We start from the raw sequence: 57,671 nt of genomic DNA, 5'->3' as shown, positions 1-57,671 counted from the left end.
ATTGAACAAGTGAATGTGAAAGCCACTACCACGGAAAAGCTAGGTTTTACTGGACGTGGCGAGGGCATTGCGAGCGAAGCTGTGGTGTTATTGGTAAAAACAGCATGTTAGATTTAGCCTATTTACAAACTCGCCCAAAACAAACCGCACTTTTAAAGGCAGAATATGCAGATTTTGTAGTGAAAGAGCGGTTAGGCTATGAAATGTCGGGTGAGGGGGAATTTGTGGCGGTGAAAATCCGTAAAACCAATGCTAACACGCTCTTTGTGGGCGAAAAATTGGCCGCCTTTTGCGGTGTGTCCGTTCGCAATATGAGTTATGCGGGGTTAAAAGATCGCCATGCAGTGACTGAACAATGGTTCAGCATTCAATTACCCGGCAAGCCTACTCCTGATTTTAGTCAATTTAAACTCGATGGGGTAGACATTTTAGCGGTGACTCGTCATAACCGCAAAATTCGTATTGGTAGCCTAGATGGCAATGAATTTGAGATTTTATTGCGTGATGCCGTGGAAACCGATGAGCTAAAAGTGCGGTTAAAAAATTTGCAGATATTGGGCTTTCCCAATTATTTTATGGAACAACGTTTTGGACGAGATGGCCATAATTTAACCCAAGCCATGGCGTGGGCAAAAGGGGAAATTCAAGTGAAAGATCGTAAAAAACGCAGTTTTTATTTATCTGCGGCACGCAGTGAAATTTTTAATCTTGTGGTGTCAAAACGGATTGAAATGGGCTTGGCTTGCCAAGTTTTAGCACATGATATTGTGCAATTAAGCGGTTCACACAGTTGGTTTGTGGCAGATGAAAACGAAGATCTCAATCAGCTACAAGTGCGGTTAGAAAATCGGGATATTTTATTGACTGCCCCGTTAATCGGTGACAACCCACCATCCGCTTGTGAATTAGAAAATGCAGTGGTGTCAGAGCATCAGGCATTGCACCAATTAATGCAGCAAGAACGCTTAAAATCCGCACGCCGTCCCCTGTTAATGCAAGCAGAAAATTTGTCTTGGCAGTTTGTCGATGAGGGATTAAAACTGGCCTTTTATTTACCATCTGGCAGCTACGCTACGGCATTGGTGCGAGAATTGGTTTTAACCGAATAAAAATAGGAAAGCAAAATGAATATATTATTATCTAACGATGACGGCTACCATGCCGAGGGCATTCAAATTTTAGCCACACATTTGCGCAAATTTGCTAATGTGATTATCGTGGCGCCCGATCGTAATCGCAGTGCCGCCTCCAATTCCTTAACCTTAGTGGAGCCATTGCGCCCTCGCAAATTAGACAATGGCGATTATTGCATTAACGGCACACCAGCGGATTGCGTGCATTTAGCGCTCAATGGATTTTTATCGGGAAAAATTGATTTGGTGGTGTCTGGCATTAATGCGGGCGCCAATTTGGGTGATGATACCTTGTATTCAGGCACGGTAGCTGCCGCTTTTGAGGGGCGTCATTTAGGATTGCCTGCGATTGCAGTGTCCTTAGATGGGCGTCAGCATTATGAAACGGCGGCGAGAGTGGTATGTGATTTAGTGCCTCGTTTACATGGTAATTTGCTTAAAAGCCGTGAAATTATCAATATTAATGTGCCAGATGTACTTTATGATGATTTAAAAGGTGTGCAAGTTTGCCGCTTAGGAAATCGCTTATCTGCGGCTGAAATTATTAAACAACAAGATCCCCGTAATGAAGTGATTTATTGGATTGGCCCTGCGGGTTTGCCTGATGACGCAAGCGAGGGAACGGATTTTTATGCTGTGCAACAAGGCTATGTGGCGATGACGCCAATTCAGCCAGATATGACCGCACATCATTCAATCAGCGCTTTACAAAATTGGCTAGACAGTGAATAATAGTGGCTTTATTTGTGGTTTTAATAGGATAGAAAATTGAAAATTTTTGGTGCCATGTATGATAAAACGATGCAATGGTCAAGACATCGTTTTGCGACATTTTGGCTGTGTTTGGTGAGTTTTATTGAGGCGATTTTCTTTCCGATTCCGCCGGATGTGATGTTGATTCCTATGTCAATGTCGAAACCCAAACGTGCATTAACATTCGCATTTTACACCGCACTTGCCTCTGTTATAGGCGGTATGATTGGTTATGCGTTAGGTTATTATGCCTTTGATTGGGTACAACAATATATTGTTAAATTGGGTTATCAAAGCCAGTGGGATAAAGCCATTTCATGGTTTGAACAATGGGGTATTTTAGTGGTATTTGTGGCGGGTTTTTCGCCTATCCCCTATAAGATTTTTACCATTGCCTCGGGTGTATTGCAAATGGCCTTTTTTCCTTTTGTGCTGACCGCTTTTATTTCTCGTTTTGCCCGCTTTTTGTTGGTGGCGAAATTAGCCGCTTGGGGCGGTGAAAAATTTGCGGCAAAATTACGCCGTTCTATTGAAGTGATAGGTTGGTCGGTTGTGGTGTTGGCGGTTATCGTTTATTTGATTTTGAGATAAGGAATAAGAGAAGAAAAATGATCAAGAAAGTAGTGGGAGTATTGGCGCTAGTGAGCGGATTAGTGGCTTGTTCTTCTGAAGTGGCTGCACCGACACAAAAAATCAAAGATCCTAATGCGTTACCTGATGGGATTATGCAGCCTGTCGCAGGAACGGGGGCGATCGAGGGAGGCAGTTTTATGCCTGAAATTCAGCCAAGTCAAATGCCATCGAATATGAAATAATGAAGAGATTTTAATTTATGAAAAAGACATTTTTATTACTGCCTTTAACGGCGTTTGTATTAACTGCTTGCTCCAGTTCTAACCATGCAGCCCCCGTTGAAAACGCCAATGGTGCGTTGACACCTGGTGTGATGCAACAGGTTGAAAATAATACTTGGGAGCCTCAAATTCAACCAAGTAGCATGCCTTCTGGTATGAATGATCAAGTGGTGAGTCAAACGGTGGCTAATCAAGCAGGCACTTATGCAACCAATACAGCGACGAATACTGCCAATGCCGCCACCAACATGGCGACCAATGTAGCAACCATCCCCACAACAGTGACGACCACTGCGACGGTGCAACCGACCCCAAACGCCCCGTCTTTACAGCAAGTTCAACAAGCGGCACAACCCGTCACGACCACGAAAACTGTGTGTAAACCGGTGCAAGTACAAGTGACGAAAAAAGTGCCAAGCACCAATCAAAGCCAAAGTGTTGAAATTCCTCGTAACAGTCAAACGAATGCGCCTGATTACAGCAAAATCGACAAAGGGTTTTATAAAGGCACCAATTATACCGTGAAAAAAGGCGATACCATGTTCTTGATTGCCTATATTGCGGGTATTGATGTAAAAGAATTAGCGCATTTAAATGGCATGAGCGAGCCTTATAAATTAAGCGTAGGGCAAACTTTAAAAACCTCCAATGCACCGGCGACCAAAACCGTCACTGAAACGAAACAAGAATGTAAAGAAGTGACTGTGACGACACAACCTGAAGTGAGCTATACTGCTGCACCAAATGGGACACAATACGGCTCTGATGGCACGGTAACAGGCCCTGTTAAAGCGATGGCTGGTTCAGCAGAACAACGTGTATCAGGCCCTGTTACGGCGACAACTAACACTGCAACAACGGTAGCGACCAATGTTGCCACAACAGCGCCAACAACTGTTTCGAGTACAACAGGCGTCGTCGCAGGTACTGCGGCAACCACGGGAGCAGTGACAGCCTCTGCCGCCTCCAGTTCAAACAGTCGTTATACCGCTGCTCCACAATCCAATATTGCATGGCAATGGCCAACCACAGGAAAAGTGGTACAGGGGTTCTCTAGTGCGGATGGCGGCAACAAAGGCGTGGATATCAGTGGTTCAAAAGGCCAAGCAGTATATGCCGCCGCCGCAGGACGTGTGGTGTACGCAGGTAATGCCTTACGGGGTTATGGAAACCTGATTATTATTAAACATAATGATGATTTCTTAAGTGCTTATGCCCACAATGACAGCATTTCGGTCAGCGATCAACAGCAAGTAAAAGCGGGTCAACAAATTGCTAAAATGGGGAGTTCTGGCACTAACAGTGTGAAACTTCACTTTGAAATTCGTTATCAAGGTAAATCGGTGGATCCAACTCGTTATTTACCAAAACGTTAAAAATAACGATTTTTTCACCGCACTTTTCAGTTAAACCGTCTATTATTTAGGCGGTTTTTTTTGTGATCATTGGCCATCGCACTGAAAATAATCTGCCTTTTAATGGGTTTTCTTGTATAATCAACCTAATTTAAATCAAGTAGAATGGTTAGCCCATGAAGAAAAATTACTACACATTACTTTCTTTATCAATTTTGACCGCACTTTATAGCACGAGTAGCGTGGCGAATATCGAAGATTTACGTCAGCGTTGTTTGGCTGGTGTGCCGCAATTTTCAGGTGAAACCGTGCAAGGTGATCCCAATGATCAACCTGTATATATTGAGGCCGATAAGGCGGATGTGATTAATCCGAGTCGTGCCTTGTACAGTGGCGCCGTAGATTTTAAACAAGGCGCACGTCATTTACAAGCCAACGAAGTGGAAGTGACGCAAACCGGTGAGGGCGATAATGCACAGCGTTATGCTTATGCTCGGGGGCATTTTGATTACCAAGATAATTTAATCAAGATGAATGGTGACAATGCAAAAGTGCATTTGAACAGTAAAGACACCGACATTGCCAACGCTAATTATCAATTAGTGGGTCGTCAAGGTCGAGGAACGGCGGAAACTTCCGAGATGCGGGCGGATTATCGTCTATTGAAAAACGCTACCTTTACTTCTTGCTTGCCTGATGACAACGCATGGCAAATTGATGCGAGCGAAATGAAACAATATGTCAAAGAAGAATATGCGGAAATGTGGCATGCTCGTTTTAAAGTGGCTGGCGTGCCTGTTTTTTACACCCCTTATTTACAATTACCGCTAGGTGATCGTCGTCGTTCAGGCTTATTAATTCCAAGTGCAGGGAGTTCAAGCCGTGATGGTTATTGGTATGCTCAACCGATTTATTGGAATATTGCGCCTAATTATGATGCGACCTTTACCCCGAAATACATGTCACACCGTGGCTGGCAAATGAACGGTGAATTCCGTTATTTAAATGTATTAGGTGAGGGCAAAATTGCGGGTGAATATTTAGGTAAAGACCGCTACACTAACTATTCCAGTGATGATAACGACCGCAAACGGCATTTATTCTACTGGGCACACAATGCCAGATTATGGGATAACTGGCGGTTAAATGTGAATTATACCAAAGTCAGCGATAAGCGTTACTTCAGTGATTTTGATTCTGAGTATGGGAGCAGTACCGATGGTTATGCCGATCAAACTGCCCGTTTAGCCTATTATCAACCCAACTGGAATTTCGCCATTTCGGCCAAACAATTCCAAGTGTTTGATGAGGTAGATATCGGGCCATACCGAGCGTTACCACAAATTGATTTTAATTATTATAAAAATGGATTGGCCAATGGCTTAGCCGATTTTAAATTATTCGCTCAAGCGGTGCATTTTGATAATGACAGCTCAAGCATGCCAACGGCATGGCGTTATCATGTGGAACCGAGTTTAAACGTGCCACTCTCCAATCGTTACGGCAGTTTAAATGTTGAAACCAAACTTTACGCCACCCATTATCAGCAAAAAGCCGGAACGGGCGTGGATGCCAATACACAGAGTTCAGTGAATCGAGTGTTACCACAAGTGAAAGTAGATTTACAAACGGTATTAGCGAGCAAAGAAACCTTATTTAAAGGTTATACACAAACCATTGAACCCCATGTTCAATATTTGTATCGTCCTTATAAAGATCAAAGTAACATCGGTTCAACCCGCAATTCTAGCTATTTAGGCTTGGGTTATGACTCTGCATTATTGCAACAAGATTATTATTCCTTGTTCCGTGATCGTCGTTATAGTGGGTTAGATAGAATTGCCTCCGCCAATCAATTTACCTTAGGTGGCACTACCCGTTTTTATGACAAAAACGCAGAAGAACGCTTTAATTTATCCTTAGGTCAAATTATTTATCTGAATAATTCACGTATTGATGACAGTACAGAAAACAGTACCACGGGGCGTTCTTCCTCTTGGGCGTTAGAAAGTAATTGGAAATTCAATGATCAATGGCATTGGAAAGGTAGCTATCAATATGACACACGTTTAGATGCTACGTCATTAGTGAATTCTACCCTTGAATACAACCCAGAACGTAATAATCTGGTGCAGTTAAATTATCGTTACGCCAGTAAGGAATATATTAACCAGAACTTGACCTCAAGCGTGAATCGTTATAACCAAGATATTCAACAAATTGGTGCAGTTGTGGCATGGGAAGTGGCGGATAATTGGGCGTTAGTTGGCCGTTATTATCATGATGTGGCGTTAAATAAACCCGTGGAACAATATGCAGGCGTACAATACAATAGCTGTTGTTGGGCGATCGGTGTTGGCGTTCGCCGTTATTTAGTGAATGAAAGCAGCAAACGTCAATATAGCGATGAAAAAGATACCCTTTACGATCACAGTATCGGTGTGACCTTTGAACTCCGAGGTCTAGGCAGCAACGATCACCGCAGTGGTATTGTGCGCATGTTGGATAAGGGGATGTTGCCTTATATTAAAGCCCCAGAATTGTAATAAAATCTCCCCCCCCACACTAAGTGTTAGGGGGATTTTTTATGGTCAAAAAGTGCGGTGAGAATTAAAAATTCTTTTTTGTTGTCGCATTATTTTATTGATCATCTCACAAAAAAAAACGATAATAATTTCTCTTTACTAAATCGGGAAGCCAGAATGAAAATCAATAAAACGAAACTCACCCTTGCGGTGTTAAGCGTATTAGGCGCAACCAATACTTTTGCTGTTGAGCAATTAGAACAAATTAACGTAACTGCTGAAGATCAAGTGAAACAGTCTTTAGGGGTGTCCATTGTTTCTGCAGAGCAATTAGAAAAACGCCCTGCGCAAAATGATATTTCAGAAGTGCTACGCACGATGCCAGGGGTGAACTTAACTGGTAACTCTGCTACTTCAAATCGTGGTAATAAACGTCAAATTGATTTACGTGGCATGGGGCCAGAAAATACCTTAATTTTGATTGACGGTAAACCCGTCACCTCACGCCAAGCAGAACGGATGGGACGCTCTGGTGAACGGAATACTCGTGGTGACTCTAACTGGGTGCCTGTTGAAGCCATTGAGTCTATTGAAGTATTGCGTGGTCCTGCCGCCGCTCGTTATGGTTCAGGTGCTATGGGCGGTGTGGTCAATATTAAAACCAAACCGACTACGGATAAATTAACCGGTAGCGTGACCTATTACACTAGTCAGCCAGAAGATAACAAAGAGGGAGCGACTAGTCGTGTTGGCTTTAATTTAAGCGGCCCAATTATCAATGATGTATTGAATTTCCGTTTATATGGTAACTACAATAAAACTAAAGCCGATGCACTGGATATTAACGCTGCGAATAACAGCAGCAATACGCTGATTTCTGGCCGTGAGGGTGTACGCAATAAAGATATTTCAGGTCGTTTGGATTGGAAACTTAACCCAAATCATCAACTTCGCTTGGATGCCAGTTACAGCCGTCAAGGCAATATTTATGGCGGTGATACCCAAACAAGTGCGATCATCAGTACTACTTCTGCATTAATTAATCAGTTAGCTGGTTCAGAAACCGCTCGTTTATATCGTCAATCTTATTCCCTTACCCATACAGGGAATTATAGTTGGGGGGATAGTGAAACTTATGTGAGTTGGGATCGCACCACTAATAGCCGTATGAGTGAATACTTAACTGGTCGTGTGGAGGGGTCTTATGATTCAACTGAAATCACTGACAGTGTGCTGAAAAATACTCGTGTAGGTACGGAATTCCATATCCCATTTACTGCAGGATTGGAGCAAATGTTAACGGTTGGTGCGGAATTTACCCATTCTCATTTGGATGATGCTAACTCATTGAAAAATGAATTAAATGCAGGGGAAAACTACGCTAGCTTTAGCAATACACGCCCATCTAATATTTCACAAAAAGAATGGGCTGTTTTTGTGGAAGACAATATTGCTTTGGCTGACAGCACGTTCTTAACGCCTGCTATTCGTTATGATTATAATGATCACAGCGGTTCAAACGTCAGTGGCGGCGTCAACTTTGCCCATAACTTTACCGATGCTTTAAAAATGAAAGGGGGGATCGCTCGAGCTTATAAAGCACCGAACCTTTACCAAAGTAACTCAAACTACATGATTACTAGTTATGGTTACGGTTGCCCTATTGCCGATGGTTTTGTGAATTGTGCCATGTTGGGTAATGATGATCTCAAACCAGAAACCAGTTGGAACAAAGAAATTGGCTTGGAATATCAACATAATGCCCTTTCTGCGTCTTTAGCTTATTTCCATAACGACTACCGCAATAAAATCGCTGCGGGTACCACTGTTGTTGGCCAAACCAGTATTGGCAGAAATATTTATCGTTGGGAAAACGTGAAAAAAGCGGTGGTATCGGGTTTAGAGGGAAACTTAACCCTCCCATTGATTGAAGACAAATTGCAGTTAGTCAATAACTTCACTTACATGATTGAATCCAAAAATAAAGCGACAGGGAACCCTCTTTCAGTGATTCCGAAATATACCATTAATTCTAGCTTAAATTGGATCATTAATGATATGTGGGATACCAACTTGACTTACACTCAATATGGTCGCCAAAAACCACGTTCTAACCAAGAAATTAATAACGACACTCGTAACTGGAATGAAACAGAACTTGGCAGTTATGCGATTTTTGGCGCAAACGTCGGTTTTAACTGGAACAAAGCATTGAGCATGCGTGTTGGGGTGACCAATATGTTTGACAAACGAATTTTCCGCAGTAATCAAGGTGCCAACTCCTACAATGAGCCAGGCCGTGCTTACTACATGACAGCAAAATACAGTTTCTAATGTTGTAATGAAGACATAAACCAGCTTTCGGGCTGGTTTTTGTTTTAAGTGAAATGCGCACTAAAAAGTTCGGTTTATTTTTACTGATTATTTTCCTTTTGATTTATTTGCTGAAATTACACCGCACTTTTGTGTAAAATAGCGATGCTGTCAATCGATCAAAAACACAATATAGGAACCATTATGTCATCGCTTTTTTGCAAGATAAAACAAGCGTTACCCTTACTCCCCTTTTTGATGCTCCCTCCTCTATTTTGGGCGGGTAATTTTGCTGTAGGGCGGGCAGTGCGGGCGGATATTCCCCCTTACACCTTGTCTTTTGGGCGATGGATGATAGCCCTCATTGTGTTGTTACCTTTTATTCTAAACACCATGCAACGAGATTGGCCGCAATATCGTCAATATTGGGGGCGAATTATTACGGTGTCAATTTTTGGTGTGGCAGCCTTTAATACATTAGTTTATAAAGGCTTACACAGCACCACAACCACCAATGCGATTTTGCTTAATTCCTGTATTCCTGTGTTAATTATGTTGATTGGTGTGTTGTTTTATCGGCAAAAAATTAAACTTATGCAAGCGCTTGGTTTGGCGATTTCCCTGTCGGGTGTTCTGGTCATTGTATTGCAAGGACAATGGTCGAATTTTATTGCACTGTCGTTTAATACGGGGGATATTATCGTGTTTAGTGCCATGATCTGTTGGGCTATTTACACCCTATTGATGAAAGATATCCCCACCAGTATTGACCGAAAAGGGTTAATGGGGGTGCAGATTATGATTGCGTTAATCTCGCTTTTCCCATTATTTTTATGGGAACAATTACAAAGCACACAGGGGATAATATGGAACCATTCTACTTTGTTAGGCTTGGCTTATGTGGGGATTTTCCCATCGGTGATTGCGTATATTTTATATAGTATGGCGATTCAAAAAGTGGGCCCCGTCATATCAGGATTATCGATTCATTTAATGCCAGTCTTTGGCGTGTTGTTGTCGGTGTCATTACTGGGCGAGAGTTTTTACTTATACCATCTGTGTGGCATTGGATTAATTGCGTTAGGATTGGTGTTATCGCAAAAATAACAAAAAAAATGACCGCACTTTAGCGGTCATTTTGGTTATAAACTATTGGCTATATCAATCACAAAGCGATATTTCACATCACTTTTCAGCATACGCTCATAAGCATCGTTAATATCCGCCATATTGATCATTTCCACATCTGACACAATATTATGTTCACCGCAGAAATCTAACAACTCTTGCGTTTCTTTAATACCGCCGATAAGCGATCCTGCGATTGAACGTCTACCGAACACTAATGGTGCGGTTGAAAGTTCAGGGTGATTGCCTATTAGTCCAACGAAGACCAACGTGCCGTCTAAGGCAAGAGTCGGCATATAAGGATTGACATCGTGGCTGTATGGTACGGTATCAATGATTAAATCAAACTGATTTGCTGCCGCTTTCATCTGTTCTTCATCGGTTGAAACGATGATTTGGCTTGCCCCTAAACGCAACGCATCTTGCGATTTTTCAGGGGAACGCGTGAACAATGCCACTTCCGCACCCAAAGCTTTCGCCAGTTTAATCGCCATATGCCCCAAACCGCCCAAGCCGATAACCGCCACTTTTGAGCCTTTGCCCACGTTCCAGTGGCGAAGTGGCGACCAAGTGGTGATCCCTGCACACAACACTGGCGGCACGGCTTTGGCATCTAAATTTTCAGGCACGCTTAATACAAAGGCATCGCTCACGGTGATTTCTTTGCTATAACCGCCGTAAGTCGGGGTGTGATCGTGGCGATCGTGTCCGCCATAAGTTTGGGTTGAACCCTGTTCGCAGAACTGTTCTAAATCCTGCTGGCAAGGGTTGCAAGTGCGGCAAGAATCCACTAAACAGCCCACGCCCACTAAGTCGCCCACTTTAAATTTGCTCACGTCCGAGCCAACCGCTTTCACACGTCCAACAATTTCGTGCCCTGGTACAACGGGGAATTGCGACACGCCCCAGTCGTTGCGTGCCATATGTAAATCCGAGTGGCATACGCCTGTGTAGAGAATGTCAATTTGCACATCGTCCGCACGCAAAGCACGGCGTGGTACATTAAAAGGAACGAGTGGCTGGTCAGCCGCGATGGCTGCGAAGCCTTTTACAGTGTAAGTCATAGAGTTTTCCTTTAATTAAATAATTCGTTAAATTATAGCACCGCTTTGTAACTGGCAAGAGTGTTCATCGCCATTGTTTTCAGCAGCCCAGTATCCGCCCCCACGCCCAAGAAACGCACACCCATATCCGCATATTTTTTCGCCTGTTCAGGGGTTAAAGCAATCGTGCCGACAATCACGCCAAGCTCTTGGATACGCTTAATCATATAATCCATTGCCGCTTCCACTTCTGGGTGAAAAATGTTCAAACCGTGCCCCATATCTACCGCCAAATCAATCGGCCCTAGGAAAATCGCCCCCACGCCTTTGGTGGTCGCAATGGCTTCCAGATTTTCCATACCCTTTTTGCTTTCAATTTGCAAAATCATCATCGATTCGGCTTCAATGCGATCTTGATAATCCATATACGCCCCAAAACGGCTGGCACGCACAGCAGGCGCCCCCATTCCACGATTGCCCCGCCCAGGGTAGCTCGCCCAGTACATAATCTGTTCGGCTTCTTCGCCTGTTTCCACTTTCGGGAAAATGATATTTTGCACGCCACTGTCCATTAACTGTTTGATAATGCCAGAGTTTGCATCAGGCACACGCACCACTGGGGTCATTCCATAAGGGGCGATGGCACGGCACGCCTCTAAAATAGTTTGAATGGTATGTGGCCCGTGTTCGGCATCAATAAATAACCAGTCGTAATTGGTGGTCGCCAACACTTCCGCCACGTCTGCCGATGTGGTTTCAAAGCCCACACCAAATTGTAATTTGCCTGCTTCTACATTGTGTTTGAAGCTGTTGTGAAGATAATCTTGTAAAATTGCCATAGTTAAACTCGCTTGTGTTTGTTGATATGGGGTATTTTAAGGGGAATGGGGATTTGGTGGTAGAATGATTGAGTAGGATAGTTGCCTGATTCTCTAAATTTGCAAGAAGTCTAAGAAAAAAGATCGCACATTTGCCTAATTCGCTAAATGTGCGGTCAATTTTTTGAACCATTTTGCAAATACTATTTCACAACATCAGCCAACAACTCATAACTTCTATGCTGTTTCACTTCATCAAAAATATAGCTCACTGCCATTAATTCTTCAAATTCCACTTGCTTGCGGAATTCTTGTAGCTGTTGTTTTACGCTCTCTGGACTGCCGATAAAGGAACACGAAGTCATAGATTTCACCGCTTGTTGCTCTTGCCCCATAAATGGCGATTGATGAGTTTGCCAAAAGGCTTGTTCAGATACAAATAGCGGTTGCAGTTGTTGCATATTGCCTGTAACAATGCCACGGAATAACTGGGTTTGGCTAGTGGCTAGACTGTCGGCTTCTTGTTCGGTATCTGCCAAAATCGCATTTGCCCCCACAATCACATAAGGCTTATCCAACACCGCTGACGGTTTAAATTGTGAGCGATAAATTTCTACTGCCATTTCTAAAAAACGGGGGGCAAAGTGTGAAGCAAAGGCATAAGGCAAACCAAGCTCGGCGGCTAAATAAGCAGATTCAGGGCTAGACCCTAAAATAATCATCGGCACATTTTGCCCGATTGCCATATAGGCTTTGACGTTATCATTACGGCTATCTTCGCTAAAATAACGGCGAAGTGTAGCAATATCTTCAGCAAAATCAGGATTAATATTGCCTCGTCTAAGAGCGGCAGCGGTCCGCATATCCGTTCCCGGGGCGCGTCCTAAACCAATTTCTACTCGGTTAGGATAAAGCTGGCTTAACGTGCCATATTGTTCAGCAACCTGTAATGGGCTGTGATTAGGCAACATCACGCCTCCCGCTCCCACGACAATTTTCTGAGTATTTGCCAACGTATGCTGAATGAGTAATTGAGTAGAACTGCTCGCCATATTCGGCATATTGTGGTGCTCAGCAATCCAATAACGGCGAAAATTCAATCTTTCCGCTAGTTGAGCAAGGCGAGTCATGGAATCGACAGCTTGTACAAAATTTTGCCCTTGACGTAAGGGAACTAGATTTAATATTGAAAGATTAAGCATGGGATTTCCTTATTTCAGTTGGACTGAAAACGTAAAAGCGCGGTGTAATTTTGTTAATATTTTACCATTAACAAAACTATACCGCTTGCCTAATTATCTACTATTAGAGATCAAACGACTGAATTAAATTCACGTGCAAGCGGGTTTCCACATTACCATGCACCGCATTGGAATATGGGCAAACTTGGTGCGTACGTTCAATTAACTGGCGTGCTTGCTCTTCATTGATCCCAGCCACTTCAATGGTAATATCAATATCTAATGAGAATGTACCGTCTGGTTTTTGACCGATACCAACGCCCACTTTACTTTTTGATGAAGTCGGTTTAATGCCTAATTGTCCAGAAACTAAGTTCATAGCACTGTCAAAACACGCGGCATAACCCATTGCAAAAAGCTGTTCTGGGTTTGCGCCTTTTTTGTCGGTTTCTTGGAAAGAGACTAAATCAAAACCGAGTGTTCCGTCATCTAACTGTGTACGACCTGAACGACCGCCAACCGCTGTGGCACTAGTGCTGTAAAAAATTTTCATCTTGTTACTCCGATAAATTAAAGGGTGAATATGCTATTCCGCTGTGGAATGGGTGTATTATAGAGCGTGATGAAAATTTGGGTTAGCCTGTTTCGTTAAGAAGTTTGCCTAATTCTATAAATTTTCAAAAAGTCCAAAAAAAACACCGCACTTTACCTACCCTAAAAAATTCTGCCGAAACCCCATTGCTGTTTCGCCGCTTTGTTGCTTAAAAAATTTGCCGAAATGGCTGTTATCGTTAAAGCCGAGTTGATAGCCGATTTGGTTTACCGACAGGTCGCTGTACGCTAACAGGCGTTTGGCTTCTAGTATAATGCGTAGATTGATTAGGCTTTTGGCGGATTTGCCTGTAATGGTTAAACAGGCGTGCGTTAGGCTTTTTTCGGTGCAGGCGAGTTGTTCGCTGTAAGTGGCAACGTGGTGATACTGCCTGAATTGCTGTTCTAGCAGTTGGCGAAATTGTTTGACACGTTTTTGGCTGATGCGTTCACGCACGGGGCTTTGGCTTTGTTGTTGCAATAAATGAATTTGCGACAGCAAGGCACACAGCAGATGTTGCTGTATGTTTTGGCTTTGTTTAATGGCTTGATTAAGCAAGGGAATATAATGCAAAAAATAGTCGGTTTGGGCTTCATTTAACGGCAATGCCCCGTGCCACTGCTGAAAATCCTGTAAAAAATCGCTGTCTAGGGGCAATAAAGTCGGCGAAAATTCCAGTAAATAGCCTTGCCAGTCCGAGCTAAAATCCAGCTCTATCACTTGCATAGGGTGCAGTAAATTGACCGATGCCCCTTGTTGGCGTTGCGGTTCAAAATCCTGCTTGTAGCGGACTTCCCCCTGACAGACAAACACCAGCTTATAAAAATTGGCACGATAACGAGTAAGTAAAGCCTGCTCTGGGTTAATTTGATTAAGAAATTCAGCAATTTGCCTTTCATTTAATAAATTAAGATAGCTAGATTGTGGATCAGGCAACTGATTTAGATTGATAATGTTCATAGAATTTCCTTGTTTTGGCATATTTTAGCAAAAATGGTCGTTTTGTACCATACAAACGGCATTTTTTGCCTGTTTTATCTACAAAAATCACCTTAAAATACACTCACTTTATAATGAAGTACCTATTTAACCTGACAAGAGGAAAAGCAAATGTCAAACATCATTGAAAAAGTTCAAGCTCAACGTAACTATTTTAATACAGGTGCAACCAAACCGATTGCGTTTCGTAAACAACAACTTGTGCAATTAAAAGCATTGTTAGAAGAAAATCAAGAAGTGATTTTTACCGCCTTGAAAAAAGATTTAAACAAACCACAAAATGAAGTGTTAATGGCAGAAATTGAGCCGTTAATCCACGAAATTGATTATATGTTGGAAAATGTGGAACAGCTTGCCCAGCCTGAAAATGTAGAATCGCCCGAGCTGTTCCAGCAGTTCGGTGCAGGTGTGTATGAAAGCCAAAAAATCTACGAACCTTATGGCGTGGTGCTTAATATTTCGCCTTGGAACTACCCTGTGCAGTTGTCTATTTCCCCGGCAATCGGGGCGATTGCGGCAGGCAATACTGTGGTGCTAAAACCGTCTGAATTGACACCGCACACATCGCAAGCTCTTGATGATTTGATTGCCAAATACTTTGCCCCTGAATATTTCACCGTAATTCAAGGCGAAGTGGCTGAAACCACGGCATTATTGAAACAAAAATTTGATTATATTTTCTTCACAGGCAGCGTGCCAGTGGGCAAAATTATTATGGAAGCGGCGAGCAAACACTTGACCCCTGTAACCCTTGAATTAGGCGGTAAAAGCCCAGTTATCGTGGATAAAACTGCGAACTTAGCCGAAGCAGCAAAATCCTTGGCGTTTGCCAAAACATTTAACAGCGGACAAACGTGTATCGGCCCAGATTATTTATTCGTGCAAGAAGAAGTGAAAGATGAGTTTTTGGCATTGCTTAAAGCGGCAACCGAGCAATTGCAAGGCGAAAATCCATTTGCAAACTGCGTGCAAATCGTGAGCGAACGCCATTATCAACGTATGGCAGGTTTCTTAAACGAAGGCAAAATTGTCATCGGCGGTCAAACCCAGCCTGAACAGCGTAAAATTTTGATGACGGTGTTAGACGACATCACTTGGAACGACAGCGTAATGCACGATGAAATCTTTGGCCCAGTGTTGCCGATGATGACCTTTAAAAATATTGATGACGTGATTGCCCAAGTTATCAATCGTCCAAAACCGTTGGCGTTGTACTACTACACCGAAGATCGCCAAGCAGAAGAAAAAGTGTTGGCACAGGTTTCATTCGGTGGCGGCGGTATCAATGGCGCATTCCTACACGTTTATAACCATCACTTGCCTTTCGGCGGTGTGGGCGATAGCGGTATGGGTAACTACCACGGTGCGCAAAGTTTCTATCAACTTAGCCACGAAAAAGCGGTAGTAAAACGCCGTATTGCTTAATTTGCACTTTGCCCCAAAAAAATGACCGCACATTTGCCTAATACTACAAAGTGCGGTCATAAATAAACCATTTTTATATTGAGAGAATTGATTATGTCAAACAAAGCAAAAGGCGATGTGAAATATCGTTTTGTGATTGATATGCAAAATAGTTTTTAACTCAAACCTACAATTAAGGACTTCACAATGTCAAACGTACTTATTATTTCAGGCCACCCTGATTTACAACAATCTACCGCCAACCGCACCATTTTAGACGAGCTAAAAAAAGCCCTGCCAAATGCCGAAATCCGTGATTTAGGGGCGTTGTATCCGAATTATCAATTTGATATTGAAGCGGAACAAGCAGCGTTATTAAAGGCTGATGTGATTGTGTGGCAATTCCCGATTCACTGGTATCACCTGCCTGCGATTTTGCAAAAATGGCTGTCTGATGTGTTCACTTTCGGTTTTGCTTACGGTACAGCCACACAATTAGCTGGCAAAAAATTGATTTTGTCTTGCACCACAGGCGGTGCAGAAGAAGCCTATCAACATGGTGGCGCACAAAATTACACCATTGAAGAATTGAGCAACGGACACAAACAAACCGCTAATTTATGTGGCTTGGAATTTGGCGGTATCGTGCATTCAGGCAGTATGTTGTATATTCCAAATTTTAACAGCGAAGATGATTTAAAAGCGGTGCAAACCAAAGCGGTGAAACACGCCGAGCGAGTGATGGCGTTGATTAAATAGTTGCAAATTGACTGAAAAAATCACCGCACATTGTGATGATGTGCGGTTTTTGTTTGCCTAATCCCCCAAAATATCGCACAATATCCCAAACCCCACATTAAGGATTTTAAAATGCTTTCTACTCAAATCATTCAATCCCTACTTGCCATTTGCCCCAAAAACAGTGTTTGGCAAACGCCGATTGACGGCTTGTTTTTGCACCATTTAGACAATCCCACCGCCAGTAATGCTTTTCGTCAGCAGCCGAGTTTATGCGTAATGTTAATGGGCGAACGCCAGCTGTGTATCGGTGATGAGTGCAGTCGCTTTAATCAAGACAATATGAGCCTTTGCCCTGTCAATACACCTGTGATGATGACAGTTGAACACGCCACGCCGAATAAGCCCTATTTTGCCTTGTCGCTACAATTTGATTTGGCAATGGTTGCCAAAGTGGCTGGGCAATTAGACTTGCATAATCCGCTAAAAAATACTGTTCAACCCAAAGACTTTCTCACCCTATTTAACCCAAATCAAGAACTCATCAACGCCCTAGAACGCTTGCTTGCCTTGCTGTATACTCCAAGCTTTGAACAAAAAATAGCCATTCTCGCCCCACTCTATTTGCAAGAAATTTACTATTATCTACTCACTAGCCCACAAGGCGAAAAACTGCGAGAGTTGTGCCGACAAGGTAGTCATGCCGAACGGATTTTTAAGGCAACTACTTGGCTGAATGATCATTTTAGTGAACCGTTGAATATTGCCGAATTAGCGAGTTTGTGTGGAATGAGTGAATCGGGTTTTTATCAACATTTCCGCCAAGTTACCCTGCAAAGCCCCTTGCAATATCAAAAAAATCTGCGTTTAACAGAAGCACAAAACCAAATTAGGCAAGGTAAAGATTCTATTGCTCAAATTGCTTATAACGTAGGTTATGAAAGCCCAAGCCAGTTTAGTCGGGAGTATAAACGGTATTTTGGTAGAGCGCCGAGTGAGGCGTGAGGTGAAAAATACCCCTTAATTTAAACCATAAATTAAGGGGTATTTAGTATTATGCTTGAGTAAAAATCACATCATCTGCCAAACGAGATTTTGGTAATTTCGCATTGAAATCGTCTTCTGCACGGTAGCCGAAAGACACTACGGCTAAGGCTTGGTAGCCTTTTTCTTTTAAGCCAAATTCTGCATCTAAAGCTGCCAAATCCACACCTTCCATCGGAACGCTGTCAATGCCAAGAGCGGCAGCGGTCATCAAGGTGAAACCTAAGTTTAAGTAGGTTTGGCGTGCGAACCATTCTGGTTCATCTTTTAAGTTGTTGCGGTGAATGCCTAAGAATAAGCGGCGAACGTCATCACCTGTTTTCTTGTCTTCGGCTTTGGCATAACGACCGTCTTGGTCTTCTTTTTCTAAGATTGCGTTTAACAATTCTTCGCTTGCTTCAATCGCACTTGCAAAAACTACAACGTGTGAGGCATCTAACACTTTGTTGGTGTTGAAAGGGAAGTTTGCAAAGGCTTTGGCAATGCGAGCTTTGCCTGCATCGTCCGAACCGACCATAAAGTGCCAAGGTTGAATGTTCACGCTTGACGGGCTTTGACGTAGTGCATCTTGAATATTCGCCCAGTCTTCGGCTGAGATTTTGCGAGCAGGGTCAAAGGCTTTGGTTGAGTAGCGTTGTGCGGTAAAAGTTGATGTATTCATAAAAATATTTCCAAGTTTGAATGATTAAAAGGGCGGATATTATACTGTATTTTTCAGTATTCTATCCGCCTATTTCTATGATTATTTGTAAAAGTGCGGTGATTTTTTTCAAGTATTTTGCAAAGTTAATCCAGTAACTTAATTTCCGCATCACCTTTTACAACATAATCAAAATTCTGTTGATAAATTTGCTTAGCAAGCGGTTGGAAATAATTTATCGGCAGGCTAACAATCATTTCCCAGTTTAAACTTTGGTAAAAATCAAATAAATTATTGCCAAAAAATACATTAGTTCGCATATCGGTAAAAATGCTATAATAATCAAAATAACCGCCGTACCCTAAACGTATCCAAGGTTTATATTGAATAGAAAAATGCAACACTTTAGGGAATATAAATTGCTTTTGATTTTGTTCGAGAAGTTGGGTCATATCACGATATAAATAAATCACTTGGTAATTGTAGCTGTCGTCTAATACTAAAAACTTGTTTTTAAGAAAATGATTTAATACATCTTGATCAGGATATTTTAAATCTGGATTTTTTAAAGTTACATGAACCAGATCTTGTTCATTAAGATCATATAAATCCGAATTAAAAAACATCACGCCTGAATTAAAATAATGGGTGTTGTTGGTTGGAATATGCACCGATGAATCATAAACTGCCGCCACTGCCTGTTTATTTTCAGCCATTTGTTCAAATACTGATTCTAAATTGCCATTCACCACTAAATCAATATCCAAATAACACCAGCGATTGTCGTTTTGATATTGAAATAAACGTGGAATAAAATAGCGAGCAAAGGCAATATTAGTAATATAATTTTGATGATCGTATTGTGGCAAATGTTCTTCCGTTAAGTGGTAATGATAAAACTTGCTGTTTCGGCGTTTTAAAAATAGAGCGATGTCGGTAGTGAAATATTCAGGTAATTCTTCACTATGAAATAGAAAAATATTCACATTTTCGTGATAACACATCACCGATTTCAACACAGTTTCAAAGTGCGGTAAGTAGTTTTTATCGGCAGCAAAAACAAAGTTCATTTTAAGGTTCTCTTGCTAAAATCTAGTGTAATTTAAGATGTTTTTGGAAAAATCCAGTTTAATCTAAGATGGCATCGTAAATTAAACTAGATTTTATGCTTTTTCAAGGGTTTTTGCTGTTTTTTTAGACGAAAAAGTGCGGTATTTTTTTGCTGACTTTTTGCAAATTGATCCTGAATTTTTACCGCACATTCCGCCTACAAAATTTCAATCGGTCTCACTTGCTCTAATTCAAACTCTGCCACGGGCTGTAAAAAATCGGGAATGATGACATCGCTGTCTTTATGAAAACAAATAAAGTTAATATCCGTTAAGCCAAATTTTTTTTCTTTGGAATTGTGGAAATTTTTAACTTGATAGCGATTTGATATAAACCAAAAACAGCGATAATTTAACCTTTCTAATAAGGTTTTAATAGCTTGAAATGTTGTTTCTTGCACTTCTACAAAAATAATAGGTTTATGTTTTGCAATTAAATTTCTTGCACCGTTAATCACATTTAAATCAAAGCCTTCGGCATCAATTTTTAATAATTTAAGCGAAGTTAATTTTTGAATTTCAGCGTGTTGATCTAGCGGAATAATCGGTAAAAATTCTTTTTCTACCTTGCCCGTAAAATTGCCTTCGCTGTTAAATCCGTCATTTAAAGAATACGATCCATAATTCCACGCAATTTGATAATTTGTACTTTCAATTTCACGAATTTCACTTTTATCGCTAATACCAAGTTGATAAGCGTACACATTTTTTAAGTCGTTTAAGGCAATGTTGCAACATAAATATTGATAAATAACACGTTGCGGTTCAAAGCAAAATAATTTGCCGTTAGGAATGGATTGAGCTAATGGCACAGCGTGTAAACCAAGATTTGAGCCAACTTCAATTACGTTATCACTTACGGATAAGATTGATTGAAAATATACAACTTCTACTTCTGACCATTCTCCATATTGTTTGCTGGTTTCTGAAATTACATCGCAACAGGATAATAATTTAAAAAATCCGTGTTTTAATTTAAAAACATCATTCAGAATATGCTGTTTGCTGTTTGCTGTTTGCTGTTTGCTGTTTGCTGTTTGACATAATTACATCTCTTAATTTAAATAGTTTACTACCGATTTACCACGCCATTTGTAAAAAATCTACAATATGGCAATGTTTTACGCCGTCTATATTTTCATTGAATAATTCGTCCATTGTAATCACATATTTAGGGTAATGATCGTTAATGCTTTGCAAAGGCGAAAATTCACGCTGAATGGTGTGTTCACTTTCTAATTTATAAGAAACTTGAACATAAATTTTTTCTTGCTGTTTTTGGGCGATAAAATCAATTTCTTTATCGCCTAATTTGCCGATATAAACCTGATAACCACGCCGTTTAAGTTCTAAATACACGATATTTTCTAAAATGCCAGCAATTAAACTGCTACGAAACCCCATTGTGGCATAAAGCAGGGAAATATCGCCTAAATAAAACTTTTCCTGTGTTTTTAAAATTTCTTTGCCGTGAATATCAAAACGGCTGACTTTATGCAAAATAAAGGCACTTTCTAGGGCGTTTAAATAATTATAAACCGTGTTTAAATCCACTTTGCGTTGTTGGCTTTTAAAATAATCGGCGACATTTTTACCTGAAAAGGTATTGCCGATATTATCAAAAGCATAGCGAATAATACGTTCTAATAATTCCACATCACGGATTTTATGCCGTTGTACCGTATCTCGCAAAATTACCGAAGTATAAATATCTTGCACGATTTTATACGCGGTTTCTTCATTAAAATCAGCAGTATGAACCACAGGAAAACCGCCTTTTTTGAGATATTCATTAAAATATTGCAATGGGGAAAATCGCTCTGCGGAATAATGCTGCTTAAAATCTAAAAATTCTAAAAAAGAGAGTGTAAAAATCGGAATTTCAATATAACGTCCTGCCAAATAAGTAGAAAGTTCGGACGATAATAAATGTGAATTTGAGCCAGTGAGATATAAATCCACATTAAAATCAACCATAAAGGCATTGATGGCTTTTTCCCATTCGTTCACTTCTTGGATTTCATCAAGCAAAATATAATATTTTTGCTGTGGTTGGATTGTATTTTGCACAAATTGATACAGTTTTTCGGCAGTTTTTAATTCTGCCACGGAAAAACTTTCAAAATTGAGATAAATGATTTGCTCGCTCAGCACACCTTGTTGCAACAATTCATCTTGCAACATTTTAAGCACGGTTGATTTACCCGAACGGCGTAAGCCTGTAATCACTTTGATTAGGGGCTTATCTATGAACGGTTTGAGTTCGGCAAGGTAGTTTGGGCGTTTAATCATCACAAATCCTTAGGGGTATAACCATAAAAACTTCATTATAAACAAAAGTTTTTATGGTTACAACCATAAAAACTTACTAAAAATACCAAGTTTTTTTGGTTATAACCATAAAAACTTCGTCTATATGTTCACCTAATCTGACGTGGGGTCAAAATTTTCTGCCATTTTGCAAATTCAATCCAAAATTTCCACATCAGCAATGCCTTGGATTTCGTAATCAAAATTTTGTTTAAAAAGCTGTTTTACGATCGGTTGGAAATAATTTAACGGCATCGTTAATATTTCATTCCACGGTAAGTTTTCATAAAAGCGATGAATATTTGCAAAATGGAATACTGTGCTTTTATAATTATTGATAAAGCCGTCATCTTCACTATGATTCTTAAAACCTAAATAAATCTGGCTATTTCTGATTTGCCAAGGTTTAGTATTGCCCGTAAAATGAATAATTTTAGGAAAATGAAATTGTGTTTTTGTGCCTTGTTTGAATTTAATCATATCCATAATATAGGCGAGTTTTTGATAATTATAGCGATTATCTAGGCGGAAATAATCAGCTTTTATAAGATGATTTAATACGTCCTGATCGCCTTGTGTATATTGTGGATTATCAAATGTGGTTTGTAATAATATTTTTTCGTCTAACTGCCATAAATCTGAATTTAAAAACAAAACCCCTGCGTTAAAATAAGGGCTGTTCATTTTACTGAGGCGATCGTCGGCATTTTGAATAGCTGCAAGGGCAGGTTGTTCGCTCTGTTGCATTAAATCAAAAACGTGGCGTAAATCGCCATTTACCACTAAATCAATATCTAAATAACACCAGCGGTTGCTTTTTTGATAGGGAAATAAACGGTTTATGAAATAGCGAGCATAAGTTGTACTGCTGATATATTCATTGCTTTTTAATCCTGATAATTCTTCTGGGGCTAAAAAATAATGAAAAAATTCGCCTTTGCGTTGTTTCACGCAATAGCCTATTCGTTCTAAAAATTCGTTATCAATAGGTTCGCTGTGAAATAAAAAGATATTCACATTTTCGTGGTAGCACAACAGCGATTTTAATACGGTCTCAAAATGCGGTAGATAATTGTTGTCGGCAGCGAATACGAAGTTCATTTTAAGTCTCACATTGTTTGAATTTCTTTTACAAAATCAAGCATTGGATCAATCACTGGTTGTAAAAAATCTGCAATCGGCACATCACTTGCTTGATGATAACAAACAAAATTCCAGTCTAAAATATTTTCTTCCTCTCTGTTTGGTGCGTGGAAAAAATTATTTTTTTGATAGCGATTTGTGGCAAACCAAAAACAGCGATAACTCCAACTTTCTAATAGGGTTTTTAATTGCTCAATAATATCTTTATGCACTTCTACAAATATCACTGGCTTATGTTTTGCAATTAAATTTTTCGCTCCTAAAATCGTGTTGAGTTCAAATCCTTCGGCATCAATTTTTAATAATTTTAGCGAAGTTAATTTTTGAATTTCTGCGTGGCTATCTAAGGTGAGAATTGGTAAAAATTCTTTTTCTACCTTGCCTGTAAAATTCCCTTCACTGTTAAATCCGTCATTTAAAGAAAATGAACCATAATTCCACGCAGTTTGATAGTCTGTACTTTCAATTTCGCGAAGTTCATTTTTATCACTCACACCTATTTGATAGGCATAAACGTTGGTTAAATCGTTTAGGGTGATATTGCAACATAAATGTTGATAAATTATACGTTGCGGTTCAAAGCAAAATAATTTTCCGTTGGGAATGGCTTTGGCAATCGGAATGGCGTGTAAGCCAAGATTTGAGCCGACTTCAATTACATTATCATCGGGCGATAATAAGGATTTAAAATGCATTACTTCCACTTCCGACCATTCGCCGTAACGTTTAGCCGTATAGGAAATTAAATCTTTGCAGGATAATAATTTAAAAAAGCCGTGTTTGAGTTGATAAACATTATTTAATGGAGTTGTCATAAATTTCTCCGCTTTTAATTCAAATCCATATTTACACGATAACCTAATTGATTTAACCATTGAATGATTGCAATGACATTCGGGTGATTCTGCCAGTCTTTTTCTAACTGTGCAATAATGGGTTTAAAACTGACTTCATTCACACCTGTTAGATGTAAATATCTATAATGTAAACCGAGGCACTGCGTTAATTCTGCTTGTAATACCCCTAATATGTAAGGTGTTTCTATGGAAAATTGCGTTGCTGTGCGGCGATCGGCAAATTTTATGCCGTGTTGAGTGAGTTTTTCACGGTTCAAGCCTGTTAAAAAAGTATCTTCATTGTAAGTTGGAAATTTCCATTGCGTTTCCAGTTTACCATCTTTAAAAACGGTATCTGGCGGCGGAATAAAAACGGGTAACTTTAATTCCGTGGCAATATTTAATAGGCGTTTACTGCGTAAAGAAAAGCCGCCATTTAACGTTTGTTGATGATTGGGCGGGGAATAGTCAAAATGTTGCCCGTTGATTTTTTTGATCCAACATTGCGAATTTTCTAACGTGATACCACGTTCATCTCGGATCACAAAACTCGGTACGACTGAACCGATAAAATCGTAATTAAAAAACTCATCTCGCCAGTTTTTGCCATTCACAACCCAGCCGTCTGGTTGGACGATTAGGCAAAATTCAGTATCAATCACCTCTTTTAACGCATACAACACATAGAGATTGTATTCCATATAGCTGAATTTTTTGCAGGGAATGTGCTTGATGTGTGCAGGCAAGTTGGCAGGGCGAGTTGGACTAATAAGCAAGCCTTTCGCCCCTTGAAGTTCAAGGCAACTGCGTTCAATGGCGTACATTGAACCTTGGGTGTAGTTTTCATCGCCAGTTAGGCTGATGATGGTGAGGTTTGAGAAATTCATTGCGGTCTATTTTCTTAATGTTTGTTTTTTAGGTTTCTTGATGAGTATTGTGGTTCATATTTGATGGTATATTAACGTTGGGATAAATAAAATTCAGCCAAGGCTAAGTCTTCAGGACGTGTTACTTTGATATTGTCGGTTCTACCCGTCACTAAGTGCGGTTGAAATCCTGAGAGTTCCATGGCGGAGGCCTCATCGGTAATGGCTAATCCTTGTTGTAATGCAGTTTGTAATGCTTTACGTAATAAATCCACAGGAAAAAATTGCGGGGTTTGGGCAAGCCAAATGTGGTTGCGGTCTTCAGTTTGTTGAATTTGTTGTGTGGCCGTGGCTCGCTTGATGGTATCGACGGCTGGAATGGCCAGAATTGCACCGTTGGGATCTTGGATGGCCAATAATTGATCAATATCTGTGTGGGTTAAACAAGGTCGTGCGGCATCATGCACAAGTACCCATGTATTGTCGCTTGGTACAATATGCGTTAATCCGTTGAGTACGCTGTCGGCACGGGTTTCGCCACCTTGAACCAGAACAATGCGAGGATCGTTTAAAAAAGGCAAATCGGCTAAATAGGGATCATGGGGCGCCACGGCTAAAATCACTTGTTCAATCTGGGCGGGGTGAGTGAGCAAGGCGGTGACGCTGTGTTCTAAAATCGTTTTGCCTTGAATACACAGATATTGTTTGGGTTTATCCGCTTGCATGCGAGCGCCAATACCCGCTGCTGGCACGACAGCCACAATTCGGCGAGGGGACGTGGCGAAAAGTGCGGTGAATTTTTGTTGATTTTTTGCCATTATTTATTTTCTTTTACAATGCGATAAAAGGTTTCGTTAGGTTTGACCATTTCGTATTGTTGTCTGGCTCGTTCTTGAATGGCGTTCACGCCATCTTTTAAATCATTGACTTCCGCTAAAATGAGCTGATTGCGTTGTTCGAGTTTTTTATTTTCTTCTTTTTTTAGCGCAATGTCTTCGCTAGCCTGTTGGTTATCCAAGTAGCCATTTTTACCGAACCAAAAATCGTATTGGAAAATCAGTAATACCGCAGTAAGGAGGAGAATTAATAAGCGCATAATCTTGTTTATTGTTCTGAATAAAGTGACGCTTATAGTTTAGGGGAAAAAGGCGCATAAAACAAATACAAAATATAGATTGGCGATAAATCGAGGCTTTTTGTTGGTGATATGGCGGACTAGCGTTATAATGTGGAACAAGTCGTTAGTCGAAAGGAGGACTTATGTTAAAAAAATTATCACTGATGTTGGCGGTGGCCTGTTTGGTTGGCTGTTCATCAGTGACGTCTTATATTCCGTTTATGGGCAGTGAGAAAACCGTGATTAATTTGGATAAAGAACAGATTGATCAGAAATCTTATGCGGTGGCTTATTCTGCGGCGGCACAAACCTATAAAGGCTCGGTGAAAGACGATTATGATGTCAATTCGTTTACCAGTGGGGTGAATGATTGGTATTTAGGTAGAATTTTAGTGTCGGTGGAACAAGTGAAAGCCAAATTGGCCTCGGGCATTGATAGCAATGTGCATGCGTATTATAGCGGCGTGGTGTTTGCCTCTGATTTGCAGAATAATTTTAGTCGTTTAAGTGCAGATTGTTGGTCTAAAATTGATCGTCCAAGTATGACACAGGGGATTTATGATGCGATGCGTGATCTGCAAAAAGATCGTGTAAAATCGGAAGATGATGAATACTTGAGCAAAGGCAGTGAAGAGTTGCTCAGTGTTTGTAAATAACGTGGTGAGTTAGGTGCGTTGAGTACCTAACTCTTTTTTATTTTTAAGGAGACATGCTGAATGTTTAATTTACCTGAAAATTATATTCATCTTGCCGCAATGGCAGAGAATAAACAGCAAGCCATTGAGATGGCTGCAGCGGCCTTGAGCAACACTGGATTAGTGGATCCAGCGTATGTGCAAGGTATGTTAGCTCGTGAACAGCAAACTTCAACCTTTTTAGGCAACGGGATTGCGATTCCTCATGGTACATTGGAAACTCGTGACTTGGTGAAACAAACTGGCGTGGCGGTGTTTCAATTCCCTCAAGGGATTGAATGGAGTGAGGGCAATATCGCTTATGTGGTGATTGCTATTGCGGCCCGTTCTGATGAACATTTAACCTTGTTGCGTCAGTTAACCCAAATTTTAGGGGATGAAAACACTGCTGCTAGATTGGCGAAAGAGTCGGATGTAAGCAAGTTCCGTGCGTTATTATTAGGAGAGAACCAAAATTTAGTGGTATCTGCTGAAACGATTATGCTAAATATGGAAACCGATAATCTGTTGACGTTAACGGCGATTAATGCTGGCAATTTAGAACGTCAAGGTGCGGTGGAAAAATCCTTTGTTTCTGACGTAGTAAGTTCATCTGCGTTACCGTTAGGACAGGGTTTATGGTTAACTGACAGTTCGCAAGGAAATCTGAAAAATGGGTTAGCCGTGAGCCGAGCCAAAAATCATCCATTAGCGGTAATTACGGTTTCTGCTAAAGATGAGGGTGTAAATCAAGTGTTAGCTCGTTTGCTAGATCCACAAGTGCAACAATGTTTATTGCAAGGTTCAGTGACACAAATTGTCTCCGCATTAAATGGCGAAGCTGTGGTTGTTGAACCTGTAAACGTAGCGGATACAAATTCTGCCCAAGAAGTCGAAGGGACATTTACGATTAAAAATGAACATGGTGTACATGCTCGCCCTGGTGCCGTGTTAGTTAATGAAGTGAAAAAATATAATGCGACTGTGCTTGTGCAAAACCTAGATCGTGGTGGTGCCTTAGTGAGTGCGAAAAGTGCGATGAAAATTGTGTCTTTGGGAGCCGTCAAAGGGCATCGTTTACGTTTTGTGGCGACTGGCGAACAGGCTCAACAAGCCATTGACGGTATCGGTGCGGCGATTGCGGCTGGCTTAGGGGAGTAATAATGAGCAAAAAAGTAGTAACAATTACGCTCAATACTGCCTATGATTTAGTCGGGCGTTTGACTCGTATTGAATTGGGCGAAGTCAACCAAGTGGAAACGCTCGGGTTATTTCCTGCTGGCAAGGGCATTAATGTCGCCAAAGTCCTCAATGATTTAGGCGTGAACGTCGCCGTGGGTGGTTTTTTAGGCGAAGATAATGTGGGCGATTTTGAACATCTATTCCAAAGCCTTGGCTTAGAAGATCGCTTTCAACGTATTGCAGGCAAAACACGAATTAATGTCAAAATTACTGAAACCGAGGCGGATGTAACCGACCTGAATTTCTTGGGTTATCAAGTGCAACCGCAAGATTGGCAAACCTTTGTGATTTCATCATTAGATTATTGCCGACAGTTTGACATTGTGGCGGTATGTGGCAGTTTGCCACGTGGTGTGAGTCCTGAACAGTTTGCCGATTGGTTAAAACAATTAGCCAACGAGGGTGTGAAAGTCGTGTTAGACAGTTCCAATGCAGCATTGACAGCAGGACTAACGGCTAATCCGTGGTTGGTTAAACCTAATCACCGTGAATTGGAGGCTTGGATCGGTCAGCCGTTAAATTCTCTTGATGAAATTATTCAAGCCGCAAAGAAATTACAGGCACAAGGCATTGCGAATGTGGTCATTTCTATGGGAGCAAAAGGCTCAGTTTGGTTAAGTGAGCAAGGTATTGTGCGAGCCGAACCGCCACGTTGTGAAAATGTGGTGAGTACGGTGGGGGCAGGCGATTCCATGGTGGCAGGGTTAATTTATGGTGCGGTGAATCAGCTTTCACAAGCCGATACTTTGGCATTTGCTAGTGCGGTATCTGCTTTTGCTGTATCGCAAAGTAACGTGGGCGTGAGTGATCCAACATTGCTCGATCCTATTTTGCAACAAGTTAAAATCACGGTTATTGAAGGATAAATTATGCGTATTTTTATTACATTTTCTGAAAACGTTGGACAGGCCAAAGCCTTTTTAATTCGCCAACGTTTAACTCAAATCGCTCAAACTCAAGGTGTTGAGCTCGTCGAACAAGCAGAATCTGCGGATGTAGCCTTAGTGGTGGGGAAAACCTTACCCAATTTAACCGCACTTTCAGGTAAAAAAGTGGCGTTAGTGGAGATAGAAACCGCTTTCCAATCTCCTGAATCAGCTTTAGAACAGGTACACAATAATGCGGTGGATTACGTTGCACCAGCACAAACTGCGGTGCAAAATGGCACAATTTCTGGACGTAATATCGTGGCGGTTACTGCCTGTCCAACCGGCGTGGCACATACCTTTATGTCTGCCGAAGCCATTGAAGCCTATGGTAAAAAAATGGGGTGGAATGTGCGAGTGGAAACTCGAGGTCAAGTTGGGGCAGGCACGCCGATTACCGATGAAGAACTGGCGCAAGCCGATTTAGTGTTTGTGGCGGCGGATATTGATGTGAACTTGGATAAATTTCAAGGCAAGCCGATGTATCGGACTTCCACAGGGTTAGCCTTGAAGAAAACTGCACAGGAATTTGAAAAAGCCTTTGTGGAGGCCAAAGTATATCAACCTCAACTTGGTGATAAAACAGAAAGCGGTAAAGCGGAACGCAAGGGGGTGTATAAACACTTGATGACAGGTGTGTCGCATATGTTGCCGATTGTCGTCGCAGGTGGTTTATTGATTGCTATTGCTTTTGCCCTTGGTGGTATTTATGTAGGTAATGAAGAAAATGTAGGTACCTTTGGTCACGATATGATGACATTGGGTGGTGCGGCATTTGGCTTGATGATTGCCGTGTTCGCCGGTTATGTGGCATATTCCATTGCCGACCGTCCCGGATTGGCAGTCGGTTTAGTCGGTGGTTCGCTTGCTGCCAGTGCCGGTGCTGGGATTCTAGGTGGAATTATCGCTGGTTTCCTTGCTGGTTATGTGGTGAAAGGGTTAAATCAATTTATCAAATTACCGGCCAGCATGAGTGCGTTAAAACCGATTTTAATTTTGCCTTTATTTGGTACCGCTATTGTGGGTTGGTTGCTTATTCATTATTTAAATCCACCAGTGGCTTTTGCCATGAAATGGTTAGAAAGTTGGTTAGCCGGTTTAGGTTCAACCAATGCCATTTTATTTGGTGCCTTGCTCGGCGGTATGATGTGTATTGATATGGGTGGCCCAGTCAATAAAGCGGCTTATGTGTTTGGTACGGGTTTGATTACATCAGGTATTACGACACCAATGGCAGCGGTGATGGCAGCGGGTATGGTGCCACCAATCGGTATGGCCATTGCCACATGGATTGCTCGAAGTAAATTTGACGACGCTCAACGCAATGCGGGTAATGCCGGTTTTGTGTTAGGACTTTGTTTTATTTCTGAGGGTGCCTTACCATTTGTGGCGGCTGACCCATTACGTGTGATTTTATCAAGCGTACTCGGTGGCGCGACAGCGGGGGCAATTTCAATGAGCTTAAATATCAGCTTACCTGCACCACATGGTGGGGTATTTGTGGTGCCGTTGGTTTCACAACCATTGATGTATTTATGTGCGATTGCAGTCGGTTCATTAGTGACAGGTGTGTTGTATTCTGTGATTAAGCCGAAACTTGTGAAATAATGACCGTAGTTTAAAAGAAAAAAGTGATTGATAACGTAACATCAATCACTTTTTTTATGTATATTATTTCTTATTTCTGATATTCAATCCCCAAATGCTAAAGACAATGACAATCCCTATTAGATCAGTCATCGTTTCAGGAACAATTAAACAAAACGCCCCCACGGCAATTAATAGACGTTGCCAAATGGCAATAGGTGCTTTGAAGTAGCCCTCTAATGCAGCTGAAAGCGCAATAACACCAATAATAGAGGTGATAGCAACTGTTGCAATGGCATAACAGGTGGGCATGGTAAATTCTCTTGCTGTCACGCTAAGATCAGTGGCATCAATCAATAATATGGTGGGATTATATACAAACATAAAGGGGACAATAAATCCCGCTAATGCCAATTTAAGGGATTGCCAGCCTGTTTTCATCGGATCGCCACCAGCAATACCTGCGCCAGCGAATGCGGCTAATGCAACAGGAGGGGTGATATTAGCGAAGATACCAAAATAAAACACAAACATATGCGCAATTAAGACAGGAATGCCAAAATCTGCTAATGCAGGTGCTGCCATGGTTGCGGTGATGATATAGGCTGGAATAGAGGGAATACCCATACCTAATATCATAGAGGCTAACATGGTTAAGACCAATGTTAAAAATAATGATCCTGCCCCTAAAGTGACAATAGAGGATGTCATTACCGTGCCAAAACTGGTGAGGTTTACCACCCCAATTACAATGCCAACTACCGCACAAGCAACCATCACGGATAATGATTGCTTGGCGCCATCTTGTAAGGCTTCTAGAATTTCTCGGATGCCCATGCGTGTTTCAGTACGTAGCCAACTGACTATAACAGTAAAACCAATCGTATAGGCAGCAGCATAACTGACAGGAATATTATTGGCGAGAAAATAGACTAAGGCAACGATCGGTAATAACATATGCCCACGCATCTTAAGCACTTCCTTAATTTTGGGTAAATCAGCTTTTGGTATGCCCCTTAGATTATTTTTCCCCGCACGGAAATGAACCTGCATAATCACCCCTAAATAATAGAGTAATGCTGGTAATACAGCAGCGAGAGCGATGGTAGAATAGGCGACACCAGTGGTTTGAGCCATAATAAAGGCGGCGGCTCCCATAATCGGTGGGAGAATCTGCCCACCGACAGATGCACTGGCTTCGACGGCACCTGCAAATTCTTTGTTGTAGCCAATTTTTTTCATGAGTGGAATGGTGAATGCTCCTGTTCCAACGACATTTGCTACGGCTGCTCCGTTAATACTGCCCATAAAACCACTGGAAATCACGGCAACTTTGGCGGGGCCACCTTGTTTGTGACCCGCCAGAGCAAGGGCTAAGTCGTTAAATAACTGCCCCATTCCTGAGCGAGCTAAGAATGCCCCGAATAAAATAAATAAGAAGATAAAGGTAACAGATGCCCCAATAGCGGTAGAGTAAATCCCCTCTGTTTTAAGATAAAGCTGTCCAAAAATATCACCTAAATCATAAGGTCGAGTCAGTAATCTATCAGGCATAAAATCCAAGTGGCTGATAAATGGATAGCAGAGAAAAATGAGAGCAAAAATAGGCAATATCCAACCCGTCATTCGTCTTGCTCCTTCTAATACTGCGAGAACCGTAATAATTGAAATCATCACATCCAATGTATTGGGTATGCCCCCTCGTACAGTCATAATTTCTTGATATTGAAACGAGAGATAAACAGCACCAGAGAGGGAGGCTAACATCCATAGCCAATCATACCAAGCCACCGTTGTGCGAGAACTTCGAGTAGTCGCTGGATACAATAAAAAGATCAAGGCCAATCCCACGGAAACATGCACTGAACGTTGTACTAATTCGGGCAATGGATTGAATGTGATATAGAGATGAAATAAAGAATAAGCCATGGCGAGCATAGAGATAAGTATTTTCACTCGTCTACCTTGAGAGTGTCGAGTCACCGATTCTTTATCAAATTGTTCTAAAATGGCTTGAGTATCAACCATGGATTCATCGGTGGGTATATTGTTTTTTGTTGTCATAGTTGCAATGCTCCATAAATAACCACTTGATATAAGGGTACGTTATTGGGGAAATATGTACGGTAGTGTAGCTAGGGACTTTCTGAAAAATAGGGAAACTCCCTTTGTCTGATAAAATGACACCTTGCATAACAGGTGAAACCACCCAATTTAATTCGGTGAAAGATAACTGACTTTCAAAGCCGACATATCCTTGGGGAGCGTTAATATAATGACCAGTGGACGGCGTGCCTGCTCCAAAGGTTTGTATATAGGTATCGACTAATAAAAATTGCTTTCCTTGTAATTGATAATTTTCCTGCCAATATTGTTTTTCAACCGAATGCTGCCATTTCAAGCTGAATTTGTCACTGTTCCATACACAACGTAAAACTTGGTTATTTGGCAACGCACTTTGAATCACGATATGTGTAATTGGCCATAAGGTAATCATGATTATAAGGAAAGAAAATAACAGGCTATTTAAAGCATATGGAGGATAACCTGTTATTTTAGATGTCTTCATCATAAAAAGAGACGACTATTTTTTCCCAATTTCATCATAATAACGTTTTGCACCAGGGTGTAATGGTGCCACTAAATTTTGGCTTGCTCGTTGTGGATCAATGTCGGTGGCTGCTCGGTGAGCAATTTTGAGTTTATCAAGGTTCTCAAAAAAAGTTTTGGTTATCTGATAAACATCATTTTCACTCAGGTCTTTGCGTACAACGAGGGCATTAAGAATAGCAGCGGTTGGGACTGCACTCGCATTTCCATAGGTATTGGCAGGAATATCCATGGGAATAAATAGATTGTTCGTTTTGGCAATTTCATTTAATTTATCGGTTGGGATAGATACCATGGATAAATCAAATCCCTGCCCTAATTCCATTAAAGAGGCATTAGGGATTCCACTGGTAAGAAACGCCGCATCTAATTTCCCTGCTTTTAATGCGTCGGCGGCTTCTGCATAGCCTAGATAATCAACATTAATATCATTATAGGTGATCCCAAAACCATTTAATAATGATCTTGCAGCGACTTCGACACCAGATCCTTGAGCGCCAACGGCAACACGCTTGCCACGTAAGTCGTTAATATCTTTAATGTTAGACTTGGCGGAAGAGGCAATTTGTACATAGTTGGGATAAAGCGAGGCTATTTGCGTGACATTATCAATCGGCTGTTTGAAATTACCCGTACCATTTACAGCATCTTTCAACGCATCACTCATGACGAAAGCCATTTCTACTTTTTTCTGAGCCAACAAATTCAGGTTTTCTACTGACGCACCTGTGGTTTGAGTTTTCGCATTTACGCCATAAAGCTGATTGTAAAGTTCGGTAAGAGATGTAGCAATAATATTATAAGGACCTGAAGCACCACCCGTTGCAACAGTAAGAAATTTCGTTTCTAGTTGGTTATTTGTTTTAGCTGTTGCAACATCAGAGTTGGCTGTTTTAGCGGATGTGGTTTCAGATTTTTCCCCACAAGCTGTTAACAATAATGAACCCATAACAATAGGTAACAGTAGCAATTTAAATGATTTCATAGGGTGCTCCTTTGCATCGTGTTTAAAGTAACATTTATAACAATCCTGTAACAATATTTCAAAACTATAATAACTTGATACTATCAATATTTAATCATAATTACAACAGCAAAATTATATTTGATGTGTTGGTGCTATGATACGTTTTAGTTTTATTTAGAAAAGGTTGATTTTACAGCGAGTTAGTATTAAAGTAACCCCAGTCTTTCATTATTAAAATAGGAATAGCCATGAAATCAGATAAACCCATTGAATGCGTAGGTTGTAATACTTTTGACGTTGGTTCAATTATTGATAATAGCGAACGTTCAGCACAATTTGATAAAATTTATGTGACTCAAGAAGAGGCAGAAAAAGCATTAGCAAAATTGGTACAAAAAGCCCGTGATACAGAAAGTGAAGATGAACCTTGTCAAATTGAAAGTGATATTACCCCCGTAGAGGGCGGGTTCCGATTGACAGGAAATTTCACTTTTAGCTGTCAAGCCGAAGTGGTGATCTTCCAATTAGGCACAAGAGCGATCTAATTTCTCTTTTGATCTTGGTTGAAGTGCGGTGAAAAAGGTGATTGTTTTTCACCGCACTCTTTTTTCTCTCTTATTTCTACATTTCTAAAATAGAATCATCCATCCATAATTCTTCTAAATATTCCGTAAAACGTTGCTTTTCATCAGAATCTCGAAAGCCTGAAATATCTGCACCTGATGAACTGGAAAAACGAATGCGGACGTTAACATCTGAAAATTTTTCCGCAATGCGTTGAGGTAGAACCTGTTGTAAACGTTCAACGAGTGCCATTTGGTATTCTAATTTTTTATTGTCACGTTCTTTGACAAAACGAATGTCGAGTTGTTTCATAATGTTTCCTTGTATAGTTGTTTTGTTTATTTGTACAGTTATAATATCTGAATTTAATATCAGTGTAAATATGTCAGGTGTAATTTTTTTGAAATTATTTTAAAAAAGGGCGGTGTGCGGAGAATTTGATGGAAAAATGGCTTAATTCTTGACAATGATCCTTTTCAGGATTAGAATTCCACGTCTATTTCTTTATGGAATAGATTTAAACAAAAAAACATATTCATTTTGAATTTAATTAAACTGGAGTCTATTAATGGCAACTATCAACCAGCTAGTACGCAAACCGCGTGTGAAAAAGGTTGTGAAAAGTAATGTACCTGCATTAGAGGCTTGCCCACAAAAACGTGGCGTTTGTACTCGTGTGTACACTACTACACCTAAAAAACCGAACTCAGCATTACGTAAAGTATGCCGTATTCGTTTAACTAACGGTTACGAAGTAACCTCTTATATCGGCGGTGAAGGTCATAACCTTCAAGAGCACAGTGTTGTGCTTATCCGTGGTGGTCGTGTTAAAGATTTACCAGGTGTGCGTTATCACACCGTGCGTGGTGCATTAGACTGTGCTGGCGTAAAAGATCGTAAACAAGCACGTTCTAAATACGGCGTTAAACGTCCTAAAGCTTAATGGTTCTCCGTTAAGTAAGGCCAAACGTCTAAATTAAACATTTAAACCATAAACTCCAGTCAACATGCGAAAGCACAAGATGAGTTTTGGGTATCCTGAAGAAAAAACAACGGAGAAATAGCAATGCCACGTCGTCGTCGTATTGAACCACGCAAAATTCTTCCAGATCCGAAGTTCGGTTCAGAATTACTTGCGAAATTTATTAATGTATTAATGGTAGATGGTAAAAAATCTATCGCAGAATCTATCGTTTATGATGCGTTAGACACTTTAGCACAACGTACCGAAAAAGATGCGTTAGAAGCCTTTGAAGTGGCATTAGAAAACGTACGCCCAACCGTCGAGGTTAAATCTCGTCGTGTTGGTGGTTCTACATACCAAGTACCAGTAGAAGTTCGCCCAACTCGTCGTAACGCATTAGGTATGCGTTGGATCGTTGAGGCAGCACGTAAACGTGGAGATAAATCCATGGCATTACGTTTAGCTAACGAACTTTCAGACGCTGCTGACAACAAAGGTGCAGCAGTGAAAAAACGTGAAGATGTTCATCGTATGGCTGAAGCAAACAAAGCGTTTGCTCACTATCGTTGGTAATCAGATCACGGTATTTATTCAAGGCTTCATCAGGCATTTTGGCGGTGAAGCCTTACCCATATAAAGAATTTAATTAAACCAAAACAAGGTAATAATAATGGCTCGTACAACCCCTATATCACTTTACCGTAATATCGGTATCAGTGCGCACATCGATGCGGGTAAAACAACTACTACTGAGCGTATTTTGTTCTATACTGGTGTAAGTCACAAAATCGGTGAAGTACACGACGGTGCCGCCACAATGGACTGGATGGAACAAGAACAAGAACGTGGTATCACCATCACCTCTGCGGCAACGACTGCATTCTGGTCTGGTATGTCACAACAATATCCACAACACCGTATCAACGTAATCGACACTCCGGGACACGTTGACTTCACTATCGAAGTAGAACGTTCAATGCGTGTACTTGATGGTGCGGTAATGGTGTACTGTGCGGTAGGTGGTGTTCAACCACAATCTGAAACCGTATGGCGTCAAGCTAACAAATATAAAGTACCACGTATTGCGTTCGTCAACAAAATGGACCGTACAGGTGCAAACTTCCTACGTGTGGTTGAGCAAATCAAAACTCGCTTAGGTGGTAATGCCGTTCCTTTACAACTTCCAATCGGTGCAGAAGATAACTTCACGGGTGTGGTTGATTTGTTAAAAATGAAAGCGATCAACTGGAACGAAGCTGACCAAGGTATGACATTTACTTATGAAGATATTCCTGCGGATATGGCTGATGCTTGTGAAGAATGGCATCAAAACCTAATCGAAGCAGCAGCAGAATCTTCAGAAGAGTTAATGGAAAAATACTTAGGTGGTGAAGAATTAACCGAAGAAGAAATCAAAACAGGTTTGCGTCAACGTGCCTTAGCCACTGAGATCATCTTAGTGACTTGTGGTTCAGCGTTCAAGAACAAAGGTGTTCAAGCCATGCTTGATGCGGTAATTGATTACTTACCAGCACCAACCGATATTGAATCCATCAAAGGTATCAACCCTGATGAAACCGAAGGTGAACGTCACGCAAGCGATGACGAACCATTTGCGGCATTGGCATTCAAAATTGCCACTGACCCATTCGTAGGTAACTTAACTTTCTTCCGTGTTTACTCTGGTGTGGTTGAATCTGGTGCAACGATCTTAAACTCCGTGAAAGATAAACGTGAACGTTTTGGTCGTATCGTACAAATGCACGCTAACAAACGTGAAGAAATCAAAGAAGTCCGTGCGGGCGATATCGCCGCAGCCATCGGCTTAAAAGAAGTCGGTACCGGTGATACCTTATGTGATATGAATAAACCAATTATTCTTGAACGTATGGAATTCCCAGAGCCAGTAATCTCTGTAGCGGTTGAACCAAAAACTAAAGCTGACCAAGAAAAAATGGGTCTTGCTTTAGGTCGTTTAGCCCAAGAAGACCCGTCATTCCGTGTTCACACGGATGAAGAGTCTGGCGAAACCATCATTTCAGGTATGGGTGAGTTACACTTAGATATCATCGTTGACCGTATGCGTCGTGAGTTCAAAGTGGAAGCCAATATCGGTAAACCACAAGTATCTTACCGTGAAACTATCCGTACTCGTGTTAACGATGTGGAAGGTAAACACGCAAAACAATCTGGTGGTCGTGGTCAATATGGTCATGTTGTGATCGATATGTACCCATTAGATCCAGAAGGTCCAGGTTATGAATTCGTCAACGAAATCAAAGGTGGTGTGATTCCTGGTGAATACATTCCTGCGGTTGACAAAGGTATTCAAGAACAACTTAAATCAGGTCCATTAGCGGGCTACCCGGTAGTAGATTTAGGTGTTCGTTTACACTTCGGTTCATACCATGATGTTGACTCCTCTGAGTTAGCGTTTAAATTGGCTGCATCATTAGCATTTAAATCTGCATTTAACCGTGCAAACCCAGTGTTACTTGAGCCAATCATGAAAGTTGAAGTGGAAACTCCACCAGACTACGTGGGTGATGTAATCGGTGACTTAAGCCGTCGTCGTGCCATGGTGAACGGTCAAGAGGCTAACGAATTTGTGGTGAAAATCAATGCCGAAGTGCCATTATCCGAAATGTTCGGTTATGCCACTGACTTGCGTTCACAAACCCAAGGTCGTGCATCTTACTCAATGGAACCGTTAAAATATGCTGAAGCACCGAAAAACGTGGCTGAGGCAGTAATCGAATCTCGTCGTAAATAAAACTTTATTTAACAAAAACTCCCTAAAATTGCACCGCAGTTTTAGGGACTAACAAAAGGAAACTGAAAAGTGTCTAAAGAAAAATTTGAACGTACAAAACCGCACGTTAACGTGGGTACAATCGGCCACGTTGACCATGGTAAAACAACTTTAACAGCAGCAATTACCACTGTATTAGCAAAAAAATACGGCGGTGCTGCTCGTGCATTCGACCAAATCGATAATGCACCAGAAGAAAAAGCACGTGGTATCACCATCAACACTTCACACGTTGAATACGATACTCCAACTCGTCACTACGCACACGTTGACTGTCCGGGACACGCCGACTATGTTAAAAACATGATCACTGGTGCGGCACAAATGGACGGTGCAATCTTAGTCGTTGCAGCAACAGATGGCCCAATGCCACAAACTCGTGAACACATCTTATTAGGTCGCCAAGTAGGCGTGCCATACATCATCGTATTCTTAAACAAATGCGACATGGTAGATGACGAAGAGTTATTAGAATTAGTCGAAATGGAAGTACGTGAATTACTTTCACAATACGATTTCCCTGGCGACGATACTCCAATCGTACGTGGTTCTGCCTTAAAAGCCCTTGAAGGCGACGCAGAATGGGAAGAAAAAATCGTTGAGTTAGCGAACCACTTAGATACTTACATCCCAGAACCTGAGCGTGCGATTGACCAACCGTTCTTATTACCAATTGAAGACGTATTCTCAATCTCTGGTCGTGGTACTGTGGTAACTGGTCGTGTAGAACGTGGTATCGTACGTACTGGTGACGAAGTTGAAATCGTGGGTATCAAAGATACTGCGAAAACAACTGTAACTGGTGTTGAAATGTTCCGTAAATTACTTGACGAAGGTCGTGCAGGTGAAAACATCGGTGCATTATTACGTGGTACAAAACGTGAAGAAATCGAACGTGGTCAAGTGCTTGCTAAACCAGGTTCAATCACCCCACACACCGATTTCGAATCAGAAGTTTACGTATTATCAAAAGAAGAAGGCGGACGTCATACTCCATTCTTCAAAGGTTACCGTCCACAGTTCTACTTCCGTACAACTGACGTAACAGGTACCATCGAATTACCAGAAGGCGTGGAAATGGTTATGCCAGGCGACAACATCAAAATGACTGTGAGCCTAATCCACCCAATCGCCATGGACCAAGGTTTACGTTTCGCTATCCGTGAGGGTGGCCGTACCGTTGGTGCTGGTGTGGTAGCAAAAATTGTTAAATAATTAACGATTTAACCAATAAATAGTAGGGGCGTATTATTGAATACACCCCTTTTTTATGTCTGCCAAGATAGTCACGATAAACGGAAAATACGTGTACCTAAGTTGGAAAAATGCGGTATTTCTTCAGTCAGTTTTTACCCCACTAGAAAATACCGATAAGCCACACTTTCCGTGACATCTTGATAGCTGTAACCGATTTTTTCGAGCTGTTGCGTAAATACTGAAAGATTATCTTCTTCCACTTGGAAACCCGCTAACACATTGCCATAATCTGCACCATGGGCACGATAATGGAAAAGTGAAATATTGGTATTGGTGGTGTTTAAGGTGGCTAAGAAATTGAGCAACGCTCCTTTTTGTTCAGGGAATTCAAAACTATATAAACGTTCGTTTAACTGGCTGTTTGAACGTCCACCGATCATATAACGAATATGGGTTTTGGCTATTTCATCATCGGATAAATCTTGTACATTATAACCATTATCACGGAGCTGTTTGAGTATCGCTTGTTTTTCTTGTTCACCGGTAATACGCACCCCGACAAAAATACAGGCCTGCTTTTCATCAGCATAACGATAGTTAAATTCCGTCACCGGATTTTGCCCAAGAATTTGACAGAATCTCAAGAAACTACCTTGTTGTTCTGGAATAGTGACAGCAAACAAGGCTTCTTGTTTTTCGCCGATCTCGCAACGTTCAGACACATAACGTAAGGTATGGAAATTCAAGTTAGCACCAGATAGCACGTTGACTAAGGTTTCGCCCTGAATATTATGTTGTTTAACGTATTTTTTTAGACCCGCTAACGACAACGCCCCAGAGGGTTCAGACACAGCACGGACATTTTCAAACATATCTTTCATGGCCGCACAAATTTCATCACCGTTCACTAGCACCACATCATCAAGATATTGTTGGCAAAGACGGAATGTTTCATCACCAATACGTTTGACTGCTACACCGTCAGCAAATAAACCGACACGCTCTAAGTCTGTTGGCTCACCTGCTTTTAATGCGGCATATAAACAAGCACTGTCTTTACTTTCGACACCAATCACTTTAATTTCAGGTAAAAGTTGCTTGATTAACACCGCAATTCCCGCCGCTAAACCACCACCGCCGACGGGTACAAAAATACGGTCGATATGGCTATTTTGCTGTAATAATTCCATGGCTAATGAACCTTGCCCAGCGATCACAGCAGGGTGATCGAATGGTGGAATCAGGGTCATTTGTTTGGTTTGCGACAGCTCAATGGATTTGGCTTTGGCCTCATCAAAATTGGCACCATATAAAAAGACTTCGCCACCAAAACTACGCACCGCATCAACCTTAATTGACGGTGTATTTTGTGGCATCACAATTAAGGCTTTTAGGCCTAAATGTTGAGCAGATAAGGCAACACCCTGAGCGTGATTGCCAGCAGAGGCGGTAATTACGCCAGCTGCTTTTTGTTGTTCGGTTAAACCTGCAATCATGGCATAAGCACCACGCAATTTGAAACTATGCACAGGTTGACGATCTTCACGTTTCACCAAAATTTGATTGCCCAATTTTTCCGATAATTTTTGCATGGGTTGCAAGGGGGTAACTTGTGCTAATTCATAGACTTTGGAACTTAAGACCGCTTTTAAATAGTCTGAACCTGTGGGTTGATTGGGTAAATTATTTGTCATTTTTTCACCGCAGTTTTATTGTTAATGATTATAAAAAAATCCCCCTCTCCCTATGGGAGAGGGTCGGGGTGAGGGTTGTTTAAATGATTTTACCCTCACCCTAGCCCTCTCCCAAAGGGAGAGGGAACGAAGAAAGGAATTTATAGTTTGCTTTTATCTCGCACCGCCCCTTTATCCGCTGACGTCGCAAAATGCCCGAATACTTTTAAGGCAAAGGACACTTCACGTTCACGGTTAACGGGTTGCCAACCTTTGGCATCTTGTTCAATACGGCGTTGGGCTAATTCTTGCTCAGACACCAACAATTCAATGCCACGGTTTGGAATATCAATGGCGATTTTATCCCCATCACGCACTAAGCCAATGGCACCGCCAGATGCGGCCTCTGGGGAACAGTGACCAATGGAAAGCCCTGATGTTCCACCTGAGAAACGACCGTCTGTTAACAAGGCACAGGCTTTGCCCAATCCCATGGATTTTAAATAGCTCGTCGGATAAAGCATTTCTTGCATACCTGGGCCACCTTTTGGCCCCTCGTAACGGATCACTACGATATGGCCCGCTTTGACTTTGCCACCAAGAATACCCGATACGGCGTCTTCTTGGCTTTCAAACACAATGGCCTCGCCAGTGAAATTCCAAATGGATTCATCTACGCCTGCGGTTTTGACGATACAACCATCTTGGGCAATGTTACCGAATAACACGGCCAAACCGCCCTCTTGCGAAATGGCATTTTCTTTGTTGCGGATACAACCACTAACACGGTCATCATCCACCGTATCCCAACGAGTGTCTTGCGAGAATGCTTTAGTGGTGCGAATCCCCGCAGGACCTGCACGGTAGAATTTTAAGTTTTCTGGATCACGGTTACGGATAATATCGTATTGATTTAACTGTTCTTCAAGGGTTAAACCTAGCACTGTGTTAGTGTGGCGATGAATTAAGCCTGCACGATCTAACTCGCCCACAAGCCCCATAATCCCGCCTGCACGATGTACGTCTTCCATGTGGTATTTATTGGTATTCGGAGCAATCTTGCTTAAACAAGGCACCTTGCGAGAAAGACGGTCAATATCTGCCATGGTGAAATCTACCCCTGCTTCTTGTGCCGTGGCTAATAAATGCAAGACGGTATTACTGGAACCGCCCATGGCAATATCTAAACTCATGGCGTTTTCAAAGGCATCAAAGGTGGCAATGGAACGTGGCAGAACGCTTTCATCATCTTGTTCATAATAACGTTTGCATAGCTCCACAATTTGACGACCAGCTTTTAAGAATAATTCCTTACGGTCGGCGTGCGTGGCCAAACAAGAACCATTGCCCGGTAGACTCAAACCAAGCGCCTCGGTTAAACAGTTCATGGAGTTTGCGGTAAACATACCTGAACAAGATCCGCAAGTCGGGCAAGCACTACGTTCAATGGCATCAATACGCTCATCACTGACATTCGGATCAGCCGCCTCAATCATGGCATCTACTAAGTCCAAACGAATTAATTGATCGGATAATTTGGTTTTACCCGCCTCCATCGGCCCGCCAGACACAAAAATCGCCGGGATATTTAACCGCATGGCAGCCATTAACATCCCTGGGGTGATTTTGTCGCAGTTGGAAATACACACCATCGCATCAGCACAGTGAGCGTTTACCATATATTCGACGCTATCGGCAATTAAATCACGGCTTGGCAAGGAATACAGCATACCGCCATGTCCCATGGCAATGCCATCATCTACCGCAATCGTATTAAATTCTTTCGCCACCCCGCCTGCTTTTTCAATTTCTGCCGCTACTAACTGCCCTAAATCTTTTAGGTGAACGTGACCGGGAACAAACTGGGTAAAGGAATTGACCACAGCAATAATCGGTTTACCGAAATCGCCCTCTTTCATACCAGTAGCGCGCCATAAGGAACGTGCACCTGCCATATTGCGACCTTGTGTTGAGGTCGCTGAACGTAATTTAGGCATAGATAATCTCTCCAATAAATTTCTAATTTAGATCTAAAATTCACATCTATTCACATGTAGGGGCGTATTGCATACGCCCTATTGCTCGATCTTAAATTGGGCGTATGCAATACGCCCCTACATTATAATGTGAGTACAAATTGAATAATAATTAATCACAACTTACATCAACCACATCATGCAATTTCGCTAATTGGTTGATCAACAAATGAATTTCTCTCGTACTGGTCACACAAAAATCTAACCAAACTTTATCGTTTTCCAATTTCATGGTTAATTTGGTCACGCTATACCCACGCAGACGGACAACACGTAAAATGCGTTCAAGCACTTCAGGACTTGGATTAGCCACAATGGTTAATTCATGTAATAACATATTTTCTCCCCGATTAATTTTCTAACATATCCGCATTGCATGCACCCGGTGGCACTAACGGCCAGACACATTCTTCCGGTGGAATGCAAACATGCAAGAAATAGGCGGTGGGTGACTGCAACAAACGATCTAACGCCGCATTCACTTCACTGGCTTTCTCAATACGTTCACCCGCAATATCAAAGGCTTTCGCCAGTGTGACAAAATCTGGGTTGTCATCTAAAATCGTGGAACTGTGGCGTTCATTAAAAAATAAGGATTGCCATTGACGCACCATGCCTAAACGTTGGTTATCTAACAACACAATTTTCACTGGCACATCATAGGATTTCACGGCCCCCAATTCTTGAATATTCATCATAATTGAGCCGTCACCCGTGACTAAAATCGACTGATCTTGCGGACGTGCCATTTTAGCACCAATAGCCGCAGGCAAGCCAAAGCCCATGGTGCCGAACCCTGCTGAAGTAATAAAATTCTCTGGGGCATAATAATCAATATGTTGTGCTGACCACATTTGGTGCTGTCCTACGTCAGTCACAATCATATCGGTTGGGGCTTTTTTATCAGATAATTCATGCAATAACCAAGTCGGTTCAATATTTCCTGCCCCTTGATTTTTCCCATAAGTAAAATCAAATTGTTGTTTTAACTGCTGAATATTGTCACGCCAAGGTTGAATGTTTAACGGTTGGCTCAAGCCTTGCAGAATTTGAATTAAATCCCCTTGCAATGCCACATCTGCGGTGCGTAATTTATTAATTTCCGCCGCATCAATATCCCCATGAATTACTTTGGCATGAGGGGCAAAGGTGTCTAATTTGCCTGTCACACGGTCATCAAATCTTGCCCCTAACACCACCAATAAATCCGCCTCTTGCACCGCTAAATTGGCGGCTTTCGTGCCGTGCATGCCAATCATGCCCATATAATAAGGGGTATTGGCAGGAATCGTGCCTAAGCCTTTTAAGGTTGACACGCAAGGAATTTGGGTCGTCGCAATAAATTGACGTAAGGCCGTTGTGGCATTTGCCATACCAACCCCACCGCCAATATAAAGCACCGGTTTCTTTGAATTTTTTAATAATTGCACCGCACTTTCGAGCTTACTCGTTGGGACTTTTTGTGGGGCTAACGCCGGATACACCACCGGTTTCGCCTCGGTGGGGGCCAGTTGAATATCACGAGGAATATCCACTAAGACAGGACCGGGGCGACCACTGCGAGCAATTTGAAAGGCTTTGGCGATAATTTCAGGCAGTTCATCCACCGATTGCACAATAAAACTGTGTTTAGTACAAGCCAATGACAACCCCAACACGTCCGCCTCTTGGAACGCATCCGTGCCGATTAAGTGGCTAGCCACTTGCCCTGTAATGGCGACCACCGGAATGCTGTCCATAAACGCATCCCCCAAACCGGTGACAAGGTTGGCTGCACCGGGGCCAGAGGTGGCAATACACACCCCCACGGTGCCGTTGCCCAAGGCTCTGGCATAACCAATGGCCTCCATGGCTGCACCCTGTTCATGACGACAAAGAAAATGTTCAATGCCACAATCATAAAGGGCATCATACGTAGGCATAATCGCTCCACCGGGATAACCAAACACAATGTTGACACCCTGAGCTTTCAGACATTCAGTGACTAATCTTGCTCCATTCATTGTTGTACCTGCAAATTCGTTATTGTTTTAGCGTAATATTCTTCATTATAACGATCTTTCTTATTATTCCTACTCTTTATTGAGAAAAGTGCGGTCATTTTTTAGTGATTTTTGCTATAATTTCAAAAAATACCAGATTTAAGGATAAAAAATGCAAAACTTGCCTTACCGTGCCGTGGTGTCCGATATGGATGGCACCTTGTTAAACGCTCATCATGTGGTCGGTGAATTTACCGCTGCGACCCTTGAAAAAGTGGCGGCTAAAAATGTGGATATTGTTCTCGCCACAGGACGTGGCTATCCAGATGTTGCCTTTATTTTAAATAAAATGAACATCGAAAACGCCGCCATGATCACCTCCAACGGTGCGGAAGTGCATAATTTGCAAGGCGAGTTAATTTACAGCAATTATTTACCTGAACAGTTGGCTTTTGACATAATGCAAGAACCCTTTGATCCGTACAAAGTTTGTTTAAACAGTTATCAAGGCGAGGACTGGTTTATCAATGTGGATATTCCCGAATTAAACAAATATCACCAAGAAAGTGGCTTTACCTATCAAGTAGTAGATTTTGCCAAACATCATGGCAAACATTGCCAAAAAATCTTTTTTATCGGACGTACGTTGGAAGATTTGTTGCCTTTAGAACAACGCTTAAAAGAAAAATACGGTGATCAAACGGCTATTATTTATTCTACGCCACAATGCCTAGAAGTGATGAATAAAAACGTGTCAAAAGCTACCGCACTTTCCGAGCTATTAAAGCAACGTGACTACGATTTATCCCAATGTATCGCTTTCGGCGACGGCATGAATGATAAAGAAATGCTGGAAGAAGTGGGCAAAGGTTGCATTATGGCCAATGCTGATCCGAGATTGCTTACTGCCTTACCGCAATTCGAAAAAATCGGCTTGAATAAAGATGAATCGGTGGCGAGTTATTTGCGAGCTATTTTCGGGGTGTATTAAGCATAAAGAAAAACCCACGAAAGTGGGTTTTCATTTTTGAGATAATATTTAAACGTTATCAATCTGTCCCAACAATGAACGTAAACGTTCTTGCCAGCTATCATGTTCGACTTTTAATTGCTCATTTTCATTACGTAACGCATCATAGGCTTGTTGAGCTTGTTGATTTCTGTCTTTTAATTCTTCTACTTCTAATTGAAGTAATTGAATAGTTTCAACGGCTTGTCGGATTTTACCCTCTAGCTGATCTAAAATTTCTAATGACATAATAAATTCCTTTAAAAAATAATGTAAGTGTTACTCAGTATTCTACCCATATATGCCCGTTTTTAAAAGTGGCAAATGAGAAAAAATGGTCAGAACAGCGAATTTTTTCATGCTCACCAGAACACAGGGCGCAAACTGGTGCTAAAATAACGGCAATTTAATCCAACAGAGGAAATGGCAACATGAACAGATTATTATCGATTGAATTCTCACGTATTACCGAGGCCGCCGCACTGGCTGCTTTTGCTTGGTTAGGGCGAGGGGATAAAAATGCGGCGGACGACGCAGCGGTGAAAGCCATGCGCTTTATGCTGAATCAAATGGAGATGGATGCCGAAGTGGTGATCGGCGAGGGCGAAATTGACGAGGCGCCGATGTTGTATATTGGCGAGAAATTAGGTACAGGAAAAGGCGAGCAAGTGGCCATTGCGGTAGACCCGATTGATGGTACTCGTATGACCGCTATGGGGCAAGCGAACGCCATTTCTGTGTTGGCAGCGGGCGGAAAAGAGACGTTCTTGCGGGCGCCCGATATGTATATGGAAAAATTGGTGGTGGGGCCGGAAATGCAAGGCATGATTGATTTAAGTTTGCCGATTGAACAAAACCTCCGCCGTGTGGCGCAAAAATTGGGGAAATCCATGAGCCAAGTAACCGTGATGGTATTGGCTAAACCTCGTCATGATGAGGTGATTAAGAAAATTCAGCAAGTGGGCGCCCGAGTGTTTGCGATTCCAGATGGTGATGTGGCGGGTGCATTATTATGTTGCTTGCCCAATGGCGGTGTGGATATGCTTTATGGCATTGGTGGCGCACCCGAGGGCGTGGTCACGGCAGCGGCCGTGCGTGCCTTGGGCGGCGATATGCAAGCCCGTTTATTGCCACGTCATCAAGTGAAAGGCGACAGCCCTGAAAATCGAAAAATTGGCGAGGAGGAAATTCGCCGTTGTGAACAACAAGGCGTTGCCGTGAATCAGATTCTACGTTTAGAAGATTTAGCCAAAGATGACAATCTTGCCTTTGTAGCCACCGGCATCACCAACGGTGAATTGCTAAAAGGGATTCAACGAGAGGGCAATTTGGCAACCACGGAAACTTTGCTGATCCGAGGCAAATCTCGCACCATTCGTCGTATTCAATCGACCCATTATTTAGATCGCAAAGATACGGAGATTTATGATTTAATCGGCGAATAATTGACCCAGAGCAAATCAAAAAAATCGCCTTAAAAAACACCGCACTTTTTGTATTAAAAGCAAACATAAAAAGTGCGGTGTTTTTTTCACATTTTTTAAAACGGCCAAAAAGGAAATAGCTACCATCTATTAAATCAATAGGTTACACTCTCTAGCAAGCAAGCAAGCAAGCAAGCAAGCAAGCAAGCAAGCAAGCAAGCAAGCAAGCAAGCAAGCAAGCAAGCAAGCAAGCAAGCAAACTTTACATTTTGCTGACAAAAAAGTGGTTGCCCTATGAAAAATGACGGCCTATAATGTCGCCCATGCCACAGATGGTCTGTGGAATCTATGTTAAATTTTTAACTGCGGTAGATTAGCTTTTATGTTTAATTTACGGCAGTTTCGCTTTTTAGGAGAAAGTAAAACACATGAATCAAGTCTTTAAAGTTATTTGGAATGCGGCCACAGGCTCTTGGGTTGCGGTATCGGAATTGTCTAAAGCACACGGCAAAACAAAATCAAAAACAAATAAATTAGCCAAAGTGCTAGGCTTAAGTGCGATCGGCGCAGCAGTAATCGGTGCATCAGGTGCAGCGTTGGCATCAGAACAATATACGCTTGATACAGGTACAGTACCTAATGGTTCAGAGGCCATTGCGATTGGTAAAAATTCAGCGGTAAACTCACAAGATGGTGCAGCCTCATCAGCCGTGGCTATCGGTAACGGTGCAACAACAGGTACTTTAGGGCAAAGTGCGGTTGCAGTTGGTAATAATGCTTTTGCAGGCGGTTCAGGCGGTGTGGCGATTGGTGATGGCGCTAATGCTGTTAACAGTAACACGATTGCCATCGGTGGGGGAGCTACAGCTTCTTATGATCAATCTATCGCCATAGGTATAAATGCTACAACCACAGATACCCACTCAACAGCGATTGGTACTTCTGCTGAATCAGACAAACAAGCAACGGCAGTAGGTTGGGGTTCAACAGCAAACACGACAAATGCAGTCGCAACAGGTTTTAATTCTGCAGCAACAGGCGTGGGTGCAACAGCAACGGGTGCGGTATCTCAAGCAACGCAACAAGGTGCAACTGCAACTGGTACAAGCTCAAGTGCAACAGGTTATGCCTCAACGGCCACAGGTTTAGCCTCTAAAGCATCAGGCGAAAGTTCAAGTGCTTATGGTACAAACTCTTCTGCAAGCGGTCGTTGGGCGACAGCTATCGGTCCTGCTTCTAATGCAACAGCGACTTCTGCAATGGCAATGGGTCAAAGTAGTTATGCAAACGCAACTAACGCAACGGCTATCGGCCGTGGTGCGAATGCAACTGCAACTGACGCACAAGCATTTGGTACAGGTTCTACAGCAAACGCAACTAACGCAACCGCAATCGGTACAGGTGCAACTGCAACTGACGCAGGTTCTGTGGTGTTAGGTAACGGTTCAGCCGCTGCAAAAACTGTTCACGAAGAAAATGCAACCATTGCAAACGTTGATTTTTTAAACTTCGCAGGTGCAGTAGCAAATAACTCAGGTCAATATGTAAGTATTGGTTCAGTAGGTAACGAACGTCAGCTTAAAAACGTGGGTGCGGGTGAAGTAACTGCAAATTCAACCGATGCAATCAACGGTTCACAACTTTATTCTGTAACTGACACCTTATTAAACTTAGGTTGGACGTTGCAAGAAAACGGAACTGATGTTGATGATACCGTGAAATCAAGCGATACCGTGAACTTTGTAAACGGCACAGGCACAACTGCAACATCTAATAAAGTTCATTATGAGCTTGATGATGGTACTCAAGTTCAAAAATCCGAGATCTCTTATAACGTAAATACAGACAACAAAACGGTTACTGTAAACAGCGATGGTGATGTGCAAGTTATTACTGCAAATGTATCTTTAAATACTACTGCAGGTAACGGTACAGTAGCAGTAGCAAATACTTACACCGACAGCAAGGGTAATGACGTTGTTGCAACCGATACGGTTGAAGTCGATGGTAAAACTTACAAAACAAGCGATGTGACGAATGGCGTGGTAAATGATGGTGCAACTGCATTAACAGTTGGCACAGGCGACAGCTTAGTTAACGCCTCCACTGTGGCAAGCGCAATTAACGCCGCTTATCACTCTGTGAATGCGACTAAAACCACTGAAACGGTTACCCAAGGCGGTACAGCTCAAGCCATTAACGCAGGCGACACCGTAAACTACGTGGCGGGTAAAAATATGATTACCAACGTAAGCGTAGAAGCGAACGGCGTCACGAACGTGACTGTAGCGACCGTGGATAATCCAAAATTTGAAAACGTCACTATCGGTGATGTCTTCCTCGATCACACAAGCTCTGGCTTAAAAGTCAGCAACCTTGTGACGGGTGATGACGATGAAGTGACTGCAGAAAAAGCAACCATCACAGGCGTGACATCTAATTTAAGCAACTACACCACTTCAGGCAATGAAACCACTTCATCTGCAGCGGGTGATTTAGTGGATTTAGATTCCGCAGACGGCAGCAATGTGGTGACCGTAGATGACCTTAAAAACTTAGGTTGGGTGGTTTCGACGTCAGACAACGACTATACACAGGCAGTCACCAATGCTCAAGAAGTTGATTTTGTGGCAGGTAGCGGTGTCACCGTGAAAGGTGAAACAACCGATGAGGGCGTATACCAAGTAAAAATTGCGTTATCTGATGCCGGTAACATTTTACCTGCAGGTGGTAAAGCTGCGTCTGATGATGAATTAGCCACAGGCACAACAACAGGTAAAGTTGGCGTAGCCGAAAACCCAACAGGTTTCGTTTCCGCGAAAAACGTGGCGGATGCCATTAACAGTGCATATCACTCCGTTGATGTAGCAGGCACAGATGAAACCTTTGAACAAGGCGAAAGCAACGCACAAAAAATTAACGCAGGCGATACCGTCACTTATGTAGCCGGTAAAAACTTAGTCTCAAAAATTGATACCGAAACCACAGAGGGTGTCACCAATGTGACTTATGCGTTAAGTGATGATATTGAAGTCAACTCTGTGGTGGTAGGTAAACCAACTTATGAAGACGAAAAAGGCAACGTTTACGACTTAACACAAGATGAAGACGGAAATTACTCTTACACTGTCAATGGCGTGACTTACCCTGTTGATGCAAAAGATGTCACAGAACCTGTTGTGATTGTCGAAAATGCAATTACCGGTTTAAACAGCACCTTGCCAGTCACCAACAGTACCGCAAAAAGCGATACAGACAATCCAAACACGGTATCTCAAAAGGCACCAACAGAAGTGGATGAAACCAAAGCGGCGACAGTGGGCGATGTATTAAATGCAGGTTGGAACTTACAAGAAAACGGTGGAGCAAAAGACTTCGTGAAAGCCTACGATACCGTGAACTTCGTAAATGGTACAGGTACCGTGGCTAACGTATCCATGAATGATGACAATACGATTGCAAATGTGACGTTCAACGTGAAAGCGGATAACAGCACAATCGCTGTAAACAGTGATGGTGCATTAGAAGTGGTGACAGCAACCGTGGCATTAGACTCTGAGGCAAACAACGGTAAAGTCGCTGTGGAACCAAGTACAAGCTACAAAGACAGTACAGGTGCCGAAGTGAAACCTGCGGACACGGTGGTTGTTGATGGTAAAACCTACAAAGCAAGCGATGTCACTAACGGTGTCGTCAATGCAGATGCAACCGCATTAACGGCTATTGACAATGGTGCAGCATTAGTTAATGCCTCAACCGTGGCAGATGCAATTAACATGGCTTATCACTCCGTTGATGTGGCAGGCAATGATGAAACCTTTGAACAAGGCGCAAGCAACGCACAAAAAATTAACGCAGGCGATACCGTCACTTATGTGGCTGGTAAAAACTTAGTCTCAAAAATTGATACCGAAACCACAGAGGGTGTCACCAATGTGACTTATGCGTTAAGTGATGATATTGATGTGAATAGCGTGACCATTGGCAACACCAAAATCAGTGCCAATGTGGTTGAAGATAAAGACGGCAAGAAAGTTCAAAACGGTTTGAACTTAAGCACAGGTGGTGAGGCCGCTAAATTAACAGGTGTGGCTGCAGGTGATATTTCTGCGACGTCAACCGATGCGATTAACGGTAGCCAATTATATGCGTTAACCTCAGGTTATGAAGTGTTAGACAGCAATGGCAACGTGGTAGAAAAAATCGCTGCTGATGATTCAGTGAAATATGCTAACGGCAACGGCACCACGGCTAATGTTATTGCAAACGTGACCAAAAACGATGATGGTACAGAAACGGTAAACGGCGTTGATGTGAGCTTTGATGTGAACACCGACAATACCACCATTACCACCAAAACTGTGCCGGTATTGGGTAGCGACGGCAAGCCGTTAACCAACGCAGATGGTTCTGTGGTTACACAAACTGTGGTCGCTGCAGTGACTGGTGATATTACGCCGAGCGGTACGGGCAGCATGAACGTACCAGATGCTAATAGCACTGCGGGTCAAGCCTTAGTGAACGCAAGTACGGTGGCGCAACGCATTAACGACGCCTATCACACAGTAACCGTGGCAAACAACGACACGCAAGTGACCGCATCCAATGGTTCAACCCAGATTTCTGCGGGTGATAACGTGACTTACGCAGCGGGCAAAAACTTAGTGGCAAGCATTTCAAATGCTGACACAGCGAACCCAACTGTCACCTATGGTTTAGCTGAGGACATCTCGTTAAACAACGTCACGGCATCAAACTTTATTGGTATCACCAATGGTCCATCATTAAGCACCAGTGGTGTTGATGCGGGCGGTAAAGTGATCAGCAATGTCGCCCCAGGGGTGAAAGGCACTGACGCTGTAAACGTGAACCAGTTAAATGCAGTAAACGACCGTGTTGGCAAAGTAGACCGCAAATTACGTAGCGGTATTGCCGGTGTGGCCGCAGCAGCAGGTTTACCACAGGTTTACATTCCTGGTAAATCCATGATGTCTGCCAGTGCGGGGACTTATCGTGGCGAATCAGCCATTGCGGTAGGTTACTCTACAGCGAGCGACAATGGTAAAGTGATCTTGAAATTAACCGGTAGTGGTAACTCTCGTGGTGACGTGACAGGTAGCGTGGGCGTAGGTTACCAATGGTAATCTGGCCTAGGCCTTAAATAACAAGCGAAAGACCGCCAAAGTGCGGTCTTTTTTTGCGTTTTTTTTACGATATAAGAAAACCCCACAGGTGACTGCGGGGTTAAATGACGTGTTGAACGGAAAGGGTTATTTCATCATTTCACTAAAGGTTAATTCATAATTATCGCCATCACGGGTGTATTTTAAATAACGTGGAAATTGCTCACCTTGGTATTTTTTCACGGTAATGTCTTTATCGCCCGTTTTAAAGGTATAAGTAATTTCTGCGACATTTTTTCCTGCCACGCTGACATTGCGTTGGCTTTTTTTCACAAATACATTATCCATTGGATAAAGTTTTTTACCGTTGGTAATAATAAAGTTATTCGGCAATTTATCGTAATAGGTGAGCTGAAATGCCATGGTAAATAAATCGTACACGGTGTTATCAACATTTTCTGTATTTAAACCGCTTTTGACTTTGCCGTATTCAATTTGTTTACCGTTGATTTTGGCGAGGGCATAGGTGTTGCTGTTGCGGGTGTCTTTGTAATTCAACATAGTAAAATTACGGTTGTCATGGGTGCCAGAAGAAATAAACTGGATATTATATAATGGCACGTTGATTTTAGCGGTGATGGAATAGTTGGCGCCGCTTTCGCTGAAATGCACGTAGGCGGGCATCAGGTAGTTTGAACTGTATTTGATATTGTAATCCACGGCTTGCGCTAGCGTTGCTGTGGTTAAGGCACAAAGTGCGGTAATTAATTTGAATAATTTCATAGACTTTCCTGAAATATTACCCTCACCCTAGCCCTCTCCCAAAGGGAGAGGGAATTGAATAGGGGAATATTTAAATTGTAATTAACTTCAAAATCGTTCCCTCTCCCAAAGGGAGAGGGGCTGAATGAGGGGAGTATTTAAATTTAATTAACCTCAAAACCATCCCCTCTCCCTTTGGGAGAGGGCTAGGGTGAGGGTAAAACCTTATTGCGCCGGCACAAACCCAATCGCCTGATAAACATCCGCCAAGGTTTTTGACGCACGTTCACGGGCTTTTTTCGCGCCCTCTGCGGCAATTTGGTTTAACAAGGTTTCGTTATTGCGGTAGTGATAAAAACGTTCCTGTAATTCTGTCAACATGTTCACCACGCTTTCCGCCACGGCACCTTTTAAATGACCATACATTTGCCCCTCGAATTCTTTTTCGAGATCCGCAATCGGTACATCACGAATTACCGATAGAATTTCCAATAAATTCGATACACCCGCTTTGTTTTGCGGATCATAACGCACTACTGGCGGTTCTTCGCCGTCGGTCATGGCACGCTTGATTTTTTTCTCGACAGATTTCGGATCTTCTAACAACGTAATTACATTGTTACGGTTGTCATCCGATTTGGACATTTTTTTGGTCGGTTCTTGCAATGCCATAATTTTTGCCCCTGCTTTCGGGATAAAGGCTTCTGGCACCACAAAAATCTCGCCTTTTTCCGTTGGGTATAAGGCATTAAAACGTTGCGCAATGTCACGGGTAATTTCAAGGTGTTGACGCTGATCTTCGCCCACCGGGACTTGGTTGGCTTGATATAACAAAATATCTGCCGCCATTAACACAGGGTAAGTAAATAGCCCCACGTTCACATTGTCCGCATGTTTACTGGATTTATCTTTAAACTGCGTCATGCGCCCCATTTCACCGAAATAAGTGTAACAGTTCAACGCCCACGCTAATTGCGTATGTTCTGGCACATGGGATTGAATAAAAATGGTGCTTTTGTTTGGATCGATACCGCAAGCTAAATATAACGCCAAGACGTCAAGGCTCGCTTTGCGTAATTGCGCAGGATCTTGGCGCACGGTGATGGCGTGTAAATCCACGATACAAAACAGACATTCAAAATCGTCTTGCATTTTCACCCACTGACGTAAGGCACCCAGATAGTTTCCAATGGTTAATTCGCCAGATGGCTGTACGCCACTTAATACAACGGGTTTGCTCATTTTCTGTTCCTTAAAAACGTTAATAAAATTCACCGCAGTTTACACGATATTGAGAATATCCGCAAAATCATCCAACACCCAATCGGGGTGACTGTCGCTGATCGGGATATTGTAATTGTAGCCGTAAGTCAAGCCGACGGCTGCACAACCCGCATTATGTGCGGCTAAAATATCATTGCGGGAATCCCCCACAAATAACATTTGGTGCGGATAAAACCCGAATTTACCGCATAAATAATACAGCGGTGCGGGGTGTGGTTTAATCGCAGGCAAAGATTGTCCGCCGAGGGTTTCGCTAAATAAATGGTCGATCCCAAAGGCTTGCAGCACAGGTAATACGTGCTGCGTCGGTTTATTGGTAACCACCGCCAAAATAAAACCACAGGCTTTTAATTGTTCTAATGTGCTTTTGACATTCGGGTATAAACGGCTTACGTTACATAAATTTTCACCATAAAACACATTAAAACGCTGTTTTAACTGGGTGATTTGCGTTTCGTCTAAGGTGCGACTGGTTTGTTGTTCTGCCCAAGCTAAAGCACGGCTAATTAACACCTCGGCGCCGTTACCAATCCACGTCAGCACTAAATTTTCATCTGCTTGTGGATAATCAAATTCAGCCAAGGCTGAATTGACCGATAAAGCCAGATCAGGCAAGCTGTTGACTAAGGTGCCGTCTAAATCGAAACCGATTAATTTAAATGCGGAGGCCATATTATTTTCTCACGGCAATGGCTTCAATTTCTAAGCCCACATCTTTTGGCAAACGGGCGACTTCCACGCAAGAGCGAGCAGGGAAATTCGGATGTTGATTTTCTTGGAAGAAACGTTCATATTCCGCATTCACCGCCGCAAAGTGGTTGAGGTCTTTCACAAATACCGTGGTTTTTACAATATCCGCCACGCTTAAACCCGCTTGTTGCACAATGGCTTTGATATTTTCTAAGGATTGACGAGCTTGCGCCACGATATCCGTTGGCACCTCACCGGTGGCAGGATTGACGGGAATTTGGCCCGAAGTGAAAACAAGATTGCCGAGATCCACCGCTTGGACATAAGGGCCAATGGCGGCGGGGGCGTTGTCGGTATGAATGATATTGGTCATGATTATTTTCCCTCTTAATCTGAATAAATAGTCTATTACGTAAGAACATGAAAAAATAGCCAAGAACACACTTGGCAGCAGTTATAAGCTACCAGAAAAAATAGGGCTTTTCCAGTAAAAAGTGCGGTGGTTTTTATTTGTATATTTTCTTTATGGTAAATAATGTTTTCATAAAATGGCTATTTATTTCCGCTCACCTTGCGAGTAAACTGAATCCTAAATAAAATTGGAGAAATTAATGCTACAAACAAGATACGCACAAGACCGTGGTGATGGTTCATTTGATTGGCTAAAAAGCGCCCATACTTTTTCGTTCGGCAGCTATTACGATCCTCGTCATATTCATTTTTCCCATTTACGGGTGATCAATGAAGATTTTATTGCCCCAGAACGAGGTTTTGGCAAACATCCCCATGACAATATGGAAATTTTGACCTATGTGTTAAATGGCCGTGTGGCGCACCAAGACAGCATGGGAAATCAAACCGAATTAAAGGCGGGCGAATTTCAAATTATGTCGGCAGGTTCGGGGATTTTCCATTCAGAAATCAACCCAGATGCAGAGCAAACTTTACATTTATATCAAATCTGGATTATCCCGAATAAAAAAGACATTACGCCAAGATATGCCCAAGGTCACTTTGCCGATAAACAAGGTGGCACCTTGATTTTGTCCCCCGAGGCGAGTGAGGGATCATTTAAAATTTATCAGGATATGAAATTATGGCGTTACCAATTTGAGGCCGAAAGTGCGGTGGAAATTCCGTTAGATTTACACCGCAGTTATTGGTTGCAAGTGGTGCATGGTCGCTTATCCGTGAATGGCGAGGCATTAAATACGAGTGACGCCGTGGCGATTAAAGCCGAACAGGCGTTACAAATTAAAACCGAAAACCAAGTTGAATTTTTATTGTTTGATTTGGTCTAATCTTTCTATCCATACAATCATAAGGAAAATAACATGACAAAACAAATTGCCGTTTTAGTGGGAAGTCACAGCAAAACATCATTTAACCAAATCGTGGCGAAACACTTACAAGCCATTGCGCCTGAAAATATTCAACTGAATTTTGTTGAGATTGCGGATTTACCTTTATATGACCGTGATTTAGACGAAAACAGCCCAACGCAATATGTGCGTTTCCGCCAACAAATTGCAGCGGCTGACGGGATTTTATTCGTTAGCCCAGAACACAACGGCAGCGTGCCGGCCGTGTTAAAAAATGCGGTGGATATTGGTTCACGTCCATCAGGCGAAAGCCTTTGGATTGGCAAGCCGGCGGGCGTGGTGACCGTGACCGCCACCGACGGCGCTGGCGTCACGGCGAGCTTAAAAGCCTTAGTGACAGCCCATTATGTCAACACCAAATTATTACCAAATGTCGCCCAAGTAGCGGGGATTTTTGGTGGCGTGTTTAATGAACAAGGCGAAATTGTCGCCGAAGAAGTCAAAGCGAATTTGCAAAAATTTATCAAAGAGTTTGCTGAGTTTGTGTAGTATTTAATAGATGAGCCTCACTCTAAACCCTCACCCTAAACCCTCACCCTAGCCCTCTCCCAAAGGGAGAGGGAACTGTTTAGGGGAAAGAGTCTGAATGAGGTAAATCAAATCAATTAACTCCACCGAACAGTCCCCTCTCCCTTTGGGAGAGGGCTAGGGTGAGGGTTACAACCCCAAGGAAAACAATGAACCCAATTAACGTCGCCATTGCTGGCAGCGGTTATTCCGCTCGATTATTTCATGTGCCTTTTTTCAACACCGATCCTCGTTATTGCATTCGTAAAGTATATGAGCGCACCACCGACCGAGTAAAGGGATGGTTGCCTGATGTGGAAATCGTGCGAAATTACACCGCACTTTTAACCGACGA

At 42.1% G+C, this 57,671-nt stretch carries 54 protein-coding genes and 1 pseudogene (2 of these 55 only partly in view); 27 read left to right on the top strand and 28 right to left on the bottom strand.

Annotated features, from left to right (window positions below; translation table 11 throughout):
* The 9 genes from ispF to ACTG7Q_RS02245 all read left to right on the top strand — a co-directional run.
* Window positions 1-111, top strand: the 3' end of a protein-coding gene (gene ispF, locus ACTG7Q_RS02285) for a 2-C-methyl-D-erythritol 2,4-cyclodiphosphate synthase (protein ID WP_439240413.1). Its footprint begins 372 nt before the window's first position; the window shows 111 of its 483 coding nt (coding positions 373-483); its start codon lies beyond the left edge, outside the window; its stop codon occupies window positions 109-111.
* Window positions 105-1,109 carry a tRNA pseudouridine(13) synthase TruD gene (gene truD, locus ACTG7Q_RS02280; protein ID WP_439240411.1) on the top strand — a complete coding sequence of 335 codons (1,005 nt, stop codon included), beginning with the start codon at window positions 105-107 and terminating at the stop codon, window positions 1,107-1,109. Before ispF ends, truD begins: the two co-directional genes overlap by 7 nt.
* Window positions 1,110-1,124: 15 nt before the next feature.
* Window positions 1,125-1,865, top strand: coding sequence for a 5'/3'-nucleotidase SurE (gene surE, locus ACTG7Q_RS02275; protein WP_439240409.1), 741 nt, complete (start codon window positions 1,125-1,127; stop codon window positions 1,863-1,865).
* Between the two features lie 36 nt (window positions 1,866-1,901).
* The gene (locus tag ACTG7Q_RS02270; RefSeq protein WP_439240407.1) at window positions 1,902-2,477 is read left to right on the top strand and encodes a YqaA family protein; all 576 of its coding nucleotides are present in this window, start codon (window positions 1,902-1,904) and stop codon (window positions 2,475-2,477) included.
* 17 nt (window positions 2,478-2,494) lie between these two features.
* Window positions 2,495-2,701 (top strand): hypothetical protein, encoded by a 207-nt coding sequence (locus tag ACTG7Q_RS02265; protein WP_439240405.1) that lies wholly within the window; start codon window positions 2,495-2,497, stop codon window positions 2,699-2,701.
* A gap of 17 nt (window positions 2,702-2,718) precedes the next feature.
* Window positions 2,719-4,116 carry a peptidoglycan DD-metalloendopeptidase family protein gene (locus ACTG7Q_RS02260; protein WP_439240403.1) on the top strand — a complete coding sequence of 466 codons (1,398 nt, stop codon included), beginning with the start codon at window positions 2,719-2,721 and terminating at the stop codon, window positions 4,114-4,116.
* 155 nt (window positions 4,117-4,271) lie between these two features.
* Window positions 4,272-6,641, top strand: a complete 2,370-nt coding sequence (lptD, locus tag ACTG7Q_RS02255) for an LPS assembly protein LptD (RefSeq protein ID WP_439240401.1) — start codon at window positions 4,272-4,274, stop codon at window positions 6,639-6,641.
* Between the two features lie 156 nt (window positions 6,642-6,797).
* Entirely contained in the window at window positions 6,798-8,954 is a 2,157-nt protein-coding gene (locus ACTG7Q_RS02250) for a FepA family TonB-dependent siderophore receptor (protein WP_439240399.1), read from the top strand.
* A 183-nt stretch (window positions 8,955-9,137) separates the two neighbouring features.
* Window positions 9,138-10,040: a DMT family transporter gene (locus ACTG7Q_RS02245; protein WP_439240397.1), complete on the top strand. Its 903-nt coding sequence runs from the start codon at window positions 9,138-9,140 to the stop codon at window positions 10,038-10,040.
* A gap of 35 nt (window positions 10,041-10,075) precedes the next feature.
* On the opposite strand, the gene ACTG7Q_RS02240 is transcribed toward ACTG7Q_RS02245, so the two are convergent.
* The 5 genes from ACTG7Q_RS02240 to ACTG7Q_RS02220 all read right to left on the bottom strand — a co-directional run bounded on the left by ACTG7Q_RS02240 (window position 10,076) and on the right by ACTG7Q_RS02220 (window position 14,655).
* Complete coding sequence (locus ACTG7Q_RS02240; RefSeq protein ID WP_439240395.1) at window positions 10,076-11,125, bottom strand: NAD(P)-dependent alcohol dehydrogenase; 1,050 nt, start codon at window positions 11,123-11,125, stop codon at window positions 10,076-10,078.
* A 32-nt stretch (window positions 11,126-11,157) separates the two neighbouring features.
* Window positions 11,158-11,943 (bottom strand): HpcH/HpaI aldolase family protein, encoded by a 786-nt coding sequence (locus ACTG7Q_RS02235; protein ID WP_439240393.1) that lies wholly within the window; start codon window positions 11,941-11,943, stop codon window positions 11,158-11,160.
* A gap of 182 nt (window positions 11,944-12,125) precedes the next feature.
* The gene (locus ACTG7Q_RS02230; RefSeq protein ID WP_439240391.1) at window positions 12,126-13,124 is read right to left on the bottom strand and encodes an LLM class flavin-dependent oxidoreductase; all 999 of its coding nucleotides are present in this window, start codon (window positions 13,122-13,124) and stop codon (window positions 12,126-12,128) included.
* A gap of 103 nt (window positions 13,125-13,227) precedes the next feature.
* A complete protein-coding gene (locus tag ACTG7Q_RS02225) occupies window positions 13,228-13,656 on the bottom strand; it encodes an organic hydroperoxide resistance protein (protein ID WP_439240389.1) in 429 nt (142 codons plus the stop codon).
* A gap of 156 nt (window positions 13,657-13,812) precedes the next feature.
* Window positions 13,813-14,655, bottom strand: coding sequence for a helix-turn-helix domain-containing protein (locus tag ACTG7Q_RS02220; protein WP_439240387.1), 843 nt, complete (start codon window positions 14,653-14,655; stop codon window positions 13,813-13,815).
* A 150-nt stretch (window positions 14,656-14,805) separates the two neighbouring features.
* Here ACTG7Q_RS02220 and ACTG7Q_RS02215 point away from each other — a divergent pair, with 150 nt between their 5' ends.
* The 3 genes from ACTG7Q_RS02215 to ACTG7Q_RS02205 all read left to right on the top strand — a co-directional run bounded on the left by ACTG7Q_RS02215 (window position 14,806) and on the right by ACTG7Q_RS02205 (window position 17,841).
* Window positions 14,806-16,119, top strand: a complete 1,314-nt coding sequence (locus ACTG7Q_RS02215; RefSeq protein ID WP_439240385.1) for an aldehyde dehydrogenase family protein — start codon at window positions 14,806-14,808, stop codon at window positions 16,117-16,119.
* A gap of 186 nt (window positions 16,120-16,305) precedes the next feature.
* A complete protein-coding gene (locus ACTG7Q_RS02210; RefSeq protein ID WP_439240383.1) occupies window positions 16,306-16,857 on the top strand; it encodes an NAD(P)H-dependent oxidoreductase in 552 nt (183 codons plus the stop codon).
* Window positions 16,858-16,968: 111 nt separating this feature from the next.
* Window positions 16,969-17,841, top strand: coding sequence for an AraC family transcriptional regulator N-terminal domain-containing protein (locus ACTG7Q_RS02205; protein WP_439240381.1), 873 nt, complete (start codon window positions 16,969-16,971; stop codon window positions 17,839-17,841).
* A gap of 49 nt (window positions 17,842-17,890) precedes the next feature.
* On the opposite strand, the gene nfsB is transcribed toward ACTG7Q_RS02205, so the two are convergent.
* From nfsB to ftsB, 9 genes are all read right to left on the bottom strand, one after another.
* Entirely contained in the window at window positions 17,891-18,541 is a 651-nt protein-coding gene (gene nfsB / locus ACTG7Q_RS02200; protein ID WP_439240379.1) for an oxygen-insensitive NAD(P)H nitroreductase, read from the bottom strand.
* 125 nt (window positions 18,542-18,666) lie between these two features.
* Window positions 18,667-19,590, bottom strand: coding sequence for a glycosyltransferase (locus tag ACTG7Q_RS02195; protein WP_439240378.1), 924 nt, complete (start codon window positions 19,588-19,590; stop codon window positions 18,667-18,669).
* A 197-nt stretch (window positions 19,591-19,787) separates the two neighbouring features.
* Window positions 19,788-20,441: an FkbM family methyltransferase gene (locus ACTG7Q_RS02190; RefSeq protein WP_439240376.1), complete on the bottom strand. Its 654-nt coding sequence runs from the start codon at window positions 20,439-20,441 to the stop codon at window positions 19,788-19,790.
* 268 nt (window positions 20,442-20,709) lie between these two features.
* Window positions 20,710-21,921 carry an ATP-binding protein gene (locus ACTG7Q_RS02185; protein ID WP_439240374.1) on the bottom strand — a complete coding sequence of 404 codons (1,212 nt, stop codon included), beginning with the start codon at window positions 21,919-21,921 and terminating at the stop codon, window positions 20,710-20,712.
* Window positions 21,922-22,095: 174 nt separating this feature from the next.
* Window positions 22,096-23,040, bottom strand: coding sequence for a glycosyltransferase (locus ACTG7Q_RS02180; protein WP_439240372.1), 945 nt, complete (start codon window positions 23,038-23,040; stop codon window positions 22,096-22,098).
* Window positions 23,041-23,048: 8 nt separating this feature from the next.
* Window positions 23,049-23,897 (bottom strand): FkbM family methyltransferase, encoded by an 849-nt coding sequence (locus ACTG7Q_RS02175; RefSeq protein WP_439240370.1) that lies wholly within the window; start codon window positions 23,895-23,897, stop codon window positions 23,049-23,051.
* Window positions 23,898-23,911: 14 nt separating this feature from the next.
* Window positions 23,912-24,805 carry a DUF5672 family protein gene (locus tag ACTG7Q_RS02170; RefSeq protein ID WP_439240368.1) on the bottom strand — a complete coding sequence of 298 codons (894 nt, stop codon included), beginning with the start codon at window positions 24,803-24,805 and terminating at the stop codon, window positions 23,912-23,914.
* A 71-nt stretch (window positions 24,806-24,876) separates the two neighbouring features.
* The gene (gene ispD / locus ACTG7Q_RS02165) at window positions 24,877-25,602 is read right to left on the bottom strand and encodes a 2-C-methyl-D-erythritol 4-phosphate cytidylyltransferase (RefSeq protein WP_439240366.1); all 726 of its coding nucleotides are present in this window, start codon (window positions 25,600-25,602) and stop codon (window positions 24,877-24,879) included.
* A complete protein-coding gene (gene ftsB / locus ACTG7Q_RS02160) occupies window positions 25,602-25,880 on the bottom strand; it encodes a cell division protein FtsB (protein WP_439240364.1) in 279 nt (92 codons plus the stop codon). The genes ispD and ftsB overlap by 1 nt, the downstream gene beginning before the upstream one ends.
* Window positions 25,881-26,044: 164 nt before the next feature.
* Between ftsB and ACTG7Q_RS02155 the strand changes: the two genes are divergently transcribed.
* The 4 genes and pseudogenes from ACTG7Q_RS02155 (at window position 26,045) to ACTG7Q_RS02140 (ending at window position 30,351) form a co-directional block, all read left to right on the top strand.
* The gene (locus tag ACTG7Q_RS02155) at window positions 26,045-26,557 is read left to right on the top strand and encodes a hypothetical protein (protein WP_439240362.1); all 513 of its coding nucleotides are present in this window, start codon (window positions 26,045-26,047) and stop codon (window positions 26,555-26,557) included.
* Between the two features lie 60 nt (window positions 26,558-26,617).
* Window positions 26,618-27,733 (top strand): annotated as a pseudogene (gene fruB / locus ACTG7Q_RS02150) (fused PTS fructose transporter subunit IIA/HPr protein); the annotation flags it as partial.
* Between the two features lie 5 nt (window positions 27,734-27,738).
* Window positions 27,739-28,683, top strand: a complete 945-nt coding sequence (fruK, locus tag ACTG7Q_RS02145; protein WP_439240360.1) for a 1-phosphofructokinase — start codon at window positions 27,739-27,741, stop codon at window positions 28,681-28,683.
* 3 nt (window positions 28,684-28,686) lie between these two features.
* Window positions 28,687-30,351 carry a fructose-specific PTS transporter subunit EIIC gene (locus ACTG7Q_RS02140; RefSeq protein ID WP_439240358.1) on the top strand — a complete coding sequence of 555 codons (1,665 nt, stop codon included), beginning with the start codon at window positions 28,687-28,689 and terminating at the stop codon, window positions 30,349-30,351.
* Window positions 30,352-30,414: 63 nt separating this feature from the next.
* On the opposite strand, the gene ACTG7Q_RS02135 is transcribed toward ACTG7Q_RS02140, so the two are convergent.
* The 3 genes from ACTG7Q_RS02135 to ACTG7Q_RS02125 form a co-directional block, all read right to left on the bottom strand.
* On the bottom strand, window positions 30,415-32,394 hold the full coding sequence (locus tag ACTG7Q_RS02135) for a TRAP transporter permease (RefSeq protein WP_439240356.1): 1,980 nt from the start codon (window positions 32,392-32,394) through the stop codon (window positions 30,415-30,417).
* Window positions 32,363-32,827, bottom strand: a complete 465-nt coding sequence (locus tag ACTG7Q_RS02130; protein ID WP_439240354.1) for a DUF1850 domain-containing protein — start codon at window positions 32,825-32,827, stop codon at window positions 32,363-32,365. Before ACTG7Q_RS02130 ends, ACTG7Q_RS02135 begins: the two co-directional genes overlap by 32 nt.
* An 87-nt stretch (window positions 32,828-32,914) precedes the next feature.
* Window positions 32,915-33,925, bottom strand: coding sequence for a TAXI family TRAP transporter solute-binding subunit (locus ACTG7Q_RS02125; protein ID WP_439240352.1), 1,011 nt, complete (start codon window positions 33,923-33,925; stop codon window positions 32,915-32,917).
* 230 nt (window positions 33,926-34,155) lie between these two features.
* Between ACTG7Q_RS02125 and ACTG7Q_RS02120 the strand changes: the two genes are divergently transcribed.
* Window positions 34,156-34,452, top strand: coding sequence for a YfcZ/YiiS family protein (locus tag ACTG7Q_RS02120; RefSeq protein ID WP_439240350.1), 297 nt, complete (start codon window positions 34,156-34,158; stop codon window positions 34,450-34,452).
* A 76-nt stretch (window positions 34,453-34,528) separates the two neighbouring features.
* On the opposite strand, the gene ACTG7Q_RS02115 is transcribed toward ACTG7Q_RS02120, so the two are convergent.
* Window positions 34,529-34,783: a DinI-like family protein gene (locus ACTG7Q_RS02115; RefSeq protein WP_439240348.1), complete on the bottom strand. Its 255-nt coding sequence runs from the start codon at window positions 34,781-34,783 to the stop codon at window positions 34,529-34,531.
* Between the two features lie 256 nt (window positions 34,784-35,039).
* Between ACTG7Q_RS02115 and rpsL the strand changes: the two genes are divergently transcribed.
* From rpsL to tuf, 4 genes are all read left to right on the top strand, one after another.
* Window positions 35,040-35,414: a 30S ribosomal protein S12 gene (rpsL, locus tag ACTG7Q_RS02110; protein WP_034616415.1), complete on the top strand. Its 375-nt coding sequence runs from the start codon at window positions 35,040-35,042 to the stop codon at window positions 35,412-35,414.
* A gap of 123 nt (window positions 35,415-35,537) precedes the next feature.
* Window positions 35,538-36,008 (top strand): 30S ribosomal protein S7, encoded by a 471-nt coding sequence (gene rpsG / locus ACTG7Q_RS02105; RefSeq protein ID WP_439240344.1) that lies wholly within the window; start codon window positions 35,538-35,540, stop codon window positions 36,006-36,008.
* 97 nt (window positions 36,009-36,105) lie between these two features.
* Window positions 36,106-38,208, top strand: a complete 2,103-nt coding sequence (gene fusA / locus ACTG7Q_RS02100) for an elongation factor G (protein WP_439240342.1) — start codon at window positions 36,106-36,108, stop codon at window positions 38,206-38,208.
* A gap of 69 nt (window positions 38,209-38,277) precedes the next feature.
* Window positions 38,278-39,462, top strand: a complete 1,185-nt coding sequence (tuf, locus tag ACTG7Q_RS02095; RefSeq protein WP_439240339.1) for an elongation factor Tu — start codon at window positions 38,278-38,280, stop codon at window positions 39,460-39,462.
* A gap of 134 nt (window positions 39,463-39,596) precedes the next feature.
* Here tuf and ilvA read toward each other — a convergent pair whose 3' ends face one another.
* From ilvA to ilvG, 4 genes are all read right to left on the bottom strand, one after another.
* Window positions 39,597-41,138, bottom strand: coding sequence for a threonine ammonia-lyase, biosynthetic (ilvA, locus tag ACTG7Q_RS02090; RefSeq protein ID WP_439240337.1), 1,542 nt, complete (start codon window positions 41,136-41,138; stop codon window positions 39,597-39,599).
* 140 nt (window positions 41,139-41,278) lie between these two features.
* Window positions 41,279-43,114: a dihydroxy-acid dehydratase gene (gene ilvD, locus ACTG7Q_RS02085; RefSeq protein WP_439240335.1), complete on the bottom strand. Its 1,836-nt coding sequence runs from the start codon at window positions 43,112-43,114 to the stop codon at window positions 41,279-41,281.
* A gap of 151 nt (window positions 43,115-43,265) precedes the next feature.
* Entirely contained in the window at window positions 43,266-43,490 is a 225-nt protein-coding gene (gene ilvM, locus ACTG7Q_RS02080; protein ID WP_439240333.1) for an acetolactate synthase 2 small subunit, read from the bottom strand.
* A gap of 13 nt (window positions 43,491-43,503) precedes the next feature.
* Window positions 43,504-45,156, bottom strand: coding sequence for an acetolactate synthase 2 catalytic subunit (gene ilvG, locus ACTG7Q_RS02075; protein ID WP_439240331.1), 1,653 nt, complete (start codon window positions 45,154-45,156; stop codon window positions 43,504-43,506).
* A 151-nt stretch (window positions 45,157-45,307) separates the two neighbouring features.
* Between ilvG and ACTG7Q_RS02070 the strand changes: the two genes are divergently transcribed.
* Window positions 45,308-46,126: a Cof-type HAD-IIB family hydrolase gene (locus ACTG7Q_RS02070; RefSeq protein ID WP_439240329.1), complete on the top strand. Its 819-nt coding sequence runs from the start codon at window positions 45,308-45,310 to the stop codon at window positions 46,124-46,126.
* Between the two features lie 48 nt (window positions 46,127-46,174).
* Here the strand turns inward: ACTG7Q_RS02070 and zapB are convergent, their stop codons facing one another.
* The gene (gene zapB, locus ACTG7Q_RS02065) at window positions 46,175-46,393 is read right to left on the bottom strand and encodes a cell division protein ZapB (protein ID WP_439240327.1); all 219 of its coding nucleotides are present in this window, start codon (window positions 46,391-46,393) and stop codon (window positions 46,175-46,177) included.
* A gap of 182 nt (window positions 46,394-46,575) precedes the next feature.
* Between zapB and glpX the strand changes: the two genes are divergently transcribed.
* The gene (glpX, locus tag ACTG7Q_RS02060) at window positions 46,576-47,589 is read left to right on the top strand and encodes a class II fructose-bisphosphatase (RefSeq protein ID WP_439240325.1); all 1,014 of its coding nucleotides are present in this window, start codon (window positions 46,576-46,578) and stop codon (window positions 47,587-47,589) included.
* 129 nt (window positions 47,590-47,718) lie between these two features.
* On the opposite strand, the gene ACTG7Q_RS02055 is transcribed toward glpX, so the two are convergent.
* Window positions 47,719-47,847, bottom strand: a complete 129-nt coding sequence (locus ACTG7Q_RS02055) for a hypothetical protein (RefSeq protein ID WP_439240323.1) — start codon at window positions 47,845-47,847, stop codon at window positions 47,719-47,721.
* Between the two features lie 149 nt (window positions 47,848-47,996).
* Here ACTG7Q_RS02055 and ACTG7Q_RS02050 point away from each other — a divergent pair, with 149 nt between their 5' ends.
* Window positions 47,997-52,712 (top strand): YadA-like family protein, encoded by a 4,716-nt coding sequence (locus tag ACTG7Q_RS02050; RefSeq protein ID WP_439240321.1) that lies wholly within the window; start codon window positions 47,997-47,999, stop codon window positions 52,710-52,712.
* Window positions 52,713-52,838: 126 nt separating this feature from the next.
* Here ACTG7Q_RS02050 and ACTG7Q_RS02045 read toward each other — a convergent pair whose 3' ends face one another.
* The 4 genes from ACTG7Q_RS02045 to ACTG7Q_RS02030 all read right to left on the bottom strand — a co-directional run bounded on the left by ACTG7Q_RS02045 (window position 52,839) and on the right by ACTG7Q_RS02030 (window position 55,800).
* Complete coding sequence (locus ACTG7Q_RS02045; protein ID WP_439240319.1) at window positions 52,839-53,474, bottom strand: hypothetical protein; 636 nt, start codon at window positions 53,472-53,474, stop codon at window positions 52,839-52,841.
* Between the two features lie 204 nt (window positions 53,475-53,678).
* Complete coding sequence (gene trpS / locus ACTG7Q_RS02040; RefSeq protein ID WP_439240317.1) at window positions 53,679-54,695, bottom strand: tryptophan--tRNA ligase; 1,017 nt, start codon at window positions 54,693-54,695, stop codon at window positions 53,679-53,681.
* 39 nt (window positions 54,696-54,734) lie between these two features.
* Window positions 54,735-55,409, bottom strand: a complete 675-nt coding sequence (locus ACTG7Q_RS02035; protein ID WP_439240314.1) for a phosphoglycolate phosphatase — start codon at window positions 55,407-55,409, stop codon at window positions 54,735-54,737.
* Window position 55,410: 1 nt separating this feature from the next.
* Window positions 55,411-55,800, bottom strand: a complete 390-nt coding sequence (locus ACTG7Q_RS02030; RefSeq protein WP_439240312.1) for a RidA family protein — start codon at window positions 55,798-55,800, stop codon at window positions 55,411-55,413.
* A gap of 238 nt (window positions 55,801-56,038) precedes the next feature.
* On the opposite strand from ACTG7Q_RS02030, the gene ACTG7Q_RS02025 reads away from it, so the two are divergent.
* The 3 genes from ACTG7Q_RS02025 to ACTG7Q_RS02015 form a co-directional block, all read left to right on the top strand.
* The gene (locus tag ACTG7Q_RS02025) at window positions 56,039-56,728 is read left to right on the top strand and encodes a pirin family protein (protein ID WP_439240310.1); all 690 of its coding nucleotides are present in this window, start codon (window positions 56,039-56,041) and stop codon (window positions 56,726-56,728) included.
* A gap of 33 nt (window positions 56,729-56,761) precedes the next feature.
* Entirely contained in the window at window positions 56,762-57,298 is a 537-nt protein-coding gene (locus ACTG7Q_RS02020; protein ID WP_439240308.1) for an NADPH-dependent FMN reductase, read from the top strand.
* Between the two features lie 188 nt (window positions 57,299-57,486).
* Window positions 57,487-57,671: the 5' end (the start) of a Gfo/Idh/MocA family protein gene (locus ACTG7Q_RS02015; RefSeq protein WP_439240306.1), read on the top strand. Its footprint extends 856 nt past the window's final position; only the first 185 of its 1,041 coding nucleotides appear in the window; the start codon lies at window positions 57,487-57,489; the stop codon falls past the right edge of the window.

The organism is Lonepinella sp. BR2474 (assembly GCF_051851555.1).
Taxonomy (GTDB): Bacteria; Pseudomonadota; Gammaproteobacteria; order Enterobacterales; family Pasteurellaceae; genus Lonepinella.
This window is presented reverse-complemented; position numbering and strand designations above follow the sequence as displayed.

Coding starts and splice junctions, on each gene's coding strand:
- truD (WP_439240411.1), top strand. CDS start 105: ATGTTAGATTTAGCCTATTTACAAACTCGCCCAAAACAAACCGCACTT.
- surE (WP_439240409.1), top strand. CDS start 1,125: ATGAATATATTATTATCTAACGATGACGGCTACCATGCCGAGGGCATT.
- ACTG7Q_RS02265 (WP_439240405.1), top strand. CDS start 2,495: ATGATCAAGAAAGTAGTGGGAGTATTGGCGCTAGTGAGCGGATTAGTG.
- ACTG7Q_RS02260 (WP_439240403.1), top strand. CDS start 2,719: ATGAAAAAGACATTTTTATTACTGCCTTTAACGGCGTTTGTATTAACT.
- lptD (WP_439240401.1), top strand. CDS start 4,272: ATGAAGAAAAATTACTACACATTACTTTCTTTATCAATTTTGACCGCA.
- ACTG7Q_RS02250 (WP_439240399.1), top strand. CDS start 6,798: ATGAAAATCAATAAAACGAAACTCACCCTTGCGGTGTTAAGCGTATTA.
- ACTG7Q_RS02245 (WP_439240397.1), top strand. CDS start 9,138: ATGTCATCGCTTTTTTGCAAGATAAAACAAGCGTTACCCTTACTCCCC.
- ACTG7Q_RS02240 (WP_439240395.1), bottom strand. CDS start 11,125: ATGACTTACACTGTAAAAGGCTTCGCAGCCATCGCGGCTGACCAGCCA.
- ACTG7Q_RS02235 (WP_439240393.1), bottom strand. CDS start 11,943: ATGGCAATTTTACAAGATTATCTTCACAACAGCTTCAAACACAATGTA.
- ACTG7Q_RS02230 (WP_439240391.1), bottom strand. CDS start 13,124: ATGCTTAATCTTTCAATATTAAATCTAGTTCCCTTACGTCAAGGGCAA.
- ACTG7Q_RS02225 (WP_439240389.1), bottom strand. CDS start 13,656: ATGAAAATTTTTTACAGCACTAGTGCCACAGCGGTTGGCGGTCGTTCA.
- ACTG7Q_RS02220 (WP_439240387.1), bottom strand. CDS start 14,655: ATGAACATTATCAATCTAAATCAGTTGCCTGATCCACAATCTAGCTAT.
- ACTG7Q_RS02215 (WP_439240385.1), top strand. CDS start 14,806: ATGTCAAACATCATTGAAAAAGTTCAAGCTCAACGTAACTATTTTAAT.
- ACTG7Q_RS02210 (WP_439240383.1), top strand. CDS start 16,306: ATGTCAAACGTACTTATTATTTCAGGCCACCCTGATTTACAACAATCT.
- ACTG7Q_RS02205 (WP_439240381.1), top strand. CDS start 16,969: ATGCTTTCTACTCAAATCATTCAATCCCTACTTGCCATTTGCCCCAAA.
- nfsB (WP_439240379.1), bottom strand. CDS start 18,541: ATGAATACATCAACTTTTACCGCACAACGCTACTCAACCAAAGCCTTT.
- ACTG7Q_RS02195 (WP_439240378.1), bottom strand. CDS start 19,590: ATGAACTTTGTTTTTGCTGCCGATAAAAACTACTTACCGCACTTTGAA.
- ACTG7Q_RS02185 (WP_439240374.1), bottom strand. CDS start 21,921: ATGATTAAACGCCCAAACTACCTTGCCGAACTCAAACCGTTCATAGAT.
- ACTG7Q_RS02180 (WP_439240372.1), bottom strand. CDS start 23,040: ATGAACTTCGTATTCGCTGCCGACAACAATTATCTACCGCATTTTGAG.
- ACTG7Q_RS02175 (WP_439240370.1), bottom strand. CDS start 23,897: ATGACAACTCCATTAAATAATGTTTATCAACTCAAACACGGCTTTTTT.
- ACTG7Q_RS02170 (WP_439240368.1), bottom strand. CDS start 24,805: ATGAATTTCTCAAACCTCACCATCATCAGCCTAACTGGCGATGAAAAC.
- ispD (WP_439240366.1), bottom strand. CDS start 25,602: ATGGCAAAAAATCAACAAAAATTCACCGCACTTTTCGCCACGTCCCCT.
- ftsB (WP_439240364.1), bottom strand. CDS start 25,880: ATGCGCTTATTAATTCTCCTCCTTACTGCGGTATTACTGATTTTCCAA.
- ACTG7Q_RS02155 (WP_439240362.1), top strand. CDS start 26,045: ATGTTAAAAAAATTATCACTGATGTTGGCGGTGGCCTGTTTGGTTGGC.
- fruK (WP_439240360.1), top strand. CDS start 27,739: ATGAGCAAAAAAGTAGTAACAATTACGCTCAATACTGCCTATGATTTA.
- ACTG7Q_RS02140 (WP_439240358.1), top strand. CDS start 28,687: ATGCGTATTTTTATTACATTTTCTGAAAACGTTGGACAGGCCAAAGCC.
- ACTG7Q_RS02135 (WP_439240356.1), bottom strand. CDS start 32,394: ATGACAACAAAAAACAATATACCCACCGATGAATCCATGGTTGATACT.
- ACTG7Q_RS02130 (WP_439240354.1), bottom strand. CDS start 32,827: ATGATTACCTTATGGCCAATTACACATATCGTGATTCAAAGTGCGTTG.
- ACTG7Q_RS02125 (WP_439240352.1), bottom strand. CDS start 33,925: ATGAAATCATTTAAATTGCTACTGTTACCTATTGTTATGGGTTCATTA.
- ACTG7Q_RS02120 (WP_439240350.1), top strand. CDS start 34,156: ATGAAATCAGATAAACCCATTGAATGCGTAGGTTGTAATACTTTTGAC.
- ACTG7Q_RS02115 (WP_439240348.1), bottom strand. CDS start 34,783: ATGAAACAACTCGACATTCGTTTTGTCAAAGAACGTGACAATAAAAAA.
- rpsL (WP_034616415.1), top strand. CDS start 35,040: ATGGCAACTATCAACCAGCTAGTACGCAAACCGCGTGTGAAAAAGGTT.
- rpsG (WP_439240344.1), top strand. CDS start 35,538: ATGCCACGTCGTCGTCGTATTGAACCACGCAAAATTCTTCCAGATCCG.
- fusA (WP_439240342.1), top strand. CDS start 36,106: ATGGCTCGTACAACCCCTATATCACTTTACCGTAATATCGGTATCAGT.
- ilvA (WP_439240337.1), bottom strand. CDS start 41,138: ATGACAAATAATTTACCCAATCAACCCACAGGTTCAGACTATTTAAAA.
- ilvD (WP_439240335.1), bottom strand. CDS start 43,114: ATGCCTAAATTACGTTCAGCGACCTCAACACAAGGTCGCAATATGGCA.
- ilvM (WP_439240333.1), bottom strand. CDS start 43,490: ATGTTATTACATGAATTAACCATTGTGGCTAATCCAAGTCCTGAAGTG.
- ilvG (WP_439240331.1), bottom strand. CDS start 45,156: ATGAATGGAGCAAGATTAGTCACTGAATGTCTGAAAGCTCAGGGTGTC.
- ACTG7Q_RS02070 (WP_439240329.1), top strand. CDS start 45,308: ATGCAAAACTTGCCTTACCGTGCCGTGGTGTCCGATATGGATGGCACC.
- zapB (WP_439240327.1), bottom strand. CDS start 46,393: ATGTCATTAGAAATTTTAGATCAGCTAGAGGGTAAAATCCGACAAGCC.
- glpX (WP_439240325.1), top strand. CDS start 46,576: ATGAACAGATTATTATCGATTGAATTCTCACGTATTACCGAGGCCGCC.
- ACTG7Q_RS02050 (WP_439240321.1), top strand. CDS start 47,997: ATGAATCAAGTCTTTAAAGTTATTTGGAATGCGGCCACAGGCTCTTGG.
- ACTG7Q_RS02045 (WP_439240319.1), bottom strand. CDS start 53,474: ATGAAATTATTCAAATTAATTACCGCACTTTGTGCCTTAACCACAGCA.
- trpS (WP_439240317.1), bottom strand. CDS start 54,695: ATGAGCAAACCCGTTGTATTAAGTGGCGTACAGCCATCTGGCGAATTA.
- ACTG7Q_RS02035 (WP_439240314.1), bottom strand. CDS start 55,409: ATGGCCTCCGCATTTAAATTAATCGGTTTCGATTTAGACGGCACCTTA.
- ACTG7Q_RS02030 (WP_439240312.1), bottom strand. CDS start 55,800: ATGACCAATATCATTCATACCGACAACGCCCCCGCCGCCATTGGCCCT.
- ACTG7Q_RS02025 (WP_439240310.1), top strand. CDS start 56,039: ATGCTACAAACAAGATACGCACAAGACCGTGGTGATGGTTCATTTGAT.
- ACTG7Q_RS02020 (WP_439240308.1), top strand. CDS start 56,762: ATGACAAAACAAATTGCCGTTTTAGTGGGAAGTCACAGCAAAACATCA.